This is a genomic window from Bacillus cereus group sp. N6 (assembly GCF_016483705.1).
In the GTDB taxonomy this organism is placed as follows: Bacteria; Bacillota; Bacilli; order Bacillales; family Bacillaceae_G; genus Bacillus_A; species Bacillus_A wiedmannii.
The window spans coordinates 1-57,671 of record NZ_JAEHBI010000015.1; the positions used below are offsets into that span (position 1 = coordinate 1).

The following is a 57,671-nucleotide window of genomic DNA, read 5'->3' on the forward strand; positions in this document are numbered from 1 at the left end:
GGTGCGCCTGGCAGCCGTGGCGCTCACGGCGGTCATCGCTCTCAAGGCGGCACCCGCGTTAAAGACGATCGCTGTTCTCAGGGTGGCAACGGCTCTCAAGGTGGCAATAGCTCTCAAGGCGGTAACCGCGTTAAAGACGATAGCGGTTCTCAGGGTGGCAATGGCTCTCAAGGCGGCAACCGCGTTAAAGACGATAGCGGTTCTCAGGGTGGCAACGGCTCTCAAGGTGGCAATGTAAAAGATAATGCGAAAGAACAAGGCGATAAGTTACCTAATACGGCAACACATTATCCTGCATCTATTTTAATGGGACTTTCAACATTCCTAATCGGTATGTTACTATTTATTCGCCGTAAAAACGCAAAATAAAAACACATCCTTCCATCTAAAACATACATGAAACAAATTGCAAAACTAAAAAGGACTTTGGATTGCATTTTATTATGCAGCCCAAAGTCCTTTTTATCATCTATCAAAAAAGCATTAATACGCTTTTCCCCAATACACCATTTGTTTAGCTTCTTTACCACAACAAATACATTCGTCAGCTAAATGCTCTTGCTCAAAAGGCATACAGCGAGAAGATACTCCAACTTCTTCTTTTAGTTTCTCTTCACAAGCTAATTCTCCGCACCACATTGCCTTAATAAATCCTTGCTTTTCATCAGCTACTTTTTTCATCTCTTCGAAATTCGTCACACTATACGTATTCTCATCGCGAAATACTTTTGCCTTATTAAATAAAGAATTATGAATTTCCTCAAGTAGTGCTGGAATACGCTCTTCTAATTGATCTATTGATATAAATTCTTTTTCTTTCGTATCTCTTCTTACAAGTACAACTTGATTCTTTTCAATATCTTTAGGACCAACTTCTAATCGAATTGGAATACCCTTCATTTCATACTCATTAAATTTCCAGCCTGGTGTTTTATTACTAGCATCTATTTTTACTCGTGCAACCTTTTGAATATGTTCTTGTAACTCTGTTGCTTTCGCTAAAACTCCTTCCTTATGCTGCGCAATTGGTACAATAACAACTTGCACTGGTGCAACTTTAGGAGGCATTACAAGACCATTATTATCGCTATGAACCATAATAAGTCCACCTATCATTCTTGTTGATACACCCCAAGATGTTTGGTGTACATATTGCCACTTACCGTTGCGATCTAAAAATTTAATATCAAATGCTTCAGAGAAATTCGTTCCAAAGTTATGGGATGTTCCTGTTTGAAGTGCTTTCCCATCATGCATTAAACTTTCGATCGTATAAGTTGCCTTTGCTCCTGCAAACTTTTCTTTTTCTGTTTTTTGCCCTTTAATTACTGGTATCGCTAAATAATCTTCACAGAAAGAAGCATATAGATTTAAAATATGTAACGTTTCAGCTTGCGATTCTTCTGCTGTTTCATGAATTGTATGGCCCTCTTGCCATAAGAATTCCGTTGTACGAAGGAATGGTCTCGTTGTTTTCTCCCAACGAACTACTGAACACCACTGATTATATAGCTTTGGCAAATCATTATAGGATTGCACAATTTTTGAAAAATGCTCACAGAATAAAGTTTCAGATGTAGGGCGTACACAAAGTCTCTCCGCTAATTTTTCATCCCCGCCATGTGTCACCCATGCTACTTCAGGAGCAAATCCTTCTACATGATCCTTCTCTTTTTGCAATAAGCTCTCTGGGATAAACATTGGCATATATACATTTTCATGACCAGTTGCTTTTAACTTTTCATCCATAACTTTCTGCATATTTTCCCATAAGGCATAACCGTACGGACGTAGAATCATACATCCTTTTACACTTGAATAATCAACAAGTTCTGCTTTTTTTACAATATCTGTGTACCACTGTGCAAAATCCTCTTCCATCTTCGTAATCGCTTGTACTTGTTCTTTTGCCATAGTCAATCTTCCTCCTTTTGAAAATACAAAAAAGCCCGTGTCCCTAAATAGGGACCGAGCTTTGCCGGCGTTACCACCCTGATTCATGCACAAAAATTGTGCATGCTCTCTTTTTGATAACGGGAAATTCCCGCTGCATATGCAGAACGCAAAGGTAGGTTCCATATCGCCTTTTTAAGAATCTTTCAGCCTAGCGGATTCTCTCTCTGCTAAAAAGGTTGAACATGTACTAGTCCTTTTTCATCGTTATAACGAAATAAATTTGTTGATTATCATAATACAAATTCTTTTTTTAAACAATAGCTAATTTTCTCATTTTTATATATTCTTTTCATTTTCTGCAGTTTTATACGTAGCTTTTTCGCGAGATTTTTACCAGTTGATGTGCAATCATACCGATAAGTGTACCAAGTAGAACGAAGAAACCAATAAATCCATATCCCATTCCTTCCCATCCACCAATCACCATCATTGTAACGGGAAAGGATGCTAAGCAAAGAAGTATTAAACTAAGTGCAAATATAATATCGAACTGTTTGTTTGGAAACCGTTTCTTTAGTAAATACGAAATAGTAAATACAAGGATAATCGTAATTCCGCCAATTATGTAAAAGATACTAAATCCATCTAGCCAATCCATAGTATTCCCTCCTTCCATTCATTCCCTTATACTTAATTATATGTTTAATTTTTCTGAAAATAAATAATAAATTTTTACCTAGAAATATATTTTTATTACTAGGTATTAATAGTAATATATAAGAATAGGTTTTATATAATCAGGAGGGAACTTTATGGATAAAGCATTAACAAATCACGTCATTATTTTATCTTTCGATTGCTTATCAGCTTTAGATTTTCCTATATTACAAAAACTCCCTAATTTTCAAACATTAATAAACAAGGGCGCGATGGCGAGAAAAGTGGAACCTATTTATCCTTCTGTAACATATCCAAGTCACTCAACAATCGTTACTGGAAACTACCCTAATAAACATGGCGTAGTTAGCAATACGTTACTTCAACCTGGACGCGAGTCACCAGATTGGCATTGGTACCGAAAATCCATTAAAGGAACAACGTTATACGATGAAGCACATAAAGCAAATTTAACGACAGCTGCCCTTCTATGGCCTGTTACCGGCAGAGCAAATATTGATTACAATTTACCTGAAATTTTTCCAAATAGACCGTGGCAAAATCAAATCTTAGTTTCATTATTTAGCGGTAGCCCACTATATCAATTAGATTTGAATCAGCGTTTTGGTCATATAAGAAATGGCTTATCACAGCCTGAACTCGATGATTTCGTACTTGCATCTGCTGTGCATACAATCCAGACGAAGAAGCCTAATGTCATGTTTATACATTTCACCGATTTAGACACTCAAAGACACTATCACGGCTTTGAATCTAACGAAACAATAGCTGCTATCCATAGACATGATGAACGGCTAGGAAAAATTATTCAAGCTTTAAAAGACAGTGACCTATACGAAGAAAGTACAATTATCGCTCTCGGTGATCATAGCGCTTTAAGTGAAAACAAAGCCATTCAATTAAATGTACTATTTCATCAAAATGGGCTTATATCTATAAATTCAAAAGGAAAATTAGTAGACTGGAAGGTCTATTGCCAAAGTTGCGACGGCTCTGCCTATGTATATGTGAAAGACAAAAATGATACGGATACAATTCGAAAAGTACAACTACTACTTGAAGAGTTACTTCAAAATAAACAAAACGGTATTGAATTTATGCTTCATGATGAAGCTGCAAAAGACTGCGGTGCAGATGGTAATTGTTTATTTATGTTGGAAGCACAAGAAGGATATTATTTCACTGAAAACTATACAGGCGATTTTATAAAAGAAATTACTGAAAAAGATGTTACGCCCAGTAAAAAATATACATTTGGTACGCATGGATACTCTCCAACAAAACCTAACTATGAAACAATTTTTATCGCTGCTGGGAAAGGGATAAAAAGCGGCGTTACCATTCCGTACATGAGACTTATTGATGAAGGTCCAACTATCGCTAGACTACTCGGTTTACACTTAGGTGAAACAGACGGATCAATTGTAGAGGATTTACTTCAATTGTAAAGAACTGTGTATATATGTAAAAGTTATGTAAAAATCATCACTGTTTCTCTTTTTATAATTTTTATTTTTGTACACTGTTAGTAGAACAATTTAAGGGGGAACATTATATGAAAAAAATGTCCAGACAAGAAAAAAGCTGGATATTATACGATTGGGCGAACTCGGTATATTCGCTCGTCATTACAACTGCATTATTCCCAATTTACTTTAAAGCAGCTGCAAAAGAAGCCGGACTATCTGGTGCAACTTCAACGGCATATTGGGGATATGCAAACTCTTTCGCTACACTTTTAATTTCTATACTTGCTCCTATTCTCGGCACAGTTGCTGATTATAAAGGATTTAAAAAACGATTTTTCACATTCTTCTTTGGACTCGGTATCGTATTTACAAGTATGCTAGCAGTCGTCCCAACATCTCAGTGGTACTTATTACTAGGCTGCTATATGCTCGCATTAGTCGGTTTTGCGGGAGCAAACATTTTTTATGATGCATTTTTAGTAGATGTTACCTCTAAAGATAGAATGGACCGAATTTCTACAAGAGGCTTTGCATTAGGTTATATTGGAAGCACAATTCCTTTTATCGGTTGTATCGCTCTTATTATTCTTGCTCAAAAAGGAACTATCCCTTTATCAGTCGGCATTGCTAGTCAAATTTCGTTCGCAATAACAGCTCTTTGGTGGGGATTATTTACAATTCCAATGCTAAAAAATGTAGAGCAAACACATTATATTGAACGTCATCCAAGACCAATTGCAATGAGCTTCAAACGCCTTGCTGATACTTTTAAAAATATTAAAGAATATAAAACTGTATTTATGTTCCTAATCGCTTACTTCTTCTACATTGACGGGGTCGATACAATTATTACTATGTCTACCGCTTACGGAACAGATCTCGGTATTAGTGCAACGAATCTATTAATCATCTTATTTGTCACACAAATTGTAGCTTGTCCATTCGCCTTATTATACGGAAAGTTATCAGAAACATTTACAGGTAAAAAAATGCTATACGTCGGTATTATTATTTATATCATTATCTGCATATATGCTTATTTCTTAAAAACGACACTCGATTTCTGGATTTTAGCAATGTTAGTTGCCACTTCTCAAGGTGGTATTCAAGCACTTAGTCGGTCCTATTTTGCAAAACTAGTACCAAAAGAATCTGCAAATGAATTCTTCGGATTTTATAATATCTTTGGTAAATTCGCGGCAATTATGGGTCCAGTATTAGTCGGTGTTACAACGCAATTAACAGGAAAAACCAACGCTGGTGTCCTTAGTATTATTGTACTGTTCGTTATCGGTGGATTCTTACTAACTAGAGTTCCCGAAAATGATACGTCCGTTACACCACCTAGTCCAAAAACTAAAACGCTATAAGAAAAAGATCCTCTTCTCATGAGAAGAGGATCTTTTCTTTATTTTTAGCGATAACATCTTACAATTAAAAATTCTACAGCCGGCTTTACAACTATCGCAGCGCATAACGCAAACAAAAGCGGTATGTTATGAAAATCAATCCATTTATTAAAACCTACCGATGCGAAAAACAAACCAAAAATTAATACAACAAGTACATAATACGTAACATTTGCACTTATTTTTAATACATGTTTTTCTACATCTTCTTTCTCCTCCGTTGTCCCTTCCACATTATGCGATGCCAAACTTTTAAACATATAATGTAATGCGATGCTACAAATAAATAGTGCATACCAGTTTACTTGAAGTTCAGTTAACCAATAATAAAGTGCAAACACTAACGTACTTATAGCTACTAATGCCGTAACTACAAGGCTTATTTTCTCTTTCCCCAACAACTACTCCCCCTACAACTTGTACAAAAATAGTTTATCAACAGTTGTTCCTAATACTTCAGCTAAACGGAATGCTAACGCTAAGCTTGGATCATATTTATTATTCTCAATTGCATTTATCGTCTGTCTAGAAACTTTACACTTATCAGCCAATGCACCTTGTGAAATATTGTTTTCAGTGCGTAATTCATAGATTTGATTTTTCACACCATTTCTCCTAACCTGTAAACTCGTTTTTACATCATCAGTATATAGTTGGGGCATGTCATTGTCAAAAGATTGCCACAAGAAAAGGGAGCAATCCTGCTCCCTTACAATGATTATTTCGAAGCTAACGAATTTGTTAGTTCCTCTTTATTAGCGACATCTTCTTTATTTATTTGCATGCGTAGAACTGGCCCTATCGCAAATAAAATAAGTGCCATTGCTATACAAAATACAGTAACTAGTGAAGTCATCTCCTTCAATCCTCCAGCTAGTGAAGTTCCGATTAACATTGCCCCCATAAACAGTGGTAAAATTGTTCCATTTACTCTTCCAATCATATTTTCTGGTACAAGTTGAATCATAAGCGTACTGACAACGATATTAACACAAGCTAAACAAATACCTGTTCCAAACCTCATGAAACTAGTAATCCAAAATGATGTAGATAGCCCTTCTACTAAAAATGACATTGCTAATATGCTCATACCGAATACAAACATCTTTTTCGGGTTCACTTTTGAAGCGAAAACTGCAGCAACAATACCACCGATTAACATACCTATCCCATCAGCTGCGGCTAAATATTGAACTGCTTCCTTTTCCATTCCAAGACGCTCTATTACAAGAAACACTTCTAATGGATTCGTTAATCCAACAGCTAAGCCCATAACGGTGAAAGTGATCGTAATCATACGTAAATTTTTCGTATGAAGAACGTATTTCCATCCTTCTTTTATATCATTTTTTAATGAATCTCTCGCCACTTGCTCTTGTTCCACCCATTTTGGTAAAAACGAAAGAGCAATAGCAGATAACAAAAATAAAATGATTAAGCTATATAGTGACGTAAATAAACCAAGTTGTGTATACACAAGTGATCCTACCACTGGTCCAAAAATCATAAATAATGACTGTAATGTTTGGTTAAATGCAATCGCATTTGCTACCTGCTCTTCTTTTACGTAGCGCTTAAATATACGCGAAGATGATGGCTGAGAAAATTGGCCTACGATCGCGGAAATGAGTGTTGCAAAAAATATAGCCTGCCAATAATCCAGCTTTAACAACAAGACAATTCCTACAATAGACAGTACACTTAACACATCTCCAGCAACCATCGTTCTTTTCGGATTCCAGCGATCAGCTAGCGCCCCACCGATAAACGAGAAAATAAAAATAGGTGCATATTCCATAACCGATAACAACGAAACTGAAACTGGATCATTATTCGTTCGCTCCATTATGAAATACAAAAGAGCCATATTTCTGATCCAAATTGCAAATTGTTGTAAAATATCAGATGCCATAACGAGCATAAATGCTCGGTTTTTAAATAAAGCGTTCATTTTCATTCCCCTTTCATAAACCGACCGTTCGGTCTAATTTGTTTTGTAAGAAAAGCAACTGACTTATTATTCAGCTGCCATTCCTTTTAACAATACATCTATTGCCTTTTTATAAATACGTTGCAGCTCTTTATAATCTAACTCGTAGTAAAGTACTCCAAGCCCTGATAATAATCCATTCACAATATACATAAGGTCGCGCGTACTATCTTCACGAAACTCTCCAGACTGTATACCTGCTTCAATTAGTTTCTCAAACATAACATATGATTCTCTAGTTAAAGCCAATAGTTCATCCAAAATCTCTTTACTTACAACTTGGCTCATAGAGAATTCCTCTATTGCATTTGAAATGGGTTGCTGTATGTCCTCGACATGATATTCCGCGAGACCATATAGTTTTTCAGTATTCGTACTATACAACTTCTCTTTTTCATTCCATTTTTCAAGCCAATCATACGTATGCTGTTTCACTACAAATAAAAATAATTCTTCTTTACTTTTAAAGTGATAATAAATGCTTCCTTTACTTCGCTTTGTAATTTCACAAATCTCTTCCATAGATGTAGCTGCATAACCCTTCTGTGAAAACAGACTTTCTGCTTTATATGCAATTTCTTTCTTTATCTCTTCTGCACTTCTTCTCATATTTACACCTCTTTAAACCGACCGTTCAGTCTAATAATAACAAATTAAAAACCTCTATTACAAGAGGCTATATTCCTTATTTAAGAAAACGTACTTTCAAACCACGTTCGAATCATATGTATTATTCCAATTTTAAATCCTAATTTAACAAGAAATACGCCTCCCGCAGCTAATAAAAATAACACTACTTTCCCCTTATTTTTCACTTTCGGTTCCCTTTTCATTTCTATTCCCCTTAGTACGTTAAAAATATTAATCAAACGTTTGTTTAACTGTTTTTATGCATATGTAAGCCAACTAATCAAACGTTTGTTTAAAAAGAAATACGCCTATATAAGGCGCATTTTCATCAATCACCGCCACCTCCGCCGCCATCGCAGCTGCCTCCGCTATCTCCACCGAAAGATCCTCCACAATCATGTGAACCTCCATGCGAGCTATCATTATCAGATCCAGCAAAGAAAAATAATGGTGACGAACTGTTAGATGAATTATGAATGTTATTTTGTTTCGTAAGATTTACCTTCTTTTTGTTTGATCGAACTGCCGTTACGATCGTTCCAACTACAACAAATAATAGTATGACAATAATAAATTCCATATAAAAGCCTCCCTTAATCTTCGAATAATTGAATGGTTCTCTCTAAATTTTCAAGTGAAATGAAGCGCGATTCACGAAGGATCTCTTTTCCATTATAAAATAATAAAACTGTTGGCCCTGTAAACACTGCATAACGCCCCGCAATCTCTTGCATGTCTTGTAGTAATATTTCCACTTTCTCTACGTAATCATAATTCTCTAATAGACCATTTACTTTTCTTAGCATAACATCACAAACACCACAATTTTCCGTTTTAATAAAGAGCAGTACTAATTGTTGTTCTTCAATATGTGTCGCTAATTCTTCTATCGTTTCAAATTTATTCATCTTATCCCTCTTAGCGTAATTTACGAAATACTTTATCCTGATACATACGAAAAGCTGAACTCTCTTTAATCTTTCTCTTTTCCATTACCTGCTGAAAACGTAGCATTTTTGCCGTTAACTCTTCTTGTAATTTTTTTCTCTCTGCTTCATCATAACAGCACGCAATTAAGTCTTCTATTTTTAATATATCTTTTTGTAGTTCCATTTCTGGTGGAATCATACCCGCATTTTTTAAGATTTTATAACTCATTCTAAGTTCTGGAGGTACCATTGAAAGGTCTTCTAATTGTAGTGGTTTTCCTTTTCCCGGAATATGATCAAGGTCTCCATTCCGTATTGCTTGTCGAATTTTTTCTTCAGCAATGTTCAAAAAGACATCCACACCATTCGCTCCTTTACATATTTTTACTATTATTTTACATGATATTTTCTCATCTTGCTACGCTATTACAAATTGACTTCATACAATTTTTTCTCAAATTTAATTACAAGAAGCCTTTTCCTCCCTAATCAATATTTTATTTCCATGTGTAGTCTGTGTTAGAGCCATTTCATATTGAGAAAATCTTTTTGAATCAAATAAAGCGTTTACACTAAATCTTACATTTGCTACGATTTAATCACCCCCAGCTCCCTTGTATAGACTTCGTGATGTCTTATCATTTTTATCCCGCTTTAATGGGCAGTAAGACCCCCACCTCAAAATTTAGCGAAAGCAAAGAAGTTAGGTGGGGGATCAACTGCCCATAAAAGTCCGATTGGTGAGGGCTGATAATCAGTGGGGGATGAAGCCCCCCACTGATTAAAGTTTCACTTTATCTAGACGTTTCATACGTCTAGATTCACTTTGGTTTATTGGCGCATGCCTTTAAATATATCTTTTATTTTGAAAGGAGAAATGACTATGAGCTCCAAAAAATTCACACTGCTATTACTATCCCTACTACTCTTCTTACCTCTTTTTCTTACAAACTTTATTACTCCAAATGTTGCATTAGCAGATTCACCAAAGCAAGGTCAAAAAATTGTTGGGTATTTTCCTTCATGGGGCATTTACGGACGTAATTATCAAGTTGCAGACATTGATGCATCAAAGCTAACTCATTTAAACTATGCTTTCGCTGATATTTGCTGGAATGGAAAACATGGAAACCCTTCTACTCACCCCGATAATCCAAATAAACAAACGTGGAACTGTAAAGAGTCTGGTGTACCACTGCAAAATAAAGAGGTTCCTAATGGCACTCTCGTACTCGGTGAACCATGGGCTGATGTCACAAAATCTTATCCGGGATCAGGTACAACTTGGGAAGATTGTGATAAATACGCCCGTTGTGGAAATTTCGGAGAACTGAAACGATTAAAAGCTAAGTATCCTCACTTAAAAACAATTATTTCAGTTGGTGGCTGGACTTGGTCTAACCGCTTTTCTGATATGGCAGCTGATGAAAAAACAAGAAAAGTATTCGCTGAATCTACAGTAGCTTTTCTTCGTGAATATGGATTTGACGGCGTTGATTTAGATTGGGAATATCCGGGTGTTGAAACGATTCCTGGTGGTAGTTATCGTCCTGAAGATAAGCAAAACTTCACCCTACTCCTTCAAGATGTTCGAAATGCATTAACGAAAGCTACTGCAGAAGATGGGAAACAATATTTACTAACAATCGCATCAGGTGCAAGCCAACGTTATGCGGATCATACAGAGCTAAAGAAGATCTCTCAAATACTTGATTGGATTAATATTATGACATATGATTTCCACGGTGGATGGGAAGCTACTTCTAACCATAATGCAGCACTATACAAAGATCCAAATGACCCAGCAGCGGATACAAAATTTTATGTAGATGGTGCGATAGACATTTATACAAATGAAGGGGTTCCAGCGGATAAACTCGTATTAGGTGTACCTTTTTACGGACGTGGATGGAAAAGTTGCGGAAAAGAAAATAATGGGCAATACCAACCTTGTAAACCAGGTAGTGACGGAAAGCTCGCTTCTAAAGGTACTTGGGATGATTATTCTACCGGTGACACAGGTGTGTACGATTATGGTGATTTAGCAGCTAATTATGTTAATAAAAATGGTTTTGTTCGCCACTGGAACGATGTAGCGAAAGTACCTTATTTATATAATGCGACTACAGGCACGTTTATTAGCTATGATGACAACGAATCTATGAAATATAAAACAGACTATATAAAGACAAAGGGTCTAAGTGGCGCAATGTTTTGGGAACTAAGCGGGGATTGCCGTACAAGTCCAAAATATAGTTGCAGTGGACCAAAATTGCTTGATACGTTAGTAAAAGAATTACTTGGTGGACCTATTACTCAAAAAGATACTGAGCCCCCAACAAACGTAAAAAATATTGCTGTTACAAATAAAAATTCAAACTCCGTTCAATTAAACTGGACTGCATCTACTGATAACGTAGGAGTTACGGAATATGAAATTACTGCCGGAGAAGAGAAATGGAGTACAACAACAAATAGCATTACAATCAAAAACTTAAAATCTAATACCGAATACACATTTTCAATAATTGCAAAAGATGCTGCCGGGAATAAATCACAGCCTACTTCTATCATTGTAAAAACAGATGATACTGATACAACACCCCCTGGTGGAAATGGTAATGCTACCTTTTCAGTCACTTCAAATTGGGGAAGTGGTTACAATTTCTCGATTGTAATTAAAAATAGTGGAACGACCCCTATTAAAAACTGGAAATTAGAATTTGATTATAACGGCAATTTAACACAAGTTTGGGATTCTAAAATTAGTAGTAAAATAAATAATCATTACGTAATTACGAATGCAGGATGGAATGGTGAAATTCCTCCTGGTGGATCCGTTACAATCGGAGGGGCAGGAACAGGCACTCCCGCCGAACTTGTAAATGCATCCATTAGCGAAAACTAAGCGTAACCTCCATTAATTATTTCACTAAAGTTTGAATTTAGGTTTGAGTGCTCTATCCTAAATTCAAACTTTTAATGTTATGAAAAATCACCAATTATAATTACAATAACCTATTATAATTATATTCGGTTTCTAATATGAAGTTCGTGTGAAGTTCATCTGAATTTTACATGAATTTCCTTTAAGTTCTATTGTCTTCCCATACTAATCACATTATCCTTTACATATAGGAATTATTTTCATTCCATTTCAAACTATCTATATATATAAAGAAAGATAGTCGCCTATTAGGGAAAGGCATCTAAATATAAACATAACATAAGAAAAAGCACGCTTATAAGCGCACCATAAGAGTGCTTCTTCATACAATTCTCATGTAAGAGTTCTCGAAAATCATGTTAATCACAAAGAAAAGGCATTAGCTTATACAAGCTAATGCCTTTTCTTTATTCATATCGTTCAGCATCCCATTCTTCTATATTCCATACTTTTGTTATCCATGCTTCATAGAAAGAAGGCTCATGTGAGACAAGTAAAACTGTTCCTTTATATTGTTGTAACGCTTCCTGCAAAGACTTCTTTGTTTCTATATCCAAATGATTAGTCGGTTCATCTAAAATTAAAACATTGCTTTTCGTTACGATAAGTTCACATAAACGTACTTTCGTTTGTTCCCCGCCGCTTAATAAACGAATAGGTTTTAATACATGTTCTTCTTTCAATCCACACTTTGCTAATGCTTGGCGTACTTCTTTCTTTGTCATATCTGGTCGTTCTGCCCAAACTTTTTCTAATGGTGTTGTTTCTGAAGCAAACTCTTCCTGCGCAAAATAAGCAGGATTTACTCGTTCTCCAATAGAAATTGAACCGCTTAGCGGCTTTATTTGACCTAATAACGTTTTTAACATTGTCGTTTTTCCAATCCCATTATGACCAACAATCGCTATCTTTTCTCCTTTTTTTACTTGCAAATTCAATTCTGGACATAACGGAGAACTATATCCTATCCTTAGTTTTTCAGCCTGTAATATGCGACTAACTGGCTCCTCATAAACATTGAAATCAAAACGGGATCGAGGTACATGATTAACCTTTTCAATCCTTTGCATTTTCTCCAATACTTTCTCTCGACTTTTGGCCTGTTTCGCTTTTCGAATTTTATTTTTTTGAATAAATGTTTCTAACTGAGCAATTTCTTTTTGCTGTTTCGCATGCGCCGATTGTAATTGTTTCCTTTGCAATTGATAACTTTGCACAAATTTTTCATAATTTCCTACGTACCGCTTCACTTTCCGTTCTTCTAGATGATAAATAACATTCGTAATACTGTTCAAAAATACTTCGTCATGTGAAATGATCACATAAGCTTTTTCATACAGTCTCAAATACGATTGCAACCATTCTATATGGGCTGTATCTAAATAATTTGTTGGCTCATCTAGCAATAAAACATCAGCTTTTTCTAAAAGGAGCTTCCCAAGTAATAACTTTGTTCGCTGTCCTCCACTTAACTTTGAAACATCCTTTTTCAACCCTATTTCAAATAAACCTAAACCGATTGCTACTTCTTCAATTTCTGTATGAATTTGATAGAAATTAGAGCTTTCCAATATAGTTTGTAATTCTCCATACTTTACTAACAGTTTTTCTACTTCTCCTGCTCCATTCATTTCTTCAGCAATTTTTAACATTTCGCATTCAATCCTATACAAATTAGAAAATGCACTTTGTAAGTATCCTTCAATTGTTATCCCCTCTTGTAAATCCATATGCTGCTGTAAAAAACCTATCTTCACATGTGGAAACCATTCAATGTTTCCGTCATCATGTATAAGTTCTCCTGTTAAAATCCTTAACAATGTTGATTTTCCAATTCCATTTTTCCCAACTAACCCAACATGCTCGCCCTTTAATAGTCGAAAACACGCATTATATAAAATGGTTTTCTCACCATATGAATGACTTAAATTTTCTACTGTTAATATACTCATTTTTTTCTCTCCTCTACTTATGGTTCATAAGCTAAATAGAGAGCAACAGTAAAAAGCCTTATTTAATTGTGCATATAAAAAATGGGTAAGGTGAATACACCTTACCCATTACATATTATCGTAAAAAAGGATTAAGGTTCTTTACCTGCTGTCTTCAATTTAGCTTAATCGTTAAAAATGGGCAGACTTCTCCCGTATCAAGCTAAAACCATTTGAAGAACAGTTGATAAAGTCATTTTATCCTTTCACTCCTTTAACATTTGTTATATTAAGAGTATAAACTACTCTGTTATATTCTATTCTCTATTTTTTCTTTTGTTCCTTCTCATTCTTTTCATGTTCTATAAAAAAAAGCTCTTACCAGCAATTATATTTAAATCTGGTAAGAGCTTTTTCTATTTTTTCATATAAGGAGCTAATACTCTCAGAATTTCTTCCTTATCCTTCTTTAACTCAAGTGATGTTAACATATCCATCGTTCTTGGTCTAGGTAATTTCACTTGTACCTCTCCAACTATTGATGCTGGTCTTTGAGATAAAATAAATACGCGATCCGAAAGTAAGATTGCCTCATCTAAGTCATGTGTAACCATAACGATTGTTTGCTTCTCTTGGTGCCAAGAGTTTAAAAGCCAGCTATGTACTTCCATTTTTGTAAAGGCATCTAATTTTCCAAAAGGCTCATCAAGTAGCATAATTGGCTTTTCACATAAATATGTGCGCAAAAAACTAATTCTTTGACGCATACCACCAGACAATTCATCTGGATAATGGTCTGCATATTCATCTAGTTCAAATTGCTTTAATGCTTCCATTCCCTCTGTCAGCCTTTGTTTTTTCGGTTTCCCTTCGATTTCCAATGGAAGAACTATATTTTGCAAAGCTGATCGCCAAGGTAGTAATAAATCCTGCTGCGGCATATAACTTACAACATTTTGCTCTTGTACGTGCGTATCCTTATACGTTACATTTCCACTTGTTGGTTTCTCAACATTTGCAATCATATTTAATAATGTGCTTTTCCCGCAACCACTCGGTCCTACAAAGGAAACGAACTCTCCCTCTCGTATAGAAGCACTAATATTTGCTAATACATTCTTTCCATCAAAAGCTTTTACAATCTCTTTTATTTGTAATCCACTCATTTTTCACTTGGAAGGAACTCATTTGTAAAGGCATCTTTCACATCAATTTTCTTCTTAATAACTTTGTTATCATATAAGAAATTCATGTAATTCGTCCAAACTTCTTCCTTCTGTACTCCCCACGTTTTTGCATCATCTTGATATTTCGTACTTAACCATTTTTGACTTTCTTGTACTAATTCTTTATTCACATCTGGAACTGCTTTAATTAAAATATCAGCAGCTTCTTTCGGTTCTTTAATTGCAAAATTATAACCTTCTGTCGTTGCACTCATAAACTTTTTCACAAAGTCTTTATCTTGCTTCGTATGTTTTTCACTCGTAATAATAACAGGACTATAGAAATCAAGCGCTGGGTCTAAGTCTTTCACCATAATCGTATTTAACTCTTTTCCTTGGCGCTTCGCTTCAATTCCATCCCATCCGTAATATATCCATTCAAAGTCTGCATCACGACCGATTGATTTAAAGAAATCTGTTTGTCCTAAGATGATTTTTTCAACTTTATTAAAATCAGCTTGATGCTTCTCCATGATTGTCTTCAACGTCGCTTCTTCTGCTGGTCCTCCCCAGCCGCCGTAACGTTTACCTTCAAAATCTTTTGGTGACGTCATATTATCTTTTTTAAGTGATGCAAAAGCTGAAGTATTATGTTGGATGATTGCTCCTACAGATACAACAGGAATACCTTCCACACGAGCCAACGTTACATTTTCTTGTGCGCTTATTGCGAAGTCAGCTTTTCCGGAAGCTATCATTTGCTCCGCTGTCACATTATCACCTGGCTGAATAATCTCTACATCTAATCCTTGCTTTTTATAATAATCTTTCGTTTGCGCTACATATAGGCCAGTATGATTCGTATTCGGAAACCAATCTAATACTACTTTTACTTTTTGATCTTTACTTGCACTTTCTTCTTTCTTCGCCGGATTACATCCAGCTACACCTACTGCTAATAAGGCAGCCAGCATAACTTTTAAACCTTTTTTCATTTTCTGCCGTCCTTTCTATATATCCATGGTGCTGTTATTCTTGCCATAAACTCCACGATAAAATACAGACATAATGTCACCATAACAATAATTGCCGCCACACCAAATACTCGGGCTGTTAGAAAGGATTTTGTAGCTCTTGTAAGCATAACTCCTAACCCTTCGCTTGCACCGAGCCATTCCCCAATAATTGCTCCCATTACGCTATATGTAACTGCAATTTTTAAACCTGAGAAAAAGTATGGCAGCACTGCTGGAAACTTTACTTTCTGGTAAACTTGCCATTTCGTTGCCTTCATCGTTTGCAACAACTTCAACATATTTTTATCTACCGTTTGAAAACCTTCTAAAATGCTGAGCGCAATCGGGAAGAAACAAACGAGTATTACTACCATTACTTTCGGTAGCATTCCATATCCAAACCAAATAATAAATAACGGTGCAAGTACAACGATTGGAATCGTTTGCGAAATAACAAGCAACGGATTTATTAAAATACGAAATAAAGGGATAACATCCATAATAATTGCAATACTTGTCCCAATTAAAATCGCAAAAAACAGTCCGATTAGAACCTCTTGTAACGTTTGCATCGTATTCGGTAATAGTAAATCTTTCATTCCAATTAATTCTTTAACAATGGCAGAAGGCTTCGGTAAAATCCACGGTTCAATTTTAAATAATGAAACAGATCCTTCCCATATCGCTATGAGAAGGATAAGCCAAATTGTTGTAATTATTTTAGATTGCTTCTGGTTTTGCATATTCATCACGGTACTTCCAAACCTTTTCATCTATCGTTACACCAGTGCTTGGACGATAATGGATTTTAATAGAAGTAATCACTTCTTCTGCTCCAGCATCCACACAAGCTTGTTGCGCACGTTTAATGATATCAAGAAGTACATCTAATTCTCCTTCCAGCGTTGTTTCCATTGCCCCTACTTCATAACGAACTCCCGATTGTTGTACAACTTCAATTGCTTTATCAACAACAGAATACACATCTTTGTTCTTCGCTTGTGGTACTACTGAAAATGAAATTGTAACTTGTTGTGACATAGTAAAATCCCCCTTATAAAATGAAATATTAAAACAAGAAAAGGCTTTCCTACTGCGTAGGAAAGCCTTGTATGCAAGTTATTATAGAATAACATATGCTACATCACTTTAAGTAACTCCCTACGCTGGCATTATCCAGATCAGGTTGAGGGTCGATGTTTGTTTACATCCTCTCAGCCAATTGGCTCCCCGGTCCTTAATTCGTTTTCATTGTAGCATGATTTATTTTATTGAACAAACAAAAGCACGTATAATCATTTCATTTAACTTTTGAATTCCCCTATTAACTCTTGTAACTCCTGTGAAAGCCAGCTTAAAGAACTAGCTAATTCAGCAATATCTTGTACAGACATTTCCTGTTCTTTCATACTTTCTTCAATATTATTACTACTATTTGCATACTTATTTGCAATAATTGATAGTTCATTTACAACACGAACAATATTTTGGCTATTTTGCAATATATCACTTGAATTGCTAGAAACAACTCTAACTTGATTTGTAACAGATTGTGCTGATTTTGAAATTTTTTCAAAGAAAGCACCACTACTTTGAAAAAGTTTAATTCCGGATTCTACTTCTTTTGAAGCTTTTTGTATTGAAACAACAGCTTCTTCCGTTTCAACTTGTGTTTCCCCTATTAATTTCGCTATATCTTTTGCTGATGCTTCCGTCTGCTCTGCTAATTTACGCACTTCATCAGCAACAACGGCAAATCCCTTTCCGGTTGCCTCAGCACGTGAAGCTTTAATAGAAGCATTTAAAGCTAGCGAATTCGTTTGATTTGAAATACCTGTAATTACATTTACAATATCACTAATTTCTTTTGATCTTGTTTCCAAAGAATGAATGATAGAAGATAAATCTTGTACTGCATTTTGTATTATGTTCATTTGATTAATCGTCTGTTCAATAACACCATTTCCTTTTACTGAATGATGCGTCGTACCTTCAGACTCTTTCGCCATTTGTTTTGCAATATTAGTTATCTCTTCCATCCTATCTTCCATTTCATATACAATACCTAAATACTTTGGTACTGAAGTTTCTTGTGATTGAACGCCAGCCCTTAACTCAACTATAGAACTTACGATTCCTTGGACTGCCATGCTATTCTCTTTCGTACTCACTGACAATTCTTGCGAAGATGAGGAAACCTGTTCTGCTGTCTGCTTCACTTTATCTATAATTCCTTTAAACTTCTCAATGGTATTATTAAAATAAGCATTAATAATACCAATATCATCTGGTCTTTCCTCTAATTTAATACTTAAATCACCTTCACCGACTCTGCGCAATCCTTCACGTAAATCCCGCAATGGAGCAAGTGCGTTACGCACAATTAAGAATTGAATAAAAGTTGCAATTAAAACAGAAATACAAATAAACATTAAACCTTGTATAATGAACTTTTCTTTTGTACTAGGAACAATAGAAGCATCTACATCAGCTGCAACAAGTGCCACAATATTACCTTCTCCATCCTTAATTGGCTCTAATATCGTTACCCATGTTCCTAATGCGTCTTCATATACTTCTGTCATGTTTGCTTTTTTTGTGCTCATTACTTTATCATATGCTTTCATCCAAAGGTCTGGTTGTTTATAATATTCTCCCGGCCTTACTTCAACAACATTTGCTAAACCTGTAGATAAATCAATGATTTGTAGCTCACCTTTTTCATTTTTTTTCGCTCCAACAATATAGGTTTGTCCAACACTGTTCAATTCTTCCGTTGATTCATCTAATTTCTCTGTTAACTTCTCTCTCTTTTCTCTTTCTGCCGTTGGGTCTTTTGCAACATCTCTCAATATTTCTGCGTCTAATTTATGTAATACCGTATCTCCTGTTTCAAAAGAATGCCTTTCAAATATAGACATCATGCTATTTTGAAACATGTTAAAACTTAACGCTCCCATAGTACCGACAAGCGTCAAAATAACTAACACAGTTAACAATACATTTTTTTGAATAAATGATAGCTTATGCCAATATCTTCTCATTAACATCACCTTTCTTAATTAACTTACTATAAAGTAACGCTATTAAAATATACACTTTATTAATAAATGATAACGGCTCTCATTTGTTTATAAACAAAAAAAAGACCAATGAAAAGAGCATTGGTCAAGACCAACCCTATCCGTCCGGTAACTGGCTAGCATAGCCTTTCGACCTTAGCTCCTGTAGTTTTGCGTCCTAATGTTTCCATCAGTTTGCCTTTCTCGCTGAACGAGTTGAACGATATGGGAGTTCTATGAGAATTAAATTATTCTCTATCAAAGATTACAACATAAGAATTAAAATGTCTACCTATTTAGAGATGCAAATGTAAAGTTTCAAGGTATTATTTTTTCGAAATAATTTAACAAAGTTCGTGAATGTTACATTTCTTGTGTTATATAATAAAAAATGTATATAACACAAGGATTATTTTGGGTATTTGTTTTAATTTTCGTTCAAATTAAATTATTCAAATATATCTTAACTAATGAATTCCGGAGGTAGTTTATCATGTTTTGGCTACAATTTCTTACGTTACTACTCTGCATTTTTATTGGTGCACGCCTAGGCGGAGTTGGTCTAGGAGTAATGGGTGGCGTTGGTATGGCAATACTTGTTTTTGTCTTCCACTTACAACCTACAGCTCCTCCTATTGATGTAATGCTTATGATTTTAGCAGTAATTACAGCTGCCGGTGCACTGCAAGCTGCTGGAGGAATGGACTACCTTGTTCATCTAGCTGAGAAAGCATTGCGAAAAAATCCAAAGCGCATTACATTCTTTGCTCCAATTGTTACTTATTTATTTACACTGTGCGCAGGAACTGGTCACGTTGCTTATTCTGTACTTCCTGTTATCGCAGAAGTCTCTCGCGAATCTGGGATTAGACCGGAACGACCAATGTCAATTGCCGTAATCGCTTCCCAACAAGCAATTACAGCTAGCCCTATATCAGCTGCAACAGTTGCACTTTTAGCAATGCTAGCTGACTATAAAATCACCTTATTAGATATTTTAAAAGTAAGTATTCCTTCTACCTTCATCGCTTGTATGGTAGCTGCATTTGTTGCTAGCAAAATGGGGAAAGAATTAAATGAAGACCCTGAATACTTGAAACGTTTAAAAGAAGGAATGATTCCTAAAATTGAAGAGAAGAAAGAATTTGTTGGTTTAAAAGGCGCTAAACTATCCGTTATCCTTTTCTTAGTAGGAACTTTCCTTGTCGTACTTCTCGGTTCATTTGAAGCACTTCGTCCAGGATGGATGGTTGACGGGAAGTTAATTCGTCTTTCCATGCCAAACACAATTGAAATGGTTATGTTAACTATCGCAGCTCTTATTATTATTTTCTGCAAACCAAATGTAGAAAGCATCGTGTCTGGTAACGTCTTTAAAGCGGGGGCAACAGCTGTTGTTGCTATTTTCGGTATCGCTTGGATGGGAGATACTTTCTTTAACGGAAACTTAAATATGATTCAAGGATCAATTCAGCACCTAGTAACAAGTGCACCATGGCTATTTGCCATCGCATTATTCATTCTATCTATTTTACTATATAGCCAAGCAGCAACAGTACGTGCTTTAATGCCTCTTGGATTATCACTCGGTATTCCACCAGCACTACTAATCGCAATGTTCCCTGCAGTAAATGGATATTTCTTCATTCCAAACTATGGAACAATCGTTGCTGCCATTAACTTCGATCGCACTGGTACAACAGGTATTGGTAAATATGTTTTAAATCATAGCTTTATGATTCCAGGCCTAATCGCAACATTCACCTCTATCGGAATTGGAATGCTCCTAATATCAATTATGTTTTAAAGAAAAAGCACAAACCGACAATTTTAAAGGGTTTGTGCTTTTTAATCAAACGTTTGTTTAAATATTTTTAACGGTCCATTATGTTTTTTACTATTTTTGTGAAGTTCCGTTTTCCTACAAACCCCTATTTACTTCCTCAACTAGCTTCTTCGTACTTTCATACGCAGATTCCGCTAAACTAATCGCGGAAATAATAGAAACGCCGTCCGCACCTGCTTCTATAACTGACGCTGTATTTTCAATTGTAATGCCACCAATCCCGACGATCGGTATTGTAATTCCTTGCTCTCTAAAATAAGCTAAACCTTTCGTTCCTTGAACTGCTTTCGTATCTTTTTTTGTACTCGTTGGGAAAATAGGGCCAACACCTAAATAATCAGCTCCGTTTTCAATTGCCCAGCGTGCTTCTTCAATTGTATGTGTTGATACACCAACAATTTTATCACCCATTTTTTCACGAACAGAAGTAATTCCTTCATCATCTTGGCCAACATGCACGCCATCTGCATCTAACTCCATAGCTAGTTCCACATCATCATTTACGATGAATGGTACACCGTACTCTTTACAGACTGCTTGTAGTTCTTTCGCGAAACAAATACGTTTCTCTCCCGTTAAAGCCCCTTCCCCCTTTTCACGAAATTGAAAAATTGTTATACCGCCTTCAAGTGCATCTCTCAATACTTGTAGTGGCTCCTTCGCACAATTGTTACTTCCCATAATAAAATATACTGATAATAATCTAGACATTTCAGCCTTTGTAATACAGGGCATCTAGTTCACCTCCTTACTATATAAGCTCAATCTTCCCATACTTCTCAATACCACCCGAAGTGGTATTCGCTAACTGATTTAAAAATTCAATTTGGAAACTACCAGGTCCCTTTTCCACTGTCTTAGCAGCTGCCAGTTCCGCAGCTACACCATAAAACGTTAATGCCGCTACTGCTGCCTTTACATAATCCTTTTCTACTGCTACAAATGCTCCTATTACAGAAGTTAGTAAACAACCAGTTCCCGTAACTTTCGTTAAAATAGGGTGACCATTTCGAATAAGGATCGTTCGTTCTCCATCTGTAACAACATCTTCTTTTCCAGTAATCACCGCTACTGTATTTAATTCATCCGCTGCCTGCCTTGCAATACTTACGACATTGCCATTTCCAACACCGGCGTCTACCCCTTTAATTTCCCATCTCTCATTAATAACGTTCGCTATTTCAGCTGCATTTCCGCGGATAATCGCTAAATCAATTTCAGCCGGAATATGTCTCGCAACTTCTGTTCGATACGATGTTGCTCCTGCACCAACTGGATCAAATAGTACTGGTACATTATTCACATTTGCTGATTTACCAGCAAGTAACATCGCTTCTACCTCTTCAGGACGAAGTGTACCCATATTTAAAACAAGGGCTCCCGCAATGCTAGCCATTTCTGCTACTTCTTCTTTTGCATACGCCATTACAGGTGATGCTCCTAATGCTAACAAACCGTTTGCTGTAAAATTTGTTACAACAACATTTGTAATATTATGCACGAGTGGATTAGACTCTCTCACCAAATCCACTACTTTACTAATTTCTTTCATATTCATCCTTTTCATCTCCTAACTATAGTGATGGGAGATACACAAAAAGGCACTTTGCGCGTACGCAAAGTGCCTGAACATGTGCTTTTACACTCTCCCTACGCTGGCATTATCCAACAGGTTCAAATGGTCAATGACGGATTAGTCATACTCTCAGTTTGCATCCACAAACTCCCATGTGTTTATTATTCATCTACTTCAAAGTCTACTCTTATTCTAGTAAAATAACAAGTTCTTTACTTTTCTATTTCATATAGAAGCAACTGATAAAACAATACGCATAATAAAGTGAAACTTTAATCAGTGGGGGCTTTGTTCATCCCCCACTGATTATTAGTTGAACCAATCGGGCTTTTATGGGCAGTTGATCCCCTACCTAACTTCTTGGCTTCCGCTGAATTTTGAGGCAGGGGTCTTACTGCCCGTTAATGCGGGATAAATAAGTATCTATTTCTCATAGTCTCATCATGGCGCATATTATGTTCTGTCGCCATCATTCACCCTCAAACAGATGTTATCCCACTAAAAAACGTTCAAATCTGGAGCGAAACTGAATCTCAAGAAGATGTATGCTATAGTTAACGTATGGAAATTTGAAAGGATGTTTTAAATATGGTAAAAAGCGTTGTAATCGCTGAAAAGCCTTCCGTTGCACGTGATATTGCGCGTGGACTTAAGTGCGATAAAAAAGGAAATGGCTACCTTGAAGGTAGTAAATATATTGTAACTTGGGCTTTAGGTCATCTCGTTACATTAGCTGATCCAGAAAGCTATGATGTGAAATATAAACAGTGGAATTTAGAAGATTTACCGATGCTACCTGAGCGCTTGAAATTAACGGTTATTAAACAAACAGGGAAACAATTTCATGCTGTGAAGAGTCAGCTACTTAGAAAAGATGTAAATGAAATTATTGTAGCGACAGATATCGACTTATCTCTATAAAATATATTTGCACATAAATTCTAAAACACCCTTCATCCTTCATTTAACAATGATATCTAATATATTTATAATTGCACATAAAAAGAAAATTGTACGTTAAGACTAGCTTTCTTATTATGTGTATTTTTCCTAAAGAAAAGGCACCCTTTCGAGTGCCTGCCACCATGAGCTATGTTATTTGAAAGAATATAGGCTCAAGTTTATTATGGTAGTAAATTTTGATAGTATTTACAATAAAATGTATTAAGTTTTAAAACAGCTTGTAATACTTTTTTTGGATCATTTTTCTCAAGCATTTGTGTAATTGATAAATAATATAACTTGTCATTTAATTGGTTTAATTTTATGGTCATTCTTAACCCTTTAAGTTCGTTTAGCATTAAATGATATCTTTTAGCATCGTCGGGATTACTAGGGATATTTTGTTTTATAATACGCTCACAATCTAGAGCTAAACTTATAAATTCATGATGATTTGTCATGCTATCCTCCTAATAAATTTTATTGTAACCAACTGTTATCTATCTTATTAATCCAGTATTGCATAGCTCCACCTTCTCTATATTCTTGAACTATACTTGTACCTTTAAGATATTGAGTTTGCGAAGCTGTAAATCCTTTAAGTATTCTCGTTCCTTTAGGTACCGTGATTTTATATTGTATATTAAGTGGATTCCCCCAAGCTTCTAATACGGCTAACTCATTTCTAGTTTCTTCAATATTTCTTTCTTTATCTCCCCACCAATAACCAAGACCATATTTAGATTCCGGTTCACCAGCCTTGCTTCTTCTATATAAAGTAAGTAGCTGATCAGTCTCTATAATTTCTATTTTTAATTCCTTAAATGCTAATACATCCGAATTTGTTTCTTTAAAATCAAAATTAGAAAATCCTGAAGAACGTATTACCTCTCTCTTTAAACTTGCTCGTTCCATTATACTCAGATTTAAATTATCTATTTTATCTAGGGCCTGATTCATTTCTTTAACTGACCAATTATTCAAATCACTATTTCTAATATAGCTAATTTTTTCTCCTAGATTAGTATTATCATTAAAAACACTAGTCATTTGCTCAATATTGCTTAAATTGATATTTTTTTCCTTTGCATATGTAACTGATAAAGGAAAAGAACTTATTAATAAAATTAACATGATTATAATAGAAAAATACTTTTTCATACTTAATTCTGTCTCCTTATATGAATCTATTTTTAACTATTTCAATTAGAAATAAAATCTAATTTTCTTAAAATAAATTTCCATACCGTTTCTTCTCCTGTAATGACAGAAGCTCTACCAACCATTCCTGTATGTAATTCTTGTAAATCTTTTGTATCAATTGTGGCTTCTAGTTCATACATATACCCTTTCGTATTTTTATCAAAAGTAGGATATGCTGATACATATGTTATTTGCCCCATTTGTTTATCCGTTTTCTGTAACTTAAACGAATATTGTACTTTATCTCCTTTTTTTATTCCTTTTATCTCTTGAGCTGGTAATAAGATTCTTACTTTTTTTTGGTCTTCTTTTGGGATAATCGAAACAATTTCTTGGCCAGGATTAATTAAATCCCCTTGTTGTAAGATGGCAGGAAATTGTACAATCCCGTCTTTTTGTGCTTTTATAATTGTCGTTTCATTTTGATGACGCAGTCCATCTAACTCTTGCTTTTTAATAAATAGTTCTTGTTCTAGGGATTGAATACGTTGATTCACTGAAATCATAGATTCTTCTTTATATTGTTTTAAAGCATCTTTCTTTTGTTCTTGCTTTCCTTCTTTAGTAACATCCACTTTTGTTCTTTCATGCTCTAAAGTTTCTTTTCGTTGTTTAATACGCTTTTCTACACTATTTTTTTGGGATTCTAAATTTTCTTTTTTATCATCCATTACTTGTTTTTGTTCTTCTAATATATTTTCTTTTGTTTTTTGTTTTTCAATTATGTCTATTTCTCTTTGGATATTTTCGTTTTCTGCAATTAATCCTTGTAAAACTTCATCTTGTTCGCTTGAAATTTTACTATTTTCTATTGTTTTTATTTCATTGTCTTTTTCATTTTGTATAGATTGATATCTTTGATCATAAGCCTGATATTCTTCTCTTATTTTTTTATCCACATCATCAAGAAAAGAAGATTTATGAGACTGGATACTCTCTTTCAACTGTTCTAACATCCCTTTTTGTTTTTCTAAATGTTCCACAATTTGATTCATCTGATTTTGTTTATCTGTTAATTCCTGATTTTTTAATTGAATTAAAATATTTCCTTTTTTCACTTCATCACCAGGCTTAACAGCAACCGTATCAACCACACCTACAATTTGAGTACGAGACACACTTGCATCTGATTTTCCTTGTATCATTGCCGTTCCCTTACTTACAATATCTATCTTACTGACATAAGCCCAGATTAAGAAAACAAATAAGCTCATCAAAAGAAAAACAAGTAATCCAGCAATAAAACGAGGTGGTTTTCTTTCTAATAATTCCTTACTATCATTTAGTTGATCAAACGAATAAAGCTTACTCATCTTGAACACCTCGCATTGCATAAGATTGAGATTCTATGTGTTCTATATGAACAGTTTGATTCTTCCACAAACGGTAATACTCTCCTTTATGGAATAATAATTCTTCATGGGCGCCTTGCTCTTTAATATTTCCTTGTTCCATCACGAAAATTTGATTTGCATGCTGTATTGTACTTAATCGATGCGCAATCATAATTACAGTAACTCCTTGTAATCCCAACTCCTTTAACATATCCGTAATATGTTTTTCCGTTGTAGAATCTAAATTACTTGTCGCTTCATCTAAAATTAAGATATCTGGTTTTTTTAATAACGCTCTTGCAATTGCTAAACGTTGTCTTTGTCCACCAGATAAATTGGACGCATTTTCTTCTAAAAGAGTTTCATAACGTAACGGTAATTCACCGATAAACTCATGTATACAAGCTTGCTTACATACGTCTATAACCTCTTCTAGAGTAACTGGTCGTGCTAAACCAAAACATAAATTTTCATAAATAGAAGCACTAAAGAAGAATGACTCTTGAGAGACATATGCAATTCGATCACGTAATGCAGTACGGCTTATCTCTTTGATATGATAATCATCATAATATATATTTCCTTGCTGAGATTCATAATAATGCATTAATAGTTTTGAAATGGTTGTTTTACCTGATCCACTCTCTCCTACAAATGCTACTTGACTACCTGATTCAATTGAAAAACTTATGTTATTTAGTACATTTTTACGTGTTCCATAACGAAATGTAACATTTGAACATTGTATTTTACCTGATAATTTTTTAGGAGATACTTTATTATCCTCTTTTTCACTCTTTTCTTGATCTAAATCAAAAATTTCATTTAATCGTTCTCCAGCGACTAGTGCAGATTGCATGGTAGGCTGAATACCAATCAAATTTTCAATTGGATTTAAAAAATATACTAAAAGTGCATTATATGTAATTAACTCACCTATCGTCATATTCCCTTTTAATACTTGTATGGAACCAACCCAAAGGATGATAGTTCCACCAATTAATTCAAGTCCCATTTTAATAGAACCTTGTAAATTGGATAGCATTCCTCTTTTAAATACATGCCTTAATAGATTAATAAAACGACTTTCAGTTTGAAAAAACACTTCTTTTTCTGCGTTATAAGACTTTACAGTTGCAATTCCATTTAAAGATTCTACTAAATAGGAATTTAATTTTGCATTACTTTCCATTTCTTTGCGATTAATGGATTGATACGGCTTATGGAAGGCAAAAATAATACCAATATAGAAAGGTATTAATAATAAAGTCACACCAAATAAAATGGGACTATGGATATATAACAAAACAGCTCCTATTGTAACCATTAATGTATCAATCATTAAAGTAACTGTTATGGTTGACAAAGCATCTCGTATTTTACTCGCGTCCATAAATCGAGAAATAATTTCACCCACTTTTCTTGTTTCAAAGAAATTCATTGGTAATCCTACAACATGACGATAGTACCCAAGCATTAAATGAATATCTATTCTCCTACTCAAATATAAGATTAAATGAGTGCGAAAATAAGAAAGAAGTATCTTAAATATATACAATATAATAATTCCAATTGATACAATATGAAGTGTCTGTATCAATTGATTTGCCACGATATCATCAATTAAAAATTTAAAATAAAATGCTCCCAATAACCCAAATAAATTAAAGAAAATAGAAGCAAAAAACAATGGTATTAATAAATTTTTTTGTTGTTTTAATAATAGGAGAAATCTTGAAAATGTTCCCTTTGATTCTTTTCCTTTTTGAAAATTTTGTCCAGGAGACATTAATACAAGAATACCTGTCCACATTTGGCAGAATTCTTCTAACAAGTACGTAACCAATCCCTTTTCTGGATCAGCAATATAAATTTTATTATCTTTAACTTTATGAATTACTACATAGTGTAACAAACCACCATTGACTACAACATGAGCAATTGAAGGTAATGGAATTTCTTTTAAATCTTCGGGTTTTGTTGCTTTTACAGCTTTCACTTCAAACCCTAGCTTTTCACCAGCCTCCATCAAACCTTTAATATTTGTTCCCGCTAAATCTGTACCAGCCACTTCTCTAATCTTTGAAATAGAAGTAGTAAACCCATAATGGCGAGAAATCATCGCTAGACATGCTGGACCACAATCTTTTAAATCCTGTTGCCTAATACAAAAAAACTCTTTTTTGAACAAAATCGCAGCCTCATTTCCTTTATATTTAAATATAACAAGTTAAATATTATATCTAAATATAATAAAAAAATAGACAATATGTAATTTTGCATATTGTCTACCTTTCCTGGAAATAAGTGTCATTATAAAACCCATGATTGTTATATCGCAATTAAGGGATTTCAATAATAACATTTTTATAATATTAACTAATTAATTACGTGTAATAATCAAAAACATAATAATAAGGGGTATGAATCATTATGAAATTAGAATTACTTACAGAAAAAGAACTTTTAGAAATTTCAGCTGGTGGAGCTGGTAAATGTGTAGCAGGTATCGCTTCTGGCGCAGTTGGTGGATTCCTAACAGGAGCTAGCTACACTTGGGAATTTGGTCCTGCTGTAGTTTATGGCGGCGGAGTAGGCGCTTTAGCTGGCGGCGTTGCTGGCGGAGTTGGTAGTTGCTAATAAAAAATAAAAGGAGAATCATATTATGAACTTAGAGACACTTACAGAAAAAGAACTTTTAGAAATTTCAGCTGGTGGAGCTGGTAAATGTGTAGCAGGCATCGCTTCTGGCGCAGTTAGCGGATTCCTAACAGGAGCTGGATACACTTGGGAATTTGGTCCTGCTGTAATTTATGGCGGCGGAGTAGGCGCTTTAGCTGGCGGCATTGGTGGTTGCTAATAAATTATATATCTAATAATGATTAGAATGAAAAAAGCGATTAAATTAGGTTTTTAATTTAATCGCTTTTAATTTATATAAGCTAGAACTAGCAATTGTAATATGTATAAAATTTCTTACCTTCTAACGGTATGCTTAAAATATATGTTATCCAATTTTAGAATTTACAGAAAGAAAGGTTTAATTCTATAGACCGTATTTCACTTATATTCTAATTTCAACTAATATAACTTTTTCAAATTAAATAATGAAATTACATACATGCTAGAACCAAAGAATAGGCCTGCACAAACCCATATAATAATATCAGAGAAAGAAACTGATATTTTTCCTGAGCTTAAATAAGGAAAAACATAACACATTAATATAAACATTTCAAAGGTCCAAAGCAAACCCGCTCTAATACTAGATTTTTTAATCTGTTTTTTCTTTTTAAAAAATTCTTCTTTTGTAGAGCACTCTATATCATTCAATCTTTTCTTTTTTAATTTCCACATTAGATAGTTAGCGTAAAGCATATTGACCACAAAGGTAATTATAGTTCCTATGGATAAAGTGTGATTAATAGTATCAACTACTAGCATAATAAACATAGCTAGTATATTTACATACCATAACATTAACCCTGCAATAGCAAACTCTTTGTTTATTTCTTGTATTTGATATTCATCTCTTTCGCTTACTTTGTTTATAAATCTTAAGTACATTTTCTCTAAGATATTTTTCATTATTACAACTCCTCCCAAAACAAATCATTTAAAGTAACTCCAAGGGCTTGACAAATCTTAATACAAAGATTTAAAGATGGGTTATATGCGCCTTGTTCAATTAAACCTATTGTTTGCCTGCTAACATTTGTCAATTTTGCTAATTCTCCTTGTGTCATACCTTTTTCAAGTCGAATCCGCTTAACTTTGGTAAGCATCTAAAAACCCTCCAATACTATAGTTTACTTTTGTTAGTTATATATTACATTTGTTTTTTATATATGTCAAGTGTCATGTATATTTATGAGATCCCAGTGCGAATTCCGACATAAAATAAGCCGAATTTTCTATTCTAAGAAAATTCGGCTCTCATTATTTGGAGGTAATCACTAGTTTTTTCATATTTTTCTTCATATTCTTTCATTCATAATCATTATTTTATATTATAATTAACACATTTAACATGCTATATCAGTTCAGTTATATGTAAAATTCCATTTTAAATAATTCATTTTGAATTTCCTTGAACTACATTTTCCATAACAAGAGGGAAAGAACAATCCGCAATACTCCTCAAATTTTCTTTTCTATGCCGTATCAATGATTGGAATTTCACTTTAGGAATCCCTTGTTTTTTTAATAAAAATCTCCTTTTATAGAAGGGGATAATATGGTACAACTTTATTTAAAAGCTACATCCATATTGGTTAATTTAAACTGTACATAACAAAAAAAATTGCCCATCAAAACTTTAGATAGACAATCCCTTTTTATTAATTTAATCAAATTTTAATTTCTTCAATGCTTCTGCTAATGCGTTGTTCAATGGTTCTTCTTCTTTTTTCTGTTGTTTCATATATTTTTGAACGTCGCGTTTATCAGCTTTGTTTCCAGATTCTTTTTTACGTCGCTCTTGGAATGTTGATAATTTCTCGCGATAGCCACATTTACATGCGAAAATTTGGCCTGCACCTTCACCACGTAATTCTAATTTCTTCTTACATTGCGGACAACGAGCGTTTGTTGTACGAGATACATTTTTACGATGACCACATTCACGGTCTTGGCAAACGAGCATCTTTCCTTTTTTGCCGTTTACCTCTAGCATTGGTTTACCACAGTCTGGACAAGACTTCGTTGAAATGTTGTCATGTTTATATTTTTTATCACTCGATTTAATTTCAGATACAATTTCTTTCGTATAGTTCTTCATTTCTGAAATGAATACTTCTTTTTTCAGTTTACCCTTTGCAATTGCCTCGAGCTTTTGTTCCCACTCACCAGTTAGTGTAGGTGATTTTAATTCTTCTGGCACTAAATCAAGTAACTGACGGCCTTTTGAAGTAATGTGAATATCTTTACCACGTTTTTCAATTAAGAATGAATTAAATAGCTTGTCGATAATATCAGCACGTGTCGCTACAGTACCTAATCCACCAGTTGATTTTAACGTATCAGCAAGTTGTTTGTTTTGCGTATCCATATATTTTGTAGGATTCTCCATTGCTGAAAGTAAAGTTGCCTCATTAAAACGTGCAGGTGCTTTCGTTTGACCTGATGTTTGCATAATTAACTTTACAGTTAATGTATCGCCTTTTTCAATGCGAGGTAGAAGTTGCTCTTTTACGTCATCCGTTACATCATCATCTTCAAAGCGGTTTTCATATACTTCTTTCCAGCCGGCATGTAAAATTGTTTTTCCGCGTGCAATGAACGTTTCATTGCCAACTTTTGTGCGTAACGTTAGTTGTTCGTATTCGAATGCTGGGAATAAAACTGCTAAGAAGCGTTTTACAACTAAATCATAAATTTTACGTTCTTTATCTGTGAAGGCCGAGAAGTTAACGTATCCTTCTGTCGGAATAATTGCGTGATGATCACTTACTTTACTATCATCAACAAATGACTTATTAGACTTGATAGGCTTTTGTAATACTTTATGTGCTAAAGGACGGTACTCTCCAACTCCGCACGCCTTTAGACGTTCTGGAAGTGTTCCAACGATATCAGATGAAATATAGCGTGAATCTGTACGAGGGTACGTTAGCACTTTATGTTGCTCATACAATTTTTGCATAATGTTTAATGTTTCTTTTGCAGAGTAACCGAACTTTTTATTTGCATCACGTTGTAATTCAGTTAAATCGTAAAGACCAGGAGAGAATGACTTCTTCTGTTTTTTATCAATTTCCACAACAGTAGCATTTTGTTTATCTAGGTTCTTTACGATGCTATCATTTTTTTCTTTATTAAAGCTACGGCTATTACCGTTTGCATCTTGCCACGTAAGTTTTAACTTATTCATTGTTTGTGCTTCGATGCCGTAGTAAGTTTGTGCTTTGAAATTCTTTATTTCATCTTCACGACTAGCAATCATAGCGACAGTAGGCGTTTGTACACGGCCACAATTTAACTGGGCATTAAAGCGCGTTGTTAAAGCTCGAGTAGCATTAAGACCGATATACCAGTCAGCTTCTGAACGTGCAACTGCTGAAGCGTATAAATTGTCATATGCCTTACCTGGTTTTAAATTTGCAAAACCATCTTTAATCGCTTTATCCGTTACAGAAGAAATCCATAAACGCTTAATTGGTTTATTCACCTTTGCTTTTTCAATTATCCAGCGTGCAACTAACTCTCCTTCTCTTCCAGCATCTGTAGCCACAACCACCTCATTAACATCATTTCGAGTGAGTTGATGTTTCACAGCATTAAACTGTTTTCCCGTTTGTTTTATAACAACTAATTTCATACGTTCTGGAAGCATTGGAAGATCTTCAAGGTTCCATGTTTTATATTTATTGTCATAAACCTCAGGGTCTGCCAGTGTCACTAAATGCCCAAGAGCCCAAGTTACTATGTATTTGTCACCTTCTAAAAATCCATTTCCTTTTTTGGTACACTTTAATACTTTTGCTATATCACGTGCAACTGATGGTTTCTCAGCAATTACTACACTCTTTACCATTTTTATTCAAACTCCTTTACTAACTATATACCGTTTAATATACCACAGTTTTCAAGAAGAACAGTAAGGAACACCTTATATATCAGCCATAATTGACATAACTCGTTTAAGAATCACCAAACAGAAGCATTAAAAAAATTAAAATTTGATTAAACAAAAAGGTTCCTACCACTATCGGTAGGAACCTTTTATTTTTAATGAATAATTTTACTTCCTTTTGCGTTCTCAACAAACTTTTCACTCGATTTGTTAATTGGTGTTTTCAGTAATAACGCAGCAACAATCATAATTACTACGAAAGCACTTAACACAAGTAAATCTCGCGTTACGATATCCCAAAGCATTCCACCTACTGTTTCACGAATTGCACTAATTGCATATGTGAACGGTAAGAACGGATAAATTGCTTGGAAGAACGCTGGTGTCATTTGAATTGGGAATGTTCCGCCCGATCCTGCTACTTGCAGTACAAGTAAAATAATCGCCATCGATTTCCCAACGTTTCCGAAAATAGAAACAAGTGAGTATACAATACAAACGAAGACTCCACCAATAAATAAACTAAATAACACAAACCAGAACTTATCGACTACGTACGTACCGAGCAAGAATATATCTCCCATCGATACGATAAACGCTTGTGAAAGACCTATCGTTAAGAATGTTAATAAACGTCCGAAGTAAATTTCATGGCTCTTATAATTCGCGCCTTCTTCATGTACTTCTACTGTTAATAATGAAACCATTAATAATGCGCCTACCCATAATGCAAGCACTGTATAGAATGGTGACATCGCTGAACCGTAGTTTGGCATCGCAAATAACTTATTCTCTTTTAAATTGACTGGATTCGCGAAGTAATCACTTTGCTTTTCAACATCATTTTTTAATAAGCGTATGATGTCTTTTAAATCCTCTTCAGATTCAAAATCACGAATTTTATTTGCTAATTCTTTAATCTTTTTCTCAGTCTCCGGCATTTCAGCTTTAATATCTGCTAATTTTTTTCTACCGTCTACTAAGCCTTTTGATGAATCTTCTAGTAATTTTTTAACATCTGGAAGCTTTTTGTCTGCTTCTTTTAAAATTTGAGATGTGTTTTTAGACATCTCTTTTGTGCGAGCAATTGCTGCATTGAAATTTGGAGTGATTTCCGAGTCATATTTAGCTAAAATGTCACCTATTTGAGCCGAAGTACTTTTAGATACTGCGTTAATACTTTCAATAACATCTGCTGCTGGTTTTTGACCTTTATTAATAGCGTCAATTCCTTTATCAGTTAAATCGATTCCTTTTTGGAAACCATCTTTTAATTTATTCAATTTAGCAATCGTGTTATTCATGTTTTTATCACTATTTACATCTGCTAAAACTTTATTCGCATTTTCCATAACAGGAATCATATCATTAACTAAATTCTTTCCAGCTTGTAACTCTCCTCTTATATCATTTAAAGCTACTTTTGTAGAATCTAATCCGTTAATCCCTTTATTATTCAAGTCTTCTCTTGCTTTTCCAAGCTCCGTTTTTAATCTGCTGTAATTATTTACAGCCTGATCATAGCCTTCTCTACCATTGTCTAATATCTCGTTAACTTTTTTTATTTCTTGATTTAAATTCTGTTGCGCATTTCCAGCTTTATCTTTTAATTGTTCAGCCGTACTTACCGCTTTTTCAAAATCTGCTACAAACGTCGCATTATAATCTGCCTCCGCTTGGTTTACCAAATTATTTATTGCATCTAACTTTTTATTAGTAGCATCTCTTACATCTTGTTTCACTTCTTGCCCTGTACCTATAATATTAGCGATATCTTTAACGCCACCATTTGCATTTTCTATAGCTGATTTAAGATTCGTTAATTTATCTATACGTCTTTGGAAGAAGTCTTTTCCAGAATCAGTTGGTGCAGATTCTTTAAATTTAGTAAAGACATCAATTAAATATGAAACACTATCCACACGACCTTGAAGATTCTCAGAAACCTTATTAAGATCTTGTTTCGCTTTTTCTGGATCAAAATTACCATTTTGTAACCCGTTTATAACTCCTTGTGCATAAGTTGTTCCAACACGTATTGAGCCGAATACATTATTTACAGTTTGATCAATATTTTTAGCTATATCTTTATACAATTGACCATTCACCTGCGGTAATTCTGGTATCTGCGGAATAGTTATATTAGGTAACACTGGGAATTTAGATGGATCTGGAAGTGCCAGATTGAAATCAACAGATGGATTTTTTAAGAAATCCGTAATTGCCGCCGCACCATTCAAACCTGTTTGCATTGCAATTAAATTATTCTTAATAGTTCCCGGAGCACGATTCAATGTTTCATCATTTCTCGCAAAGAACGCATCTAAACTCTTAAGTGTATCCTGCCCATCATTAATAACACTCTCTACAACCGGCAACTCTTTTTGTGCTACTTTCACAACATCCTCTGCTCGAGTTGCATCATCTAACGCCTTATCCATTAATGTATTCATTTCTGGGAACTGCGCTTCTAACTTAAAGACAAGGTCTTTTACTTTCTCGATACTTGGTAAGTTTGTTTCTAAATCGATTCCAAGGTCATTGAAGATTTTAAAAATCTCACCGTTCGCTGTTTTAACGAAGTTTTTACTAATTTCTTCCGTAATACCTGATGCACCTTTTGCTGTAATTTTCGGTGCAATCGCATTTACTTTTTCATTTACATAGTAATCAAGTTCTGGCTTTTGTGGATTTTCATCCAGAACCGTTGCAATTTTTTCAGAGAAGTCTTTTTGGATTGTAATACTTGCATAATAATCCCCACGCTCAACTCCGTAAATCGCCTGCTTTTGGTCTACAAATTTCCAACCAAGATTCTTGTTTTTCTTTAGAGAATCTACAATCTCGTCCCCGATATTGATATCTTTCCCTCTTAAATTAGAGCCTGCATCTTGGTTAGAAACGGCAATGGGAACCTCTTTTGTATTTCCATATGGATCCCAAGAAGCTTTAATGTTAAACCATGCATATAACGATGGTAAAATCATTAATCCTAAAACAATAACAATTGCAGCCCAATGTTTAGCTACATTCCGTAAATCTGTCTTATAAATACGCCAAATTTGTTTCATAGAAGTTATCACCTAATTATATATTTTTCCTTCTTTAGAAAATGATACATACATTTTGCAATTATATCACTTTCTACATCGTGGATTAAACGAAAATACACTATTTTTCCCATTAAATATTTCACTTACTTCATTATATAACGAAGTAAAAAAAGTATGCATACAAAATGACCAAATTAGTTTTACATTCAATAATAACAAATATATAGGAAATGTCATAAAAAATACAAGTATTTTATCTTGGCAATACTTGTATTCCTCAAAAAAATCCTCACAGCTTTTCATCATCTGTGAGGATTTCTTCTATTATATATCTACTTGTACTTCTACACCGAAATGATCTGAAATTACATTTCTGTTCGTACCATTAAAAATGACTTTTGAAGAACGAACTTTTTCACTTTGGTTACACAATATTAGATCGATTCGTAAGTTATGTTTATTTTCATCCCAACCAGCAATCTCACCTTGGACAGTTGTTCCTTCATCCTTCTCTATTGCTAGTTCATATGTGTCATACAAACCTTTTTGCATCATATATTCATAACCTTCACCTTGTAAACGGGCGTTATTATTAAAATCCCCCATTAAGAAGGAAAGTTCATTACTATCTACACGCCCCATCAAACGATTAACTTGATCTTTGAATGATTCTTCTTCATCATTCCACCAACCGAGGTGGCAAGAGTAAAACGTTATGTTCTTATCATTATAAGCAATTTTCGCACTTACAATTTTGCGTGTTTTCCAATACGTTGTATCCTTATTTTCTGAAATAAAGAACGTATCTTCTTTTACAACATTATGCTTCGTTATAATCGCTAATCCTTCTTCATACACATCATAACCAATATGAGAGAAATCCCAAGTAATATTGTAATCTTTTACATGTAACGCTTTTAACTCTTCTAATAGTAAAAGTCCAAAATTATCTTCTTTCTTGTTACCGCATACATTTTCAGCTTGTATCGACTGACTTACTTCTTGCAATGCGATGACATCGTACTCTTCTTCTTGAATGACTTTAGCAAGATATTTTATCTTTTCCAGTTGATTCTCTTCTTGCCAAGAGTGACAGTTTAAAGTTAGCAATTTCATCTTATTACGCACCTAACATATCTTGAATGTCTGACTTTAATACGTCAGCTTTCGGACCATATACTGCTTGTACACCTTTATCTTTTACGATAAGTCCTAAAGCACCATTTTGTTTCCACTGTGCTTCTGGTGCAACAACATCTAAATCTTTTACTGTTACACGTAAACGCGTCATACAAGCATCTACGTCAGCAATATTTTCTTTACCACCTAATAAATCAATAACTTTTGTTGCTAATGAACCATCCTGTACATTTCCTGTTCCTTCTGATGACTCATCCTCATTATCAATATAGTTACCTGCACGTCCTGGTGTTGGTAAATTGAATTTTTTAATTAAGAAATTGAATAATGTAAAGTTCAGACCGAAGAACACTAATGAAACGATAACGAAATTGATTAAATCTCTTGTTAGTCCTGCATTAACCATCATCGGTGTACGAGTAATTAATTCAATAAATCCAAATGCGTGAACACGTAAGTTAATTAAATCTGCTAATGCGAATGCAAGTCCTGTTGTAATTGCATATACAACATATAATACTGGAGCAATAAACATGAACATGAATTCAATTGGTTCTGTTACACCTGTTAAGAATACTGCTAATGCAGCCGATAAGAACATTGGTTTATATTTTGCACGTTTTTCTTTATCAACATTACGGAACATCGCGAAAGCAATACCCATTAACGCTGCTGTTGAGCCAATAACTTGTCCAGCTTTGAAACGAGCTGGTACAACGTTATTTAATAAATCGTTATATGCTTTCGTATCTCCATTTGCTAGTAAATTATTTAAGTCTGTAATCCATGCAAGCCATAAAGGATCTTGTCCTGCTACAATTTGTCCAACTTTTGAACCAGTTAACATCGTATATGTTCCGCCTAGCTCTGTGTAGTTCATCGGAATCGTTAACATATGATGTAAACCGAATGGTAATAGTAAACGCTCTAACGTTCCATATACAAATGGTGCAACAACTGGTGCACTATCTTTAGATGCTGCAATCCAGCGACCGAATTCATTTAATCCACTTTGGATGAACGGCCATAAAAGTGATAATACAATTGCAGTGACTGTAGACCAAACAATTACAACGAATGGTACGAATCGTTTTCCGTTAAAGAATGCTAATGCCTGTGGTAGTTTATTATAGTTATAATATTTGTTATATAGAGTAGCTCCTAAAAAACCTGTGATAATCCCTACGAAAACTCCCATGTTTAATGCTGGTGCACCAAGTACAGAAGTAAAGTAATCTTTTACAACTAAATCTCCTGCTAATACTGAAGAAACTGTCGCTTTTGAATCCGCTAACATTTCAGCATTTACGCCAAATATAGCTCCTGTAATTCTGTTCGTTAAGACGAATGCTAATAGCGCTGCAAATGCACCACCTGCACGATCCTTCGCCCAAGATCCCCCAATTGCTACTGCGAATAAGATGTGTAGATTTGTAATGATTGCCCAACCGATGTCTTCCATTACGCGAGCGATTGTATGAACTGCGTTAATATCCCCAGCAGACATCCCAATTAACTTACCGATAGAAATCATTAAACCAGCTGCTGGCATTACAGCTACAACAACTAATAATGCTTTCCCGAACTTTTGCCAAAAATCAAAAGACGTAATTTTCATCTGTTCTTCCTCCCCTTTATTTATAACAACATAATGATTTAAATGATAATTTCTGTTTCTATTATGAAAACGATTCCTTACGTTACTTTATTTTTATCTTTACGCAACCGTTTTCATAAATCTATTTTAATAAAAGCGTTTTCACTTTGCAATAGAAATTTATTTTTTTTCATAAAAAAAGATGCTCTAAGAGCATCCTTTTTTATTATGAAATGCGATAAACCCTTGTTTCATAAGGTTTTAACGTGATTGAAGTTACTTGTTCATTTTCCGCAACTTTATAGTTATTCAAAAGCAAACGTTTGCGTTCTAGTGCAAATGAACCTTCATTATACACAGCTACCTCTTTTGAGATATTACTAATTACAACGATTTTTTCATCGTTTAATGTACGAGTATATGCATAAATTTGCGGATCATCTTCTAAAAGTAAATCATACGTACCGTAATTCAGTACATCGTGCTCTTTTTTCAAGGCAATCATTTTCTTATAGAAATTGAAAATAGAGTTCTCTTCATTCTTTTGCTTTTCAACATTAATTTCTTTATAGTTTGGATTCATACCAAACCAAGATGCACCTGTTGTAAAGCCCGCATTCATCTCATCGTTCCACTGCATAGGTGTACGTGAATTATCGCGGCAAGAAGCCCATATAATTTCCATCATATCTTGATCTGATACGCCCTCTGCAATTTTCTCTCGATATAAATTTTTAATTGCTACATCATCATAATCTTCAATATTTGGGAATTGAACGTTCGTCATCCCAATTTCTTGTCCTTGATAAATAAACGGTGTACCGTGCATAAAGAAATACATTGCTCCAAGAGCTGTTGCACTTTCACGCCAATATTGTTTATCGTCTCCCCAAGTTGAAACGATACGTGGCTTATCGTGATTCTCAATATATAAAGCATTCCATCCTTTATTTTCTAACCCTTTTTGCCATTTCGTTAATACCTTTTTCAAACCTACAACATCAAGATCTTTCTTCTTTTCTGCATCCCATAAACTTAAATGTTCGAATTGGAATACCATATTGAACTTACCTTGCTCTTCTCCAACCCAAAGCTCAGCATCTTCAATCTTAACGCCATTCGCTTCACCAACAGTCATAATATCATACTTAGAAAACGTATTTTCTTTTAACTCTTCTAATAAAGGTTGAATACCATCCACATTCATATGTTTATCAAAAGATGGTACATACTTTAGTTCTTTTGGATTTGGCATATCTTTGAAACCATCTTCTTTTTTAATATGGCTGATTGCATCCACTCGGAAACCATCAATTCCTTTATCAAGCCACCAATTAACTGTATCGTATAACACTTCGCGAATTTCTTTATTCTCCCAGTTTAAATCTGGTTGTTTACGCGAGAATAAGTGTAAATAATATTGTCCTGTTACTTCATCATATTCCCATGCCGAACCATTAAAAATACTTTCCCAGTTGTTTGGTTCCGCACCATCTTTACCATCATGCCAAATATACCAATCACGCTTCGGATTGTCTTTAGATGAACGTGACTCAATAAACCATGGATGTTCATCACTCGTATGATTAATAACTAAATCAATAATAAGCTTCATATCACGCTTATGAACTTCATCTAGTAAAGCATCAAAGTCTTCCATCGTACCAAATTCATCCATGATATCTTGATAATCACTAATGTCATAGCCATTATCATCATTAGGTGACTTATACATTGGACAAATCCAAATTACATCTATACCTAAATCTTTTAAATAATCCAGTTTTGCAATAATACCTTGTAAATCTCCAATACCATCACCATTTGAATCCATAAAGCTACGCGGATAAATTTGATACGCAACCGCTTCTTTCCACCATGTCTTTTTCATAGTCATTCTCTCCTTTTGCATCACATCAGAAATTTATGCAAACGTTTTCGTAACACTATCATAACAAAATATGAATAGTTTGCAACTGTTTTCATTGAACTCTATGTAGATTCCTTATTCTTATGCTTTATTTATTTCTCACAAAAGCAAATCTCATTCCTCACCTGCTCTTGTCCACGCACGTTACATATGCTCGGTTAAAGATTTACGAGAAAGCTTTATCAATTGGCCCGATATCGACATTAAAAATTGGCAAACTAGTTATTACGGCCCTAACTTTCAAAGATTGCGTAAAGTGAAAACCATATATGATCCTTGCAATGTTTTTCGTTTTCAACAAAGTATCCCACCCTTTCATACGTAAAAAGGAAGAACAGAATGCTGTTCTTCCTTTTTACATTGAAAATCGTTCAATTGTTTGTTTCAAGTCTGCTGCTTGCTTTTCTAAATCCTTTAACAATTGATCGATTACTACCATATTTTTAGATTGTTGCAACGTCACACGTGCTACTTCTTGTGAACCAGCTGATGTTTCCTCAGCAATTGCTGCTACAGCCTTCGTCTGTGCTCCGGTTTGATGAATGTGACTCACTTGTTCGTTCATATAGCCACTAATTTGCTTCGTTGCATCGGCAACTTCCATAATACTTGATGACATTTCTTTTAAAATTAATTCAGTAGCTTCCCCACGTTTCGCCTCTTCTTTAGCCGTTTTCACTTGCTCTGTCATTTTCAATGCGACTTGTTGCACTTCTTCTTGCATATTCCGTAATAACTGCGATATATTTCTTGCAGAATGATCGCTTTCATCGGCAAGTTTACGTACTTCTTCAGCTACAACTGCAAAGCCCCTTCCATGCTCTCCAGCACGAGCTGCCTCAATAGAAGCATTCAGTGCTAATAAATTCGTTTGACTAGCAATCTCACTCACAACAGAAACAATATGTTCTACTTGTTTCATTCGTTCTTCTAATTTCTGTACATTTTGCATCGAATTTTCATTTTCTTTTGCCAATGTTTGAATACCTTGAATTAAAGAAGTAAAGACTCGTGTACTTTGCCCTAAAGCTTGAACCATTTCTAAAGACAGCTCGTCAGACTGTTTTGCTTTTTCTTCTACTTCACTCGCAATAGAAGTTGTTGTATCAACAGCAGAAACAATCGCCTGAATGGAAGCTGCTGATTGCTCGGCGCCAGAAGAAATCTCTGCAAGAGTTTCAGACACACCTCGTGCTTGCTTTGTTGCTTCCCCTGTTTGCCTTCTAATTTGCTGAACTTGATTATTTGTATACGAAAATGTAGTATCAATATTTTTTACCATACCTCTTAAGTTCCCTAGCATCATATTAAATGCAACACTTAAAGATTTAATCTCATCATCTGTTTTTGGTAACGGGACATCTTCACGAATATCGCCATCGGCCGCTTTCCTTGCAGCCTCCTCCAACTTTCGAAGTGGTTTAATTAAAAAGATTGCTGCTCCATACGCTAAAATTCCAGACCATACTACACCTAATAACATAACGATAATATTATAAACAGTTTGACTTACATAACTTTGAAAATAATCGTATATCACGTAAATAAAAAATATACTTGTTGAATATGTAATAAAAGCTAAAACTGTAGTAAATAGCATAAGTTGTGTACGTAAGCCAAAGGAAAATGTCTTCCTTTCTTTTTTCATCTCTTCTTTCCCCCTTTTTATAAGCAACATAAGTACTACCTATATATTATTATCCATATTTTCGTTATAGAAAGATATAGGGATTTTTAAAACCATTATTTCTTTGAATATCAAATTACCTGAAAAAAATAAAGGATTCTGACAATTTATGACTAATAACAGAAATAAGGGGCAACATTTGTAAAATATATTTTGACTGGGGGTTTTGTATGATTCAGGTTCAAAATCTAGTAAAATCATTTGGCTCACTTGATGTTTTAAAAGGAATTGATTTACAAGTAAAAGAAAAAGAAGTTGTTGTTTTAATTGGTGCCAGTGGTTCCGGTAAAAGTACATTACTTCGCTGTCTTAACTTTTTAGAAATGTACGATGAAGGTGAAATTCACTTACAAGGTGAACGAATTGATCCACAGCATTCAAATTTAAACAAAGTCCGTGAAAATGTCGGTATGGTTTTTCAACACTTTAACCTCTTTCCCCATATGACCTCACTAGAAAACATCATAGAAGCACCTATTCATGTAAAGAAATTAGAAACAGCAAATGCAAAAGAGATTGGAAATCAGCTTTTGCAAAAAGTCGGTCTACAAGATAAAGCAGATGTAACTCCCCACCTCCTGTCAGGTGGTCAAAAGCAGCGCATTGCCATTGCACGAGCTCTTGCCATGAATCCTAAAATTATGCTATTTGATGAACCTACCTCAGCCTTAGACCCTGAACTTGTTGGAGAAGTATTGCAAGTTATGAAAGAACTTGCTGAAGAAGGAATGACCATGGTTATCGTTACTCATGAAATGAATTTCGCAAGAGATGTAGCTGATCGCGTCATATTTATGGATGACGGAAAGATTGTAGAGGACGCTCCGCCAGCACAATTCTTTTCAGCTCCATCACATGAACGAGCAAAACAATTTTTACGCAACGTTTTATAATGTAACTTCTGTTTCAAATGAAAAGAAATACATTCATACGGTGCACAACTAATTGTCCAAATAAAATATCTCAGTAACATACTTAAAACCATCCGTATGATCAATATATAGGAGGGGTTTTATGAAAAGAAAACTATTAACCATTGTTGCGAGTATTACATTATGTACATCCTTCATACTAGGAGCCTGTAGTAAGGAAAGTGCTACTACTTCTTCAAATGGTAAAAAAGAATTTCGTTATGCGATGAGTGGCTTATATAAACCTTTTAACTATAAAGAAAATGACGGAAAGCTTGCCGGTTTTGATGTGGAAATTGGTGAGGCACTTGCGAAAAAAATGAATATGAAACCCACTCCTATTACAAATCCATGGGAAACGCTAATTCAAGGTCTACAATCGAAAAAATATGATGCTATATTGGGCAGTATGGCAATTACAGAAGAGCGCTTAAAAGCTGTTAGTTTCTCAAATCCTTATTATCGTTCTGGTGCCCAAATTTTTGTGGCTAAAAAGAATACATCTATCTCTTCTCCAGAAGATTTGAAAGGTAAGAAAATTGGTGTTGTAAAGGCTAGTACCTTTAAAGACCTTGTTGCAAAACATACAGATCAAATCACAGAATATGACAGCGATATTACTGCACTTATGGACTTAGAGCCTGGACGTATTGATGCAGTAATCACTGATCAAATGGTTGGTTTACGTATGATCAAAGAAGGTAAATCAAATATAAAAGAAGCTGGAAAACCATTAAATCTTGATGAAATGGGAATTGCTATTCGTAAAGATGATAAAGAAATGGTTGAGAAAGTAAATAAAGCTTTAGATGAAATCATTAAAGATGGTACGTATGAAAAAATCAGTAAAAAATGGTTTGGGCGTAATATTCTCGGCGAAGAGGAAAAAACGAAGTAAATTAGCTAGTCAAATGTTTCATACATTATGCCCCACTTTTTATGTGGGGTATTTCATTCCCTACCAAAATCCATACAATATGAGGTGACACATATGTTTGAAATTTTTATGTCTACTTATCCCACACTCTTAAAGGCTACTATTGTCACATTACAATTAACACTAACATCCCTATTACTTGGTTCACTAATTGGATTACTATTCGCTTTTTTTCGAATCTCTAACAATAAGATTTTAAATAGTATTGCTCATGTATATATCGCCATTATTCGTGGTACACCTTTAATTGTTCAAATTGCCATTCTCTATTTCGGTATTACATCGATTATTGTCTTCACTCCTTTTTGGGCAGGAGCAATTGCTTTAGCAATCCATAACGGTGCATATATTACTGAAATTTTCCGCGGTTCCATTCAATCTGTCGACCGTGGACAATTGGAAGCCGCTCGTTCTTTAGGTATGCCTTATCCTTTAGCAATGCGCCGTATTGTATTACCGCAAGCATTTCGTCAATCTCTTCCTCCTTTAGGAAATCAGTTTATTATTGGATTAAAGGACTCTTCTCTCGTTGCATATGTAGGATTGTCCGAATTATGGGGATCAGGTTTATCAATTGCTGCAAGTAACTTCCAACAATTAGATACATACATAATCGTTGGTTTATATTACCTCGTACTTGTTCTTCTATTTACTTATTTTGTTAATCTTTTAGAGAAACGATTACAAAGAAAAGAAACAAATTCAGTTCAATTTAGCAAAAAGAATAAAAAAGAAGTCTCTTTATAAAAAAAAAGCAAGCCTGAAATGGCTTGCTTTTTCACTGCAAAATATATCAATTTTTATTGATTTACTTTTTTAATACTCTCTTCTTCCTCTATATGTTCCTCACGATATGAAATATTATGAGGATCTAGTCCATTTCCTAAAGAACCATAGAAATGCTCTCTATGCGGATCCACTAATTCACTTCCTTGATAATACACACGTGGTGTATTCCATAGCGCTGCCAAAGCTTTTGTCATTGGCATCTCATGATAGCGTTCCGGCCACATTTCTTTAATTTTCTCTTTTACTAACGGATAGTATTTAGAGCTCATAGCAGGGAACAAATGGTGTTCTGTATGATATGAGAAATTGAAATGTAAAACGTCTACCCAGCGCGGCACTGTTACTGATAAACAGTTCGCTAACGGATCATTTACTGGAACAATTGGATTTAAGCGATGATTTGTTGCGATATATGCCATTACAATAAAGTTAGCAATTAACAATGGAATTACATATGCAAATAACCATTTTCCAGGTCCCATAATAAACAATAAACTAATCCAAACAGTCCAAGGCAAAAGAAGTTGAAGCCATACAGATTTTTGATTGGATGACTTAAATTCCTTTATAAAATGAAAGAACATTCGAGTCGAATGTAACGTAAATTGAATGGTTAGTGACAGAAAACTAAAGAATGAACGAACATGAAGAGGCATGCGATATACCCACCTTAAAAACTTACTCTTTTTCAGTTTCTCAAGTGTAGGCCATGCATCTGGATCATTTTCTTCATGTTGTGTATGAACATGATGCGTTGCATTATGCCACTTTCTCCAAAGCTTCGGGCCAGTTGATAATGGCATAAATGCTATCGCGCCTAAAAAATCACGAAGCCATGCTTTTCTTACAACAGTTCCATGTAAAATTTCATGTCCTAAAAATCCAAGTGAAGCAAAACATAATCCAAGAACAATCGCAATTCCTAGATTCGCCCACACATTCAATTCAAATACACCAATCGATATTAACCCCGCCAATGCCACAAGCAAATAAGCCAGTCCACCAAATAAACGTGTAGGAACTGGTTTAAATGCTTTTTTCGGCAAATGTGGTGATACACGTGCTGCATACCACCCAAACGTATGAAGCTCCTTCATCCTTTTGCCCCTTTCTTATGCCGCGTCTTGCGCAACTTACATATATCAATTCTTGCTTCCAGATTGATTTTACTAGCTGATTAAAAAGCATCTATGTATAAGGAAAATATACTCACTCTATCGTCACTTATCTTTTCGCTTTTATTATCAATGAAAAACATTTCTCTTTTTACTCTCTATCAACCTTTCCACATGATGAATCATATCAATAGAATTTCCATATTGTCAACAACTTTTATGACCTAGTAATAAAAGTTGGTTATATTTTTATAATCATACTTTATTCCACTAAAGAAAAAACATAGATTTTATAAGGTTTTACCCATTATGCATATATATATGCTGACATACTATAGACTCTATCTTATTCAAGAACTCTCTGTGTAAACAACAAATAAACTCACCTGAATCTAGCTTTGCACAACTCCTATCTCTTCATACCGACAACACCAAAATTATATTGAAATAATTTTATCTTTCTTTTAATAAAAATAGGCTCTCTCTAAAACAGCACACATGAATTTCATATCTTATGGAAATATTAAAAGGAAAATTGTTCTAAAATCGGGAGGTTTCTATAATGACAAGCGATACATTTCCACAATTCCCATTATCTTATTGGATTGAATCTACTCAAATCCCTGCTTTTCCCCCTTTATCTGAAAATGTAAAGACAAAAGTTGCCGTTATCGGTGCCGGTATTACAGGTATTACTACTGCCTATTTACTTGCGAAAGAAGGCATCGATGTTGTTTTAATTGATTCTGGTCTTATTTTAAATGGAACGACTGGGCATACAACAGCAAAGGTAACAGCACAACACGATCTTATTTATGATGAATTAATAAATCATTTTGGTTTGGAAAAAGCGAGGCTTTACTATGAATCAAATAATCATGCTCTACAATTTATAAATGAGACGGTGAAAACATATAAAATCGACTGTAATTTCTCAAATGAAGATTCATATTTATATACAACTACTGATAATGGATTAAGAAGTTTATCAAAAGAATATGAAGCCTATCAAAAATTAAATATACCTTGTGACTATGTTCAATCTCTATCGATTCCGATTCCAGTACAATCTGCACTTGTCATGAAAAACCAAGGACAATTCCATCCCCTCCTTTATTTGAAAACACTTTTAGAAAAGTTTGTAGAGATGGGTGGAAAAGTTTATGAACAAACAACAGCTATTGATGTGGAAAAGGGTGATTATCCACAAGTCATTACAAAGAGCGGACATCGCATCACTTGTGAATATGTTGTCTCTTGTTCACATTTTCCTTTTTATGATGCGAATAGCTTTTTCTTTACGCGAATGTACGCAGAACGCTCTTATGCTCTTGCCATTAAAGCAAAAACAGATTATCCAGGTGGCATGTATTTAAGTATTGATGATCCAAAACGCTCCTTACGCTATACAACAAACAATGGAGAACAATTAATTTTAATTGGCGGAGAAAGTCATAAAACAGGACAAGGAATAAACACGATGCTTCATTACGAAGCACTGTATTCTTTTGCGGAAGCAACGTTTGGAGTAGATGAAGTTCCCTATAGATGGTCAGCACAAGATTTAATCACGCTAGATAAGCTTCCTTATATCGGACATATTAACGAAAGAAATCCAAATATATTTGTTGCAACTGGATATCGTAAATGGGGAATGACAACTGGAACTGCTGCCGCTCATTTACTGAAGGACTCCATTCTAAAAGTCCACAATCCCTATAAGGAGCTGTATGCACCATCACGCTTCCATGCAAATCCAGATATAAAAACATTCCTCTCCCAGAACATTGATGTTGCGAAACATTTAATTGAAGGAAAGATTGAAACCGCATTACGTAAGCCAGAAGATCTTGAAGTTGGTGAAGGATCTGTCGTACATGTTAATGGGAAACGAGCAGGTGCTTATAAGGACAAAGATGGGAAATTACATATTGTCGATACAACTTGTACACATCTCGGCTGCGAAGTTGAATGGAATAATGGTGATTGTACTTGGGACTGCCCTTGCCATGGTTCCCGCTTTTCAATTGAGGGAGATGTTATGGAAGGTCCAGCAGATCAACCGTTAAAACGAGTTGATAATGAGTAAACAAATAAAGAAGTTCAACAGGATTCCTGTTGAACTTCTTTATTTGTTATAAAACCTTTTCAGATAAACTTCGATATAAGAAGGGAAATATTAACATCAAATAAAATAATATATTTATCTATAAATAAAAGGAGGGAATACTATGCAAACTTCAGCTCCACCTCATCTAGAATCTACAAAAACTATCTTTTCAAGCTCTATTACAAAACTTGTTGTTTTTATTTGTTGGCTAGCCATTCTAGCTGATGGATATGATTTAGGTATTTACGGTGCCGTTCTGCCAAAGCTCCTAGAAGACAAAAGCTGGGCACTTTCACCGGCACACGCTGGTACAATTGCTAGCTATGCTTTATTTGGGATGTTTATTGGCGCTATTCTAGTTGGAACCATTACAGATCTAATTGGACGAAAATGGACGCTTATATGCTGTTTAGCACTTTTCTCCATCACAATGGGCCTTGCTGCACTTGCTCCTTCCCCTGAATTATTTGGTTTATCTCGATTTATCGGAGGAATCGGATTAGGCGGTGTTATTCCAACAGCTTCAGCACTTACTGTTGAATATTCACCAAAAAAGCGACAATCTTTTATTTATGCTCTTATGTTTACTGGCTATCCTTTAGGTATCGTGTTAGGTGCTATTTTGTCTATGTTTATGTTAGAAGATTTCGGATGGAGAATTATGTTTGGCATCGGAATGATTCCACTACTCCTCATTCCTTTCATCATTCGTTATTTACCTGAATCCATTCAATTTTTGTTATCACGTAATCGACAAGAAGAAGTGGAACAAATCCTTAATCGTTTTCAAATTGAATTCAATGCAAAAGAGGAAACTCATCAAGCCCCACCTAATATACGAAAGAAAAATGGATTTCTTACGTTATTCTCAAAAGAGTACATAAAAGCGACGCTGCTTTTTTGGATTACTTATATAATGGGAATGTTTTTAATATACGGTTTAAACACTTGGTTACCGCAGATGATGCGCCAAGCAGGATACCCTCTTGGATCTAGTCTATCATTTTTACTTATGCTAAATATTACTGCCGCTATCGGTGCATTATTTGCTGGAGCAATCGCGGATCGTATAGGGGCTAAAATTGTTATTAGCATCTCCTATCTTATGGCAGCTATATGTATTGGACTATTAACAATTAAACCATCTGTTACAATCATTTATCTTTTAATCGGCCTTGCTGGAATTGGATCAGTCGGTATTACTCAAATATTAAATGCATATGTAACACAATACTTCCCATCCCATATCCGAGCTACCTCCTTAGGCTGGGGACTTGGACTTGGCCGAGTTGGTGCGATTGCTGGTCCTATTCTTGTCGGTATTATTATGACAATGCAATATGACTTAGCATGGAATTTTTACTTATTCTCATTCGCGGGTCTTCTTGCAGCTATATCTGTTTTCTTTATTCCTACAAAATAAAAAAAGAGCACAAACTCACTTGTGCCCTTTTTCATATACTTCAAACAACATATCTCGAAACAATGTATTTAAACTCTCAATATCGATTCCTGATCCCTTTTCAATTCCTTTTACATATTGCTGATAGTAATGAATTTGTTCTTCTAAAAATTGATTCAACACCTCAATTTTTAATCCAACATCTAATTCAGTACCTGCCTTTTTCTTTATTAACAACTGTTCAATTTCATCTAATACGCTACGTTCTAACGATAATTCTGTAATCAATCGATCGAATTCTACAGGTGGTAAAGTTGTTTTCTCCTCTAGCCACTTACAAGCTAAAATCGGACGCAATACATAAAAGTATTTTTTCAATTTTACGTCCTCACCTTGCAAAAATTCACGATAATTTTTTGAAGCCATATGTAAGTAATGATATATCGTTGCTTTTGGATCAAAGTGCTTATCACTCATTTGCTGAAGCTGTTCTGGAAAATGAGAGTTTTTCGAATAGAAAATCGGTGATCGAATCCATTCGAGTAAAGCTGGGTTTGACTTTGCGAATAACTGTAACGCCTTTTTAATATCCCACCCGCTTATATCTAAATCATCACTAATCGGATACTCAATTACATCTCGTTTATCATGAATTGATAAATACCACTCTACCGGATGCATATAAACAAATCTAACATCATAATCACTATCTTTCGATGGAAATCCCCAAGCACGACTCCCTGATTCCACTGCAAATAAAATTTTCACATCATTCTCTTGTTCAATTCTTGCTAACTCCACTCTAATTTTCTCTCTCATTTCATACCCTCTCCATTTTTTGATTATTTCCTTGGAAATTCGACAAATATACTCCTAATTTTACTACATACTAAAATAGCTGTCAGAAAATTCCCGACAGCCTACCAAAATCCTTTATTTTTTACTTGTTCTTTTCTTTTACACTAACCGCAATTCGTTCAAACTCTTTTTGAATCTCCTCTTTATATGCATCTACTTTTGAAAAATCCATAGCAGCAATATATATTCGTTCTAATTTATCACGAACTGATTTCGCTTTCGCTAAGAAAGACATCGCCTCATTCATTTTTGCTTTATATTGAATCGACACGTCACGAATTTCTGTCGCATACTTCTCATCTGTCCCTGGTGTCACAATCAAGGCATACATATCTATAATTTCATCACCTTCGCGGCTCGGAAAATATTCATGTGGTGCGGTGCTATCAAAAATTGCAAACCCTAATTCTCTTACGATAACCATATCAAGACTATTTGGATCAAATCCACAATGATATACTTCAACTTCAAATCCTTTTTCTTCTGCTGCCTTAGCTAATTTTTTAAGCATTGTTGATTTCCCAGATCCTGGGCGTCCTTTTATAAAATAACGATGTGGTAATCCCTCTGTTAAATTAGGAACAAAATCAACTGCTCCTTTCGGTGTAGCTGCCCCTAAAAACCGATGTTTCACAAGCGATTGTTTCCCGCCTTTATCTGTAAATAACTTCTGAATCAGCTGATCAGTTAGTTCATTTGCTTTATTAAAATCAATATTATTAATATATATTTTCTCCCACTCGTCATGTATAACTAGTGCCTCGTTAAAACAAGCGTAAGCAGTTTGAAAAGCCTTGCTTGCTTCTGAAACAAATCGTTCAATTTCCACCTTCTGCTTTCTTAATTTATCTGAGTCCCAAGCAACCCCTAAATTAATATACTCTTCGACAACTCCTGGCATTTTCGGCTCAATAACATGCGGTGATGTTCCATCAACAATTCCTACTTTTAACTTCGGGATAATTACACCATCAACCGATTTATTATCAGAAGAGCAGTGTAAAAATTCAATATCATATCCTTTTTCAACCCACTCGCGACCTATTGCTTTGATTAAAGAAGATTTCCCGGTTCCAGGACCACCCTTTAAAATAAATAACCTGTTTAGCCCTTTTAAATTCTCATCGTATAAATTATAAAATCCTCTAGCTGTATTTCCACCAGCGTAATAATTCAATACATTCCCTGTCACTGCACTCACTCCTTCGCAGCATTCTATTTACATAAGCTACAATATGCGAGCAACTTTATTTGGGTGAATACCTATTTTATATTGCACGAAAAAAGGAAATGAATTACAATTTAAAAGTAGTGAATATTCAGAAACGAAAACTTAATATGTCTTTATCAAGAGAGGCAGAGGGACCGGCCCTTTGACGCCCAGCAACCTCAGTTTATACAAACTGAATAGGTGCTAATTCCTGCAAAATGCATTGCATTTTGAAAGATAAAACGTAACTATTGTGTACAAAACTCATCTTTCTTGATTATGAAAGGTGAGTTTTTTTATTTCAAAACATATATTGGAGGTATTTAAAATGAAAGTAATTGACCTATCACAAACATTTGAAAACAATATGTCCCAATTCCCTGGAACACCAAAAATCAATTTAGGAGCCATTACAAGCGTTGAAGAGACAGGCTATCAAGTTACAGATTTTCATTCTGTCGTTCATGTTGGCACGCATTGTGATGCTCCTGCTCATTTCATTTCAGGCGCAACGACTATTGATCAATTACCCCTAGATCAATTTGTAGGCGAAGCTGTTCTTATTGATGTAACTCATGTACAAGAACGAAAACTACCTAAAGAAGTATTACACAACGCTGACATAAAAGAAGGTGATATTGTCATTTTCCATTCCAATCTATCTACGAAATGGAATACAGAAGCATATGAGAAAGAAGCTTTTTATCTTTCTGAAGAATTAGCTGAAGAACTAGTTCAATTAAAAGTAAAATCTGTCGGTTTAGATTTCATCTCTCCTGATGAGGTAACGACAGAAACATCGCCAATTCATCACATACTACTTGGGAATAATATTTATTTAATCGAAAACTTAACAAACTTAGATGCAATTAACACGAAACGTTTCTTTTTCTCAGCGGCACCTTTAAAAATTAAAGATAGCGACGGTGCTTTCGCAAGGGCATTCGCTGTAATTTTTTAAACAAACTATACAAAAAAGCAAAGATCATCATTGACCTTTGCTTCTATTTTTTTTATTTAAACTAAGAAAGAATTGCTCAACACGAGGACGTAACCAAGCTAAATAATCTTTCTCTTTCTTCTTTGTACAAGCTATTTCTTCGCCATCTACCATTCCGACAAGCTCTAGCTCTAACAGTTGCCTCGTAAATGCTAACATATTTATTTCTTCGTCTGGATACTCTTCTTTTAATTTCTCCTCAATTTCCCCCAATAAAAAACCGTCACGCATCATTGCCAATGCATCAATCCAAAGTGGCGGCATTTCATATTTTTCTCCTGTAATTGTATCTTTTACAATATAATTCTTTTGCTCTTTTCGAAATTGAATCGTGTGTAAACATACAGTCGAATTTAATGTTAATTCCATCATACCACCTCTTTCATAATATCTGCATAGAAAAAAGGATGCGCGTGCACCCCTTCTTTCTCTAACACTACCGAACCGTTACATGAATAATAAATCTCATGTCGATATTTTCCTCCATTATAAACGAAGTATTTTATAAAAAAAACCCTTCTTGAAACATTTTATAAAATGTTTATATTTACACAACAAGAACACTTTTCTGAAAAATATTTTTCTCTAGCACATTATGCTGTCGGTAAAAAATTTCCTCTTTCGTTCCTATTCCCATGCTACTTTGAATCGCGATACTTCCTTGATGTTCCTCAATGATTTTATATGTAATCATTAACCCCAGTCCCGTACCATTCTCCTTTGTTTTGTAAAAAGCTTTACCGATTTTCTCTAACAAATCCGTTAATTTTTTTAAATAATTTAAAAGCTTCTCTTTCCTCATATATCAAGCTTTTAAATTTGTTCATATAAATACTCCTCATACTCAATACAAAAGCTCTACATATTATCTCCTTAAATTATAAGTATGAAATTGCTTTCAGGGTAAGATGTAACCTTATCATACGAAAAGGAAGGAGATTTCCCCTTCCTTTTCGTCACAACTTATATCCACCTTACCCGATCATGTAGCAATCCATCCGTAAAGTCATTTCCGCCCACTACAAAATCCTTCATATATAAATTCAAATATTCTCCGTACTTACTCTCTGTATTTAATAATAATTCCTCTACATAATAGGCACCTTGTTTAAAGTTATCGAACAGTAAACTACACAAGCCAGCATAAATTCCGCATCCTACTTGGAAGTAAGTCGCATTCGTTTTATATTTATGAAAAACTTGACTGCTATTCATCACGTTATACATATATGTCTCACTATTTTCATAAACGAGTAATACACCTACTAGATCCTCGCCGGCAATCTCTTCTTCGGCTGGATTAAATACTTTACGATTCCAACTCCACAAATCTTCTACTTGATCTAAGTTCTGTCTAATTACATTAGTCGTATACTCATTAATTCGGTAAAGAAAACCCACTTCCATATTGAAGTTTTTTCCTAAAATTAAAACTTCCTCATGTGGCATTAAACAGCCATAAAACTCTTTCTCTCCTAACTTTACTTTATACTCTGAAGCATATACATCTTCATAAAAATAAAGAGGACGATGATGACTCATATACATCGGATAACTCCATATCGCTTCATCTAGAAATCGCTCTACTGCCCATGAAGCATAAAGTGTATGAGGCTTTATAAGTGCTGTATCATTTAAAAATGACGTATCATGTTCTACTATATAACATGCTCTTGGCTTTTCCTTTGGACGTTCCTTCATAAGTTCAACAACCATCCATTGAACAACACCTGGATTCATACCTGAGCCTATAATTGCTTTTGTATTTGTAAATTTCTCTTTCTCCTTCTCAAACCTCGTATATCTTTCCGTAAGCTGAAAACCGATTAAACTATCGTCCTGATCTACTTCCTCATTTTCCAAAGCTGAATTAATATAACAAATTCCAAGTTCATTACAACAACTTAATACTCTGATTGTATCTGCCCCCGAAACATCAATAACAACACCCGTGCTTTTTTCTTTCAAATGTTGTTTGAATTTCACTACATCTTGAAGGTCAATTTCATATAAAAACAATTGATCTTTCAAATTTGGAAACAACTCACCATAATAAGCCCTATCTTTTTGTTTTATGTCAACCAAATGAAATGTAACATTCTTTATCGCTTCATAAATCGGGTCTTTTTCATTTGCTATCGCTTGATTTAAAATTGCTAAAACTGCTTTTGCTGCTCCACCAGCACTACCAAGTAATGTAATCGATAACGAATTTGGAAACTGCTCCACAAACAAAACCCCTTTAATATATTAGTTGAGCAGTTCTCCCACAAAAAAATAAATTGAATATATAAAAAATGGCTCGTACATATTTTTTATAATTTTGCACAAGATTTCCTCTTCAAAGGTCACACTAACACATTTATATTCAATTCATTTTCCCTCTCATATTCAAATCGAGCTAAACAAATAGGCTCGACCTTTTCTTCTGCATATAAAAGAAAAAGCCAGCCCTTTCAACTAGATTACGGACAATGGACAGATTTCACATGTTGAATATTCACATACATTTTTGCATCACGTGCTTTTAATATTTCAATATGCCCTTCATCAATCTTTGCCATCTTTCCGATTTTATTAGATTCCTCACCTAAATCGAACACCATGATTTTGCCGGACATTTTAATAAGCTGTTCTTCGAATGTTCTAGCTAACGTAATATTTAATGGATTCACGGGGAGTTCATTTTTATTGAGGGCGTACGGGACTTGGTTTTCTTTATACGGAATTAACCATTTCAAATGCTTTAAAGATATATATACTGTTTTATAAACTGGGCTATAAAAAACAATATAATCGTTCATTACACTTGTAACATAACCATGTATTGGAGCATTTCCTGCTACATAAACCTCTGTAAAAATCCCTTTAGAAGTGCTTAATACTTTTCTTAAAGAAATAGAAGGCGATTCCCTCTTAATTACAGAGTCAACATCTGGTTTTGATATTTCCTCATCATATGGTCTTAAAAATTTATAATATTGTACATGGTATAAAGATATATATACGTAGTCTTGTCCATTGTAAAGAACAACAATATCATTTCCTACGTCTATTAATACACCTTTAAATCTTTTTTCACCGATTAGTTTAACATATATATTTTCTCCAATACTTTTGTTTAACTCATTCATCTATATCCTCCTTCCTATAAATTTTTTGCTTTCCTATTCTCCATTCAAAAAAATAATCAGGGGCAATGTTCCGTCTTAATAGTAAAGACTTCCTTTTCATACTATCCGAAATAAGAAATCGTTCTTCACCTTCAACCATAATGCCCCTCTTATTTATCAAACATTATTCTTCTTCATTCTTTTTACATTTCACTACTTGGCTCACACTCTTAATATGAGACTTAATTACATAAATAACTTCATCGCAGTTTACTAGTGTAATACAGTCATGGTGTACCTCACTTAACAAACCTTCTACACATTCTGGACCGCCACGATTAATCTTTACCCACTTATACTTCAAGTCACGTAATACATCGACAAAAGTATCATCATCAGAGCAGAAACTTGAAACATAGCAATCGCCACATTTACTTTCTTTCACTTTCTTAACTAGACTCTTCACATGCTTTAGTTGGTAATATACTAATTCACCAAGAGGAAGTTGTAATGTAAGGTAATCTCTTCCTAACGATACAAGTACCCCCACTCGACTCTCTGGTCCACGAAGATTTACTTTTACAGTCTCACCGACTAAACATTTAATTTGCTCACAGCATAATATGCTCTCCAATTTCGTATCCCCCTTTCTTATTATCTTCCTCTACTTGATTGTCTTTGTGCACGAGCGCGACCTGAATTATTGCTACTACTTTCCTTACTACTACTATCGTCGCTCTCATCGCTCTCTCCGCATGCTAATGCATTATAGTTAACGCTTTTAATATGCTTTATTGCAACTAATATAATTTCTTCTTTTACGATCAATGTTACGAAATCACACGAAACATCTTGTAAGATGCCTTCTACTTTCTCTGGACCACCGCGATTAATTTTCACCCAGCAATATTTGAAGCTTTGAAGTAGTGCTTCAAAGTCTTCTGCACATGCACAATCTTCCCAATCGCAATCACTTGATCCACAGTCTTTCGCATTTTTTGTAATACTTTTTAGATGACTAAGTTGATAGTAATAAAGCTCACCTTTTTCATTCTGCAATACGAAGTAGTCCGGACATACTGATATTATTGTTCCTTTTTGAGATTCTGGACCACCCCTGTTTACTCTCACAAAAGATCCAATTAAGTCTTTCAAAAAATCACAATGAAATAAACTCACGAGAAAACCCCTTCCATTAATTTATAAGCATTTGCACTGATAGTATATGTATCTGTACAGGTTACGTTCTCTATGTTTGTCCTAGCTAGAAAAAAATATGCTTTTAACATGGTAGACTACTACCTATCAAAATTCGAAGAAATGCTAAACGCTCCTTAGGCTTTTAATATCTTTAAACAAAAAATCCCGTATGAAGATACATTTCTGCATATCTTCATACGGGATTTCCCATAGTTTAATCTTCGTCTTTAACATCCATATCTTCTGGAATTGGTTCATTCAATATATCTTCCACTAATTGCTTATATTTCTCCATTTGTTCTAAATGTGTATTGAATTGTTCTTTATTTAATAAATATTGCTCTCCATCAAATAGTGCACGAATTTTCTTTTGCTGAATTAGCTCTTCAATATACGACTTTGGTAAATTCAAATACTCCGCAGCTTCTTCTACTGTTATATACAACGCGTTCATTCCTTTATTATTTTTTCATATATACTGTATCTTACTTTATTTTTGTAAACAAATAAAAAAGATTTTGTAAATGCAATTTAAAAAGAAGGTGGATGCATTCCATATATTGTATAATAATATAGTAAGGATTTTTTAAATATAGAATGGTATTACCCATTTACACAAAGGAGAGTTAACATATGGCTACTCGTCACATCATTACAATGTTAGAAAAAACATTACAATTTGAAACAGAAAACACAATTTCTCATTTAACTACATCTTTATCTGATCGTATTCTTTCTCAAAGCGCAGCAATACATGAAAACAATTGTTACCATACAATTGGGGAATGGTACAAAAATCATTTTTTATTCCAACAAGATGATTTCCTTTGGGCTAAATACGCTTTCTATGACGCATATTGTGAAGCTATAAAGGAACAAGGACATCTTACAAAACGCGTCCGTCAAATATTAGAATCATTAGCTCGAATGCATGGAAAACAGTACATTGCCTCTATATTAAATATGCCATTTCCTAACGAACGAGCTAAAGGGACAGCATAATGTAATACTGTTCTGCGGC

53 protein-coding genes, 4 pseudogenes, 4 riboswitches and 1 other annotated feature are annotated in these 57,671 nt (G+C 34.5%); of the genes and pseudogenes, 16 read left to right on the forward strand and 41 right to left on the reverse strand.

Translation table 11 applies throughout. The annotated features are described in order from the left end of the window. Positions 1-369: LPXTG cell wall anchor domain-containing protein (locus JDS99_RS13070; protein ID WP_242475734.1), on the forward strand; the 369-nt coding region annotated here is incomplete at its 5' end. A 114-nt stretch (positions 370-483) separates the two neighbouring features. Here the strand turns inward: JDS99_RS13070 and proS are convergent. Then, positions 484-1,914 carry a proline--tRNA ligase gene (gene proS, locus JDS99_RS13075; RefSeq protein ID WP_088061622.1) on the reverse strand — a complete coding sequence of 477 codons (1,431 nt, stop codon included), beginning with the start codon at positions 1,912-1,914 and terminating at the stop codon, positions 484-486. Between the two features lie 46 nt (positions 1,915-1,960). Beyond that, positions 1,961-2,167 (reverse strand) — a binding site (T-box leader). A 93-nt stretch (positions 2,168-2,260) separates the two neighbouring features. Further along, positions 2,261-2,554: a YesK-like family protein gene (locus JDS99_RS13080; RefSeq protein ID WP_060486918.1), complete on the reverse strand. Its 294-nt coding sequence runs from the start codon at positions 2,552-2,554 to the stop codon at positions 2,261-2,263. A gap of 154 nt (positions 2,555-2,708) precedes the next feature. Between JDS99_RS13080 and JDS99_RS13085 the strand changes: the two genes are divergently transcribed. Both JDS99_RS13085 and JDS99_RS13090 read left to right on the forward strand, forming a co-directional pair. Next, the gene (locus JDS99_RS13085) at positions 2,709-4,022 is read left to right on the forward strand and encodes an alkaline phosphatase family protein (RefSeq protein ID WP_087982310.1); all 1,314 of its coding nucleotides are present in this window, start codon (positions 2,709-2,711) and stop codon (positions 4,020-4,022) included. Between the two features lie 107 nt (positions 4,023-4,129). Then, complete coding sequence (locus tag JDS99_RS13090) at positions 4,130-5,413, forward strand: MFS transporter (protein WP_000738835.1); 1,284 nt, start codon at positions 4,130-4,132, stop codon at positions 5,411-5,413. A gap of 44 nt (positions 5,414-5,457) precedes the next feature. On the opposite strand, the gene JDS99_RS13095 is transcribed toward JDS99_RS13090, so the two are convergent. From JDS99_RS13095 to JDS99_RS13130, 8 genes are all read right to left on the reverse strand, one after another. Further along, positions 5,458-5,850: a hypothetical protein gene (locus tag JDS99_RS13095; protein ID WP_097907917.1), complete on the reverse strand. Its 393-nt coding sequence runs from the start codon at positions 5,848-5,850 to the stop codon at positions 5,458-5,460. Positions 5,851-5,862: 12 nt separating this feature from the next. Further along, positions 5,863-6,114, reverse strand: a complete 252-nt coding sequence (locus JDS99_RS13100) for a helix-turn-helix transcriptional regulator (RefSeq protein WP_074651450.1) — start codon at positions 6,112-6,114, stop codon at positions 5,863-5,865. Positions 6,115-6,170: 56 nt separating this feature from the next. Further along, positions 6,171-7,403, reverse strand: coding sequence for an MFS transporter (locus tag JDS99_RS13105; protein ID WP_199695199.1), 1,233 nt, complete (start codon positions 7,401-7,403; stop codon positions 6,171-6,173). A 66-nt stretch (positions 7,404-7,469) separates the two neighbouring features. Then, positions 7,470-8,051 (reverse strand): TetR/AcrR family transcriptional regulator, encoded by a 582-nt coding sequence (locus JDS99_RS13110; protein ID WP_048541915.1) that lies wholly within the window; start codon positions 8,049-8,051, stop codon positions 7,470-7,472. Positions 8,052-8,131: 80 nt separating this feature from the next. Beyond that, positions 8,132-8,275: a hypothetical protein gene (locus tag JDS99_RS13115; protein ID WP_000817984.1), complete on the reverse strand. Its 144-nt coding sequence runs from the start codon at positions 8,273-8,275 to the stop codon at positions 8,132-8,134. 125 nt (positions 8,276-8,400) lie between these two features. Beyond that, complete coding sequence (locus JDS99_RS13120) at positions 8,401-8,652, reverse strand: hypothetical protein (RefSeq protein WP_060486913.1); 252 nt, start codon at positions 8,650-8,652, stop codon at positions 8,401-8,403. Between the two features lie 13 nt (positions 8,653-8,665). Continuing rightward, a complete protein-coding gene (locus JDS99_RS13125; protein ID WP_088061614.1) occupies positions 8,666-8,980 on the reverse strand; it encodes a thioredoxin family protein in 315 nt (104 codons plus the stop codon). A 10-nt stretch (positions 8,981-8,990) separates the two neighbouring features. Further along, positions 8,991-9,362: a DnaJ family domain-containing protein gene (locus JDS99_RS13130; protein ID WP_060486911.1), complete on the reverse strand. Its 372-nt coding sequence runs from the start codon at positions 9,360-9,362 to the stop codon at positions 8,991-8,993. A gap of 522 nt (positions 9,363-9,884) precedes the next feature. Between JDS99_RS13130 and JDS99_RS13135 the strand changes: the two genes are divergently transcribed. Next, positions 9,885-11,909 (forward strand): glycosyl hydrolase family 18 protein, encoded by a 2,025-nt coding sequence (locus tag JDS99_RS13135; RefSeq protein ID WP_137036620.1) that lies wholly within the window; start codon positions 9,885-9,887, stop codon positions 11,907-11,909. 446 nt (positions 11,910-12,355) lie between these two features. On the opposite strand, the gene JDS99_RS13140 is transcribed toward JDS99_RS13135, so the two are convergent. The 6 genes from JDS99_RS13140 to JDS99_RS13165 all read right to left on the reverse strand — a co-directional run bounded on the left by JDS99_RS13140 (position 12,356) and on the right by JDS99_RS13165 (position 19,105). Beyond that, on the reverse strand, positions 12,356-13,900 hold the full coding sequence (locus JDS99_RS13140; protein ID WP_060486909.1) for an ABC-F family ATP-binding cassette domain-containing protein: 1,545 nt from the start codon (positions 13,898-13,900) through the stop codon (positions 12,356-12,358). A 395-nt stretch (positions 13,901-14,295) separates the two neighbouring features. Next, on the reverse strand, positions 14,296-15,045 hold the full coding sequence (locus tag JDS99_RS13145) for an ABC transporter ATP-binding protein (RefSeq protein WP_098133561.1): 750 nt from the start codon (positions 15,043-15,045) through the stop codon (positions 14,296-14,298). Further along, the gene (locus JDS99_RS13150) at positions 15,042-16,040 is read right to left on the reverse strand and encodes an ABC transporter substrate-binding protein (RefSeq protein WP_088061610.1); all 999 of its coding nucleotides are present in this window, start codon (positions 16,038-16,040) and stop codon (positions 15,042-15,044) included. Before JDS99_RS13150 ends, JDS99_RS13145 begins: the two co-directional genes overlap by 4 nt. Then, positions 16,037-16,810, reverse strand: coding sequence for an ABC transporter permease (locus JDS99_RS13155; protein WP_142310767.1), 774 nt, complete (start codon positions 16,808-16,810; stop codon positions 16,037-16,039). Before JDS99_RS13155 ends, JDS99_RS13150 begins: the two co-directional genes overlap by 4 nt. Then, entirely contained in the window at positions 16,782-17,102 is a 321-nt protein-coding gene (locus JDS99_RS13160) for an MTH1187 family thiamine-binding protein (protein WP_000082897.1), read from the reverse strand. The genes JDS99_RS13155 and JDS99_RS13160 overlap by 29 nt, the downstream gene beginning before the upstream one ends. Before the next feature lie 100 nt (positions 17,103-17,202). Continuing rightward, positions 17,203-17,304: riboswitch (TPP riboswitch) on the reverse strand. Between the two features lie 61 nt (positions 17,305-17,365). Further along, entirely contained in the window at positions 17,366-19,105 is a 1,740-nt protein-coding gene (locus JDS99_RS13165; RefSeq protein ID WP_199695200.1) for a methyl-accepting chemotaxis protein, read from the reverse strand. Between the two features lie 143 nt (positions 19,106-19,248). Further along, positions 19,249-19,333, reverse strand: a riboswitch (cyclic di-GMP riboswitch). Positions 19,334-19,616: 283 nt separating this feature from the next. Here JDS99_RS13165 and JDS99_RS13170 point away from each other — a divergent pair. After that, on the forward strand, positions 19,617-20,930 hold the full coding sequence (locus JDS99_RS13170) for an anaerobic C4-dicarboxylate transporter family protein (RefSeq protein ID WP_000498712.1): 1,314 nt from the start codon (positions 19,617-19,619) through the stop codon (positions 20,928-20,930). Positions 20,931-21,044: 114 nt separating this feature from the next. Here JDS99_RS13170 and thiE read toward each other — a convergent pair whose 3' ends face one another. After that, positions 21,045-21,704, reverse strand: a complete 660-nt coding sequence (thiE, locus tag JDS99_RS13175) for a thiamine phosphate synthase (RefSeq protein ID WP_137013141.1) — start codon at positions 21,702-21,704, stop codon at positions 21,045-21,047. Between the two features lie 16 nt (positions 21,705-21,720). Then, entirely contained in the window at positions 21,721-22,536 is an 816-nt protein-coding gene (gene thiM, locus JDS99_RS13180) for a hydroxyethylthiazole kinase (RefSeq protein ID WP_345943230.1), read from the reverse strand. 63 nt (positions 22,537-22,599) lie between these two features. Next, positions 22,600-22,709: riboswitch (TPP riboswitch) on the reverse strand. A 424-nt stretch (positions 22,710-23,133) separates the two neighbouring features. Here thiM and JDS99_RS13185 point away from each other — a divergent pair. Then, positions 23,134-23,448 (forward strand): annotated as a pseudogene (locus tag JDS99_RS13185) (toprim domain-containing protein); the annotation flags it as partial. Between the two features lie 221 nt (positions 23,449-23,669). Here JDS99_RS13185 and JDS99_RS13190 read toward each other — a convergent pair. From JDS99_RS13190 to JDS99_RS13205, 4 genes are read right to left on the reverse strand one after another with little or no spacing between them, the layout of a single operon-like run. Beyond that, positions 23,670-23,948: a hypothetical protein gene (locus JDS99_RS13190; RefSeq protein WP_199679065.1), complete on the reverse strand. Its 279-nt coding sequence runs from the start codon at positions 23,946-23,948 to the stop codon at positions 23,670-23,672. Between the two features lie 19 nt (positions 23,949-23,967). Beyond that, the gene (locus JDS99_RS13195; protein WP_137013138.1) at positions 23,968-24,648 is read right to left on the reverse strand and encodes an autotransporter; all 681 of its coding nucleotides are present in this window, start codon (positions 24,646-24,648) and stop codon (positions 23,968-23,970) included. Between the two features lie 41 nt (positions 24,649-24,689). Continuing rightward, positions 24,690-26,003, reverse strand: coding sequence for a putative HlyD family type I secretion protein (locus JDS99_RS13200; RefSeq protein WP_199679064.1), 1,314 nt, complete (start codon positions 26,001-26,003; stop codon positions 24,690-24,692). Beyond that, positions 25,996-28,215: a peptidase domain-containing ABC transporter gene (locus JDS99_RS13205; RefSeq protein WP_199695202.1), complete on the reverse strand. Its 2,220-nt coding sequence runs from the start codon at positions 28,213-28,215 to the stop codon at positions 25,996-25,998. Before JDS99_RS13205 ends, JDS99_RS13200 begins: the two co-directional genes overlap by 8 nt. A gap of 242 nt (positions 28,216-28,457) precedes the next feature. On the opposite strand from JDS99_RS13205, the gene JDS99_RS13210 reads away from it, so the two are divergent. Both JDS99_RS13210 and JDS99_RS13215 read left to right on the forward strand, forming a co-directional pair. Then, positions 28,458-28,664 carry a hypothetical protein gene (locus JDS99_RS13210; protein WP_199695203.1) on the forward strand — a complete coding sequence of 69 codons (207 nt, stop codon included), beginning with the start codon at positions 28,458-28,460 and terminating at the stop codon, positions 28,662-28,664. Positions 28,665-28,689: 25 nt separating this feature from the next. Then, positions 28,690-28,884: a Blp family class II bacteriocin gene (locus tag JDS99_RS13215; protein WP_199695204.1), complete on the forward strand. Its 195-nt coding sequence runs from the start codon at positions 28,690-28,692 to the stop codon at positions 28,882-28,884. A 221-nt stretch (positions 28,885-29,105) separates the two neighbouring features. Here the strand turns inward: JDS99_RS13215 and JDS99_RS13220 are convergent, their stop codons facing one another. From JDS99_RS13220 to JDS99_RS13250, 7 genes are all read right to left on the reverse strand, one after another. Beyond that, on the reverse strand, positions 29,106-29,612 hold the full coding sequence (locus JDS99_RS13220; RefSeq protein WP_080786528.1) for a DUF3278 domain-containing protein: 507 nt from the start codon (positions 29,610-29,612) through the stop codon (positions 29,106-29,108). A gap of 2 nt (positions 29,613-29,614) precedes the next feature. Beyond that, entirely contained in the window at positions 29,615-29,809 is a 195-nt protein-coding gene (locus JDS99_RS13225) for a helix-turn-helix transcriptional regulator (RefSeq protein WP_199679141.1), read from the reverse strand. Between the two features lie 560 nt (positions 29,810-30,369). Continuing rightward, positions 30,370-32,559 (reverse strand): DNA topoisomerase III, encoded by a 2,190-nt coding sequence (topB, locus tag JDS99_RS13230; protein ID WP_199695205.1) that lies wholly within the window; start codon positions 32,557-32,559, stop codon positions 30,370-30,372. A 194-nt stretch (positions 32,560-32,753) separates the two neighbouring features. After that, a complete protein-coding gene (locus JDS99_RS13235; protein WP_199695206.1) occupies positions 32,754-35,669 on the reverse strand; it encodes a YhgE/Pip domain-containing protein in 2,916 nt (971 codons plus the stop codon). Positions 35,670-35,975: 306 nt separating this feature from the next. Continuing rightward, positions 35,976-36,767, reverse strand: coding sequence for an endonuclease/exonuclease/phosphatase family protein (locus JDS99_RS13240; protein ID WP_199695207.1), 792 nt, complete (start codon positions 36,765-36,767; stop codon positions 35,976-35,978). Between the two features lie 4 nt (positions 36,768-36,771). Beyond that, entirely contained in the window at positions 36,772-38,409 is a 1,638-nt protein-coding gene (locus tag JDS99_RS13245) for a PTS transporter subunit IIBC (protein ID WP_000705549.1), read from the reverse strand. 205 nt (positions 38,410-38,614) lie between these two features. Continuing rightward, positions 38,615-40,279, reverse strand: coding sequence for a glycoside hydrolase family 13 protein (locus tag JDS99_RS13250; protein ID WP_199695208.1), 1,665 nt, complete (start codon positions 40,277-40,279; stop codon positions 38,615-38,617). A 181-nt stretch (positions 40,280-40,460) separates the two neighbouring features. On the opposite strand from JDS99_RS13250, the pseudogene JDS99_RS13255 reads away from it, so the two are divergent. Continuing rightward, positions 40,461-40,643: pseudogene (locus JDS99_RS13255) on the forward strand (BBE domain-containing protein); the annotation flags it as partial. Between the two features lie 30 nt (positions 40,644-40,673). On the opposite strand, the gene JDS99_RS13260 reads toward JDS99_RS13255, so the two are convergent. After that, positions 40,674-41,624 carry a methyl-accepting chemotaxis protein gene (locus tag JDS99_RS13260; protein ID WP_412677814.1) on the reverse strand — a complete coding sequence of 317 codons (951 nt, stop codon included), beginning with the start codon at positions 41,622-41,624 and terminating at the stop codon, positions 40,674-40,676. Beyond that, a pseudogene (locus JDS99_RS32770) lies at positions 41,616-41,996 on the reverse strand (HAMP domain-containing protein); the annotation flags it as partial. The pseudogene JDS99_RS32770 and the gene JDS99_RS13260, both read right to left, overlap by 9 nt. Positions 41,997-42,175: 179 nt before the next feature. Here JDS99_RS32770 and JDS99_RS13265 point away from each other — a divergent pair. The 3 genes from JDS99_RS13265 to JDS99_RS13275 all read left to right on the forward strand — a co-directional run bounded on the left by JDS99_RS13265 (position 42,176) and on the right by JDS99_RS13275 (position 44,600). Beyond that, the gene (locus JDS99_RS13265; RefSeq protein ID WP_098147510.1) at positions 42,176-42,898 is read left to right on the forward strand and encodes an amino acid ABC transporter ATP-binding protein; all 723 of its coding nucleotides are present in this window, start codon (positions 42,176-42,178) and stop codon (positions 42,896-42,898) included. Positions 42,899-43,019: 121 nt separating this feature from the next. Beyond that, positions 43,020-43,814 (forward strand): ABC transporter substrate-binding protein, encoded by a 795-nt coding sequence (locus tag JDS99_RS13270; RefSeq protein ID WP_046953749.1) that lies wholly within the window; start codon positions 43,020-43,022, stop codon positions 43,812-43,814. Between the two features lie 93 nt (positions 43,815-43,907). Further along, complete coding sequence (locus JDS99_RS13275) at positions 43,908-44,600, forward strand: amino acid ABC transporter permease (RefSeq protein WP_000461606.1); 693 nt, start codon at positions 43,908-43,910, stop codon at positions 44,598-44,600. A gap of 53 nt (positions 44,601-44,653) precedes the next feature. Here the strand turns inward: JDS99_RS13275 and desB are convergent, their stop codons facing one another. Further along, a complete protein-coding gene (desB, locus tag JDS99_RS13280; RefSeq protein ID WP_064477210.1) occupies positions 44,654-45,739 on the reverse strand; it encodes a Delta(10) desaturase DesB in 1,086 nt (361 codons plus the stop codon). Positions 45,740-46,319: 580 nt separating this feature from the next. Between desB and JDS99_RS13285 the strand changes: the two genes are divergently transcribed. After that, positions 46,320-47,846: an FAD-dependent oxidoreductase gene (locus JDS99_RS13285; protein ID WP_199695209.1), complete on the forward strand. Its 1,527-nt coding sequence runs from the start codon at positions 46,320-46,322 to the stop codon at positions 47,844-47,846. 142 nt (positions 47,847-47,988) lie between these two features. Continuing rightward, positions 47,989-49,290 (forward strand): MFS transporter, encoded by a 1,302-nt coding sequence (locus JDS99_RS13290; RefSeq protein ID WP_097889287.1) that lies wholly within the window; start codon positions 47,989-47,991, stop codon positions 49,288-49,290. Positions 49,291-49,305: 15 nt separating this feature from the next. Here the strand turns inward: JDS99_RS13290 and JDS99_RS13295 are convergent, their stop codons facing one another. Continuing rightward, positions 49,306-50,088, reverse strand: a complete 783-nt coding sequence (locus JDS99_RS13295; RefSeq protein WP_097889286.1) for a nucleotidyltransferase domain-containing protein — start codon at positions 50,086-50,088, stop codon at positions 49,306-49,308. 121 nt (positions 50,089-50,209) lie between these two features. Further along, positions 50,210-51,319: a PRK06851 family protein gene (locus JDS99_RS13300; RefSeq protein ID WP_199695210.1), complete on the reverse strand. Its 1,110-nt coding sequence runs from the start codon at positions 51,317-51,319 to the stop codon at positions 50,210-50,212. 149 nt (positions 51,320-51,468) lie between these two features. Beyond that, positions 51,469-51,581, forward strand: a riboswitch (SAM riboswitch). Between the two features lie 84 nt (positions 51,582-51,665). Here JDS99_RS13300 and JDS99_RS13305 point away from each other — a divergent pair. Then, positions 51,666-52,298 carry a cyclase family protein gene (locus JDS99_RS13305; RefSeq protein ID WP_046958871.1) on the forward strand — a complete coding sequence of 211 codons (633 nt, stop codon included), beginning with the start codon at positions 51,666-51,668 and terminating at the stop codon, positions 52,296-52,298. 27 nt (positions 52,299-52,325) lie between these two features. Here the strand turns inward: JDS99_RS13305 and JDS99_RS13310 are convergent, their stop codons facing one another. The 7 genes and pseudogenes from JDS99_RS13310 to JDS99_RS13340 form a co-directional block, all read right to left on the reverse strand. Then, positions 52,326-52,706, reverse strand: a complete 381-nt coding sequence (locus JDS99_RS13310; RefSeq protein ID WP_000424111.1) for a hypothetical protein — start codon at positions 52,704-52,706, stop codon at positions 52,326-52,328. Between the two features lie 178 nt (positions 52,707-52,884). After that, a pseudogene (locus JDS99_RS13315) lies at positions 52,885-53,091 on the reverse strand (ATP-binding protein); the annotation flags it as partial. A gap of 209 nt (positions 53,092-53,300) precedes the next feature. After that, complete coding sequence (locus tag JDS99_RS13320; protein ID WP_088061581.1) at positions 53,301-54,566, reverse strand: S-adenosylmethionine decarboxylase related protein; 1,266 nt, start codon at positions 54,564-54,566, stop codon at positions 53,301-53,303. Between the two features lie 236 nt (positions 54,567-54,802). Beyond that, positions 54,803-55,471 (reverse strand): LSm family protein, encoded by a 669-nt coding sequence (locus JDS99_RS13325; RefSeq protein WP_001004279.1) that lies wholly within the window; start codon positions 55,469-55,471, stop codon positions 54,803-54,805. A gap of 163 nt (positions 55,472-55,634) precedes the next feature. Beyond that, complete coding sequence (locus JDS99_RS13330; RefSeq protein ID WP_088061577.1) at positions 55,635-56,084, reverse strand: spore coat protein; 450 nt, start codon at positions 56,082-56,084, stop codon at positions 55,635-55,637. Between the two features lie 20 nt (positions 56,085-56,104). Continuing rightward, complete coding sequence (locus tag JDS99_RS13335; protein ID WP_088061576.1) at positions 56,105-56,629, reverse strand: spore coat protein; 525 nt, start codon at positions 56,627-56,629, stop codon at positions 56,105-56,107. A gap of 235 nt (positions 56,630-56,864) precedes the next feature. Then, positions 56,865-57,104 (reverse strand): helix-turn-helix domain-containing protein, encoded by a 240-nt coding sequence (locus tag JDS99_RS13340; RefSeq protein ID WP_002006755.1) that lies wholly within the window; start codon positions 57,102-57,104, stop codon positions 56,865-56,867. Positions 57,105-57,283: 179 nt separating this feature from the next. On the opposite strand from JDS99_RS13340, the gene JDS99_RS13345 reads away from it, so the two are divergent. Beyond that, the gene (locus tag JDS99_RS13345; RefSeq protein ID WP_046953739.1) at positions 57,284-57,652 is read left to right on the forward strand and encodes a hypothetical protein; all 369 of its coding nucleotides are present in this window, start codon (positions 57,284-57,286) and stop codon (positions 57,650-57,652) included. The last annotated feature ends 19 nt before the right edge of the window (positions 57,653-57,671 follow it).

Coding starts and splice junctions, on each gene's coding strand:
- JDS99_RS13120 (WP_060486913.1), bottom strand. CDS start 8,652: ATGGAATTTATTATTGTCATACTATTATTTGTTGTAGTTGGAACGATC.
- JDS99_RS13080 (WP_060486918.1), bottom strand. CDS start 2,554: ATGGATTGGCTAGATGGATTTAGTATCTTTTACATAATTGGCGGAATT.
- JDS99_RS13295 (WP_097889286.1), bottom strand. CDS start 50,088: ATGAGAGAGAAAATTAGAGTGGAGTTAGCAAGAATTGAACAAGAGAAT.
- JDS99_RS13270 (WP_046953749.1), top strand. CDS start 43,020: ATGAAAAGAAAACTATTAACCATTGTTGCGAGTATTACATTATGTACA.
- JDS99_RS13235 (WP_199695206.1), bottom strand. CDS start 35,669: ATGAAACAAATTTGGCGTATTTATAAGACAGATTTACGGAATGTAGCT.
- JDS99_RS13240 (WP_199695207.1), bottom strand. CDS start 36,767: ATGAAATTGCTAACTTTAAACTGTCACTCTTGGCAAGAAGAGAATCAA.
- JDS99_RS13105 (WP_199695199.1), bottom strand. CDS start 7,403: ATGAACGCTTTATTTAAAAACCGAGCATTTATGCTCGTTATGGCATCT.
- JDS99_RS13245 (WP_000705549.1), bottom strand. CDS start 38,409: ATGAAAATTACGTCTTTTGATTTTTGGCAAAAGTTCGGGAAAGCATTA.
- JDS99_RS13200 (WP_199679064.1), bottom strand. CDS start 26,003: ATGAGTAAGCTTTATTCGTTTGATCAACTAAATGATAGTAAGGAATTA.
- JDS99_RS13090 (WP_000738835.1), top strand. CDS start 4,130: ATGAAAAAAATGTCCAGACAAGAAAAAAGCTGGATATTATACGATTGG.
- JDS99_RS13140 (WP_060486909.1), bottom strand. CDS start 13,900: ATGAGTATATTAACAGTAGAAAATTTAAGTCATTCATATGGTGAGAAA.
- JDS99_RS13160 (WP_000082897.1), bottom strand. CDS start 17,102: ATGTCACAACAAGTTACAATTTCATTTTCAGTAGTACCACAAGCGAAG.
- JDS99_RS13085 (WP_087982310.1), top strand. CDS start 2,709: ATGGATAAAGCATTAACAAATCACGTCATTATTTTATCTTTCGATTGC.
- JDS99_RS13345 (WP_046953739.1), top strand. CDS start 57,284: ATGGCTACTCGTCACATCATTACAATGTTAGAAAAAACATTACAATTT.
- thiE (WP_137013141.1), bottom strand. CDS start 21,704: ATGCCCTGTATTACAAAGGCTGAAATGTCTAGATTATTATCAGTATAT.
- JDS99_RS13195 (WP_137013138.1), bottom strand. CDS start 24,648: ATGAAAAAGTATTTTTCTATTATAATCATGTTAATTTTATTAATAAGT.
- JDS99_RS13100 (WP_074651450.1), bottom strand. CDS start 6,114: ATGCCCCAACTATATACTGATGATGTAAAAACGAGTTTACAGGTTAGG.
- JDS99_RS13155 (WP_142310767.1), bottom strand. CDS start 16,810: ATGAATATGCAAAACCAGAAGCAATCTAAAATAATTACAACAATTTGG.
- JDS99_RS13145 (WP_098133561.1), bottom strand. CDS start 15,045: ATGAGTGGATTACAAATAAAAGAGATTGTAAAAGCTTTTGATGGAAAG.
- JDS99_RS13290 (WP_097889287.1), top strand. CDS start 47,989: ATGCAAACTTCAGCTCCACCTCATCTAGAATCTACAAAAACTATCTTT.
- desB (WP_064477210.1), bottom strand. CDS start 45,739: ATGAAGGAGCTTCATACGTTTGGGTGGTATGCAGCACGTGTATCACCA.
- JDS99_RS13210 (WP_199695203.1), top strand. CDS start 28,458: ATGAAATTAGAATTACTTACAGAAAAAGAACTTTTAGAAATTTCAGCT.
- JDS99_RS13165 (WP_199695200.1), bottom strand. CDS start 19,105: ATGAGAAGATATTGGCATAAGCTATCATTTATTCAAAAAAATGTATTG.
- JDS99_RS13265 (WP_098147510.1), top strand. CDS start 42,176: ATGATTCAGGTTCAAAATCTAGTAAAATCATTTGGCTCACTTGATGTT.
- JDS99_RS13275 (WP_000461606.1), top strand. CDS start 43,908: ATGTTTGAAATTTTTATGTCTACTTATCCCACACTCTTAAAGGCTACT.
- proS (WP_088061622.1), bottom strand. CDS start 1,914: ATGGCAAAAGAACAAGTACAAGCGATTACGAAGATGGAAGAGGATTTT.
- JDS99_RS13225 (WP_199679141.1), bottom strand. CDS start 29,809: ATGCTTACCAAAGTTAAGCGGATTCGACTTGAAAAAGGTATGACACAA.
- thiM (WP_345943230.1), bottom strand. CDS start 22,536: ATGAAAAGGATGAATATGAAAGAAATTAGTAAAGTAGTGGATTTGGTG.
- JDS99_RS13305 (WP_046958871.1), top strand. CDS start 51,666: ATGAAAGTAATTGACCTATCACAAACATTTGAAAACAATATGTCCCAA.
- JDS99_RS13250 (WP_199695208.1), bottom strand. CDS start 40,279: ATGAAAAAGACATGGTGGAAAGAAGCGGTTGCGTATCAAATTTATCCG.
- topB (WP_199695205.1), bottom strand. CDS start 32,559: ATGGTAAAGAGTGTAGTAATTGCTGAGAAACCATCAGTTGCACGTGAT.
- JDS99_RS13135 (WP_137036620.1), top strand. CDS start 9,885: ATGAGCTCCAAAAAATTCACACTGCTATTACTATCCCTACTACTCTTC.
- JDS99_RS13325 (WP_001004279.1), bottom strand. CDS start 55,471: ATGAATGAGTTAAACAAAAGTATTGGAGAAAATATATATGTTAAACTA.
- JDS99_RS13125 (WP_088061614.1), bottom strand. CDS start 8,980: ATGAATAAATTTGAAACGATAGAAGAATTAGCGACACATATTGAAGAA.
- JDS99_RS13285 (WP_199695209.1), top strand. CDS start 46,320: ATGACAAGCGATACATTTCCACAATTCCCATTATCTTATTGGATTGAA.
- JDS99_RS13310 (WP_000424111.1), bottom strand. CDS start 52,706: ATGGAATTAACATTAAATTCGACTGTATGTTTACACACGATTCAATTT.
- JDS99_RS13150 (WP_088061610.1), bottom strand. CDS start 16,040: ATGAAAAAAGGTTTAAAAGTTATGCTGGCTGCCTTATTAGCAGTAGGT.
- JDS99_RS13115 (WP_000817984.1), bottom strand. CDS start 8,275: ATGAAAAGGGAACCGAAAGTGAAAAATAAGGGGAAAGTAGTGTTATTT.
- JDS99_RS13215 (WP_199695204.1), top strand. CDS start 28,690: ATGAACTTAGAGACACTTACAGAAAAAGAACTTTTAGAAATTTCAGCT.
- JDS99_RS13220 (WP_080786528.1), bottom strand. CDS start 29,612: ATGAAAAATATCTTAGAGAAAATGTACTTAAGATTTATAAACAAAGTA.
- JDS99_RS13110 (WP_048541915.1), bottom strand. CDS start 8,051: ATGAGAAGAAGTGCAGAAGAGATAAAGAAAGAAATTGCATATAAAGCA.
- JDS99_RS13170 (WP_000498712.1), top strand. CDS start 19,617: ATGTTTTGGCTACAATTTCTTACGTTACTACTCTGCATTTTTATTGGT.
- JDS99_RS13340 (WP_002006755.1), bottom strand. CDS start 57,104: ATGAACGCGTTGTATATAACAGTAGAAGAAGCTGCGGAGTATTTGAAT.
- JDS99_RS13190 (WP_199679065.1), bottom strand. CDS start 23,948: ATGACAAATCATCATGAATTTATAAGTTTAGCTCTAGATTGTGAGCGT.
- JDS99_RS13260 (WP_412677814.1), bottom strand. CDS start 41,624: ATGATGCTAGGGAACTTAAGAGGTATGGTAAAAAATATTGATACTACA.